Origin of the sequence: Chitinivorax sp. B (assembly GCF_005503445.1) — a bacterium.
Lineage (GTDB): Bacteria > Pseudomonadota > Gammaproteobacteria > Burkholderiales > SCOH01 > Chitinivorax.
In genome coordinates this window covers 1-46,448 of record NZ_SCOH01000039.1, presented here as the reverse complement: position 1 = coordinate 46,448, position 46,448 = coordinate 1, and the positions used below count along the sequence as shown (strand labels likewise).

Annotated in this window: 43 protein-coding genes; 14 read left to right on the top strand and 29 right to left on the bottom strand. The window is 52.7% G+C overall.

Going from position 1 to position 46,448, the window contains the following annotated elements:
- Nucleotides 1-188: 188 nt before the first annotated feature.
- The 3 genes from creB (at nucleotide 189) to FFS57_RS19630 (ending at nucleotide 3,334) form a co-directional block, all read left to right on the top strand.
- Nucleotides 189-932: a two-component system response regulator CreB gene (creB, locus tag FFS57_RS19640; RefSeq protein ID WP_349306749.1), complete on the top strand. Its 744-nt coding sequence runs from the start codon at nucleotides 189-191 to the stop codon at nucleotides 930-932.
- Nucleotides 926-2,371: a two-component system sensor histidine kinase CreC gene (gene creC, locus FFS57_RS19635; protein ID WP_137939519.1), complete on the top strand. Its 1,446-nt coding sequence runs from the start codon at nucleotides 926-928 to the stop codon at nucleotides 2,369-2,371. Before creB ends, creC begins: the two co-directional genes overlap by 7 nt.
- 147 nt (nucleotides 2,372-2,518) lie before the next feature.
- Nucleotides 2,519-3,334, top strand: a complete 816-nt coding sequence (locus tag FFS57_RS19630) for a hypothetical protein (RefSeq protein ID WP_137939518.1) — start codon at nucleotides 2,519-2,521, stop codon at nucleotides 3,332-3,334.
- Between the two features lie 88 nt (nucleotides 3,335-3,422).
- Here FFS57_RS19630 and FFS57_RS19625 read toward each other — a convergent pair whose 3' ends face one another.
- The 3 genes from FFS57_RS19625 to FFS57_RS19615 all read right to left on the bottom strand — a co-directional run bounded on the left by FFS57_RS19625 (nucleotide 3,423) and on the right by FFS57_RS19615 (nucleotide 5,471).
- Nucleotides 3,423-3,614 carry a hypothetical protein gene (locus FFS57_RS19625; protein WP_137939517.1) on the bottom strand — a complete coding sequence of 64 codons (192 nt, stop codon included), beginning with the start codon at nucleotides 3,612-3,614 and terminating at the stop codon, nucleotides 3,423-3,425.
- A 128-nt stretch (nucleotides 3,615-3,742) separates the two neighbouring features.
- Complete coding sequence (locus FFS57_RS19620) at nucleotides 3,743-4,279, bottom strand: phosphatase PAP2 family protein (protein WP_249384078.1); 537 nt, start codon at nucleotides 4,277-4,279, stop codon at nucleotides 3,743-3,745.
- On the bottom strand, nucleotides 4,263-5,471 hold the full coding sequence (locus FFS57_RS19615; RefSeq protein WP_137939516.1) for a glycosyltransferase family 4 protein: 1,209 nt from the start codon (nucleotides 5,469-5,471) through the stop codon (nucleotides 4,263-4,265). The genes FFS57_RS19620 and FFS57_RS19615 overlap by 17 nt, the downstream gene beginning before the upstream one ends.
- A 136-nt stretch (nucleotides 5,472-5,607) precedes the next feature.
- On the opposite strand from FFS57_RS19615, the gene FFS57_RS19610 reads away from it, so the two are divergent.
- From FFS57_RS19610 to FFS57_RS19600, 3 genes are all read left to right on the top strand, one after another.
- A complete protein-coding gene (locus FFS57_RS19610) occupies nucleotides 5,608-6,384 on the top strand; it encodes a hypothetical protein (RefSeq protein ID WP_137939515.1) in 777 nt (258 codons plus the stop codon).
- Nucleotides 6,385-6,489: 105 nt separating this feature from the next.
- Nucleotides 6,490-8,298, top strand: a complete 1,809-nt coding sequence (gene recQ / locus FFS57_RS19605; RefSeq protein WP_137939514.1) for a DNA helicase RecQ — start codon at nucleotides 6,490-6,492, stop codon at nucleotides 8,296-8,298.
- Between the two features lie 334 nt (nucleotides 8,299-8,632).
- Nucleotides 8,633-11,137: a TonB-dependent receptor gene (locus tag FFS57_RS19600; protein ID WP_171014084.1), complete on the top strand. Its 2,505-nt coding sequence runs from the start codon at nucleotides 8,633-8,635 to the stop codon at nucleotides 11,135-11,137.
- 234 nt (nucleotides 11,138-11,371) lie between these two features.
- Here the strand turns inward: FFS57_RS19600 and rfaE2 are convergent, their stop codons facing one another.
- The 10 genes from rfaE2 to FFS57_RS19550 all read right to left on the bottom strand — a co-directional run bounded on the left by rfaE2 (nucleotide 11,372) and on the right by FFS57_RS19550 (nucleotide 20,155).
- Nucleotides 11,372-11,869, bottom strand: a complete 498-nt coding sequence (rfaE2, locus tag FFS57_RS19595) for a D-glycero-beta-D-manno-heptose 1-phosphate adenylyltransferase (protein WP_137939512.1) — start codon at nucleotides 11,867-11,869, stop codon at nucleotides 11,372-11,374.
- Nucleotides 11,870-11,914: 45 nt separating this feature from the next.
- On the bottom strand, nucleotides 11,915-12,745 hold the full coding sequence (gene panC / locus FFS57_RS19590; protein ID WP_137939511.1) for a pantoate--beta-alanine ligase: 831 nt from the start codon (nucleotides 12,743-12,745) through the stop codon (nucleotides 11,915-11,917).
- A gap of 3 nt (nucleotides 12,746-12,748) precedes the next feature.
- Nucleotides 12,749-13,540 carry a 3-methyl-2-oxobutanoate hydroxymethyltransferase gene (panB, locus tag FFS57_RS19585; protein WP_137939510.1) on the bottom strand — a complete coding sequence of 264 codons (792 nt, stop codon included), beginning with the start codon at nucleotides 13,538-13,540 and terminating at the stop codon, nucleotides 12,749-12,751.
- Between the two features lie 103 nt (nucleotides 13,541-13,643).
- Entirely contained in the window at nucleotides 13,644-14,282 is a 639-nt protein-coding gene (locus tag FFS57_RS19580; protein WP_137939509.1) for a deoxynucleoside kinase, read from the bottom strand.
- Between the two features lies 1 nt (nucleotide 14,283).
- The gene (gene folK, locus FFS57_RS19575) at nucleotides 14,284-14,763 is read right to left on the bottom strand and encodes a 2-amino-4-hydroxy-6-hydroxymethyldihydropteridine diphosphokinase (protein ID WP_137939508.1); all 480 of its coding nucleotides are present in this window, start codon (nucleotides 14,761-14,763) and stop codon (nucleotides 14,284-14,286) included.
- Between the two features lie 8 nt (nucleotides 14,764-14,771).
- A complete protein-coding gene (gene pcnB, locus FFS57_RS19570; protein ID WP_137939507.1) occupies nucleotides 14,772-16,121 on the bottom strand; it encodes a polynucleotide adenylyltransferase PcnB in 1,350 nt (449 codons plus the stop codon).
- A gap of 188 nt (nucleotides 16,122-16,309) precedes the next feature.
- Entirely contained in the window at nucleotides 16,310-17,110 is an 801-nt protein-coding gene (locus FFS57_RS19565; RefSeq protein ID WP_137939506.1) for a transporter substrate-binding domain-containing protein, read from the bottom strand.
- A 138-nt stretch (nucleotides 17,111-17,248) separates the two neighbouring features.
- Nucleotides 17,249-18,268 (bottom strand): UDP-N-acetylmuramate dehydrogenase, encoded by a 1,020-nt coding sequence (gene murB, locus FFS57_RS19560; RefSeq protein ID WP_137939522.1) that lies wholly within the window; start codon nucleotides 18,266-18,268, stop codon nucleotides 17,249-17,251.
- Between the two features lie 62 nt (nucleotides 18,269-18,330).
- A complete protein-coding gene (locus FFS57_RS19555; protein ID WP_137939505.1) occupies nucleotides 18,331-19,719 on the bottom strand; it encodes an MATE family efflux transporter in 1,389 nt (462 codons plus the stop codon).
- A gap of 103 nt (nucleotides 19,720-19,822) precedes the next feature.
- Complete coding sequence (locus FFS57_RS19550; RefSeq protein WP_137939504.1) at nucleotides 19,823-20,155, bottom strand: hypothetical protein; 333 nt, start codon at nucleotides 20,153-20,155, stop codon at nucleotides 19,823-19,825.
- Between the two features lie 352 nt (nucleotides 20,156-20,507).
- On the opposite strand from FFS57_RS19550, the gene FFS57_RS19545 reads away from it, so the two are divergent.
- Nucleotides 20,508-21,827 carry a deoxyguanosinetriphosphate triphosphohydrolase gene (locus FFS57_RS19545; RefSeq protein WP_137939503.1) on the top strand — a complete coding sequence of 440 codons (1,320 nt, stop codon included), beginning with the start codon at nucleotides 20,508-20,510 and terminating at the stop codon, nucleotides 21,825-21,827.
- 19 nt (nucleotides 21,828-21,846) lie between these two features.
- Here FFS57_RS19545 and FFS57_RS19540 read toward each other — a convergent pair whose 3' ends face one another.
- Complete coding sequence (locus tag FFS57_RS19540) at nucleotides 21,847-22,494, bottom strand: response regulator (RefSeq protein ID WP_137939502.1); 648 nt, start codon at nucleotides 22,492-22,494, stop codon at nucleotides 21,847-21,849.
- Entirely contained in the window at nucleotides 22,491-23,846 is a 1,356-nt protein-coding gene (locus tag FFS57_RS19535; RefSeq protein ID WP_137939501.1) for a cache domain-containing protein, read from the bottom strand. The genes FFS57_RS19540 and FFS57_RS19535 overlap by 4 nt, the downstream gene beginning before the upstream one ends.
- A gap of 247 nt (nucleotides 23,847-24,093) precedes the next feature.
- Between FFS57_RS19535 and FFS57_RS19530 the strand changes: the two genes are divergently transcribed.
- The 6 genes from FFS57_RS19530 to FFS57_RS19505 all read left to right on the top strand — a co-directional run bounded on the left by FFS57_RS19530 (nucleotide 24,094) and on the right by FFS57_RS19505 (nucleotide 29,957).
- A complete protein-coding gene (locus FFS57_RS19530) occupies nucleotides 24,094-26,154 on the top strand; it encodes a carbon starvation CstA family protein (RefSeq protein WP_137939500.1) in 2,061 nt (686 codons plus the stop codon).
- 3 nt (nucleotides 26,155-26,157) lie between these two features.
- Nucleotides 26,158-26,352, top strand: a complete 195-nt coding sequence (locus FFS57_RS19525) for a YbdD/YjiX family protein (RefSeq protein ID WP_137939499.1) — start codon at nucleotides 26,158-26,160, stop codon at nucleotides 26,350-26,352.
- A complete protein-coding gene (locus FFS57_RS19520) occupies nucleotides 26,343-26,891 on the top strand; it encodes a GNAT family N-acetyltransferase (RefSeq protein WP_137939498.1) in 549 nt (182 codons plus the stop codon). Before FFS57_RS19525 ends, FFS57_RS19520 begins: the two co-directional genes overlap by 10 nt.
- Before the next feature lie 137 nt (nucleotides 26,892-27,028).
- Nucleotides 27,029-27,787 carry an SDR family oxidoreductase gene (locus FFS57_RS19515; protein ID WP_137939497.1) on the top strand — a complete coding sequence of 253 codons (759 nt, stop codon included), beginning with the start codon at nucleotides 27,029-27,031 and terminating at the stop codon, nucleotides 27,785-27,787.
- A gap of 135 nt (nucleotides 27,788-27,922) precedes the next feature.
- On the top strand, nucleotides 27,923-28,669 hold the full coding sequence (locus tag FFS57_RS19510) for an SDR family oxidoreductase (RefSeq protein ID WP_137939496.1): 747 nt from the start codon (nucleotides 27,923-27,925) through the stop codon (nucleotides 28,667-28,669).
- A 262-nt stretch (nucleotides 28,670-28,931) separates the two neighbouring features.
- Nucleotides 28,932-29,957 (top strand): CobW family GTP-binding protein, encoded by a 1,026-nt coding sequence (locus tag FFS57_RS19505; protein WP_137939495.1) that lies wholly within the window; start codon nucleotides 28,932-28,934, stop codon nucleotides 29,955-29,957.
- A gap of 56 nt (nucleotides 29,958-30,013) precedes the next feature.
- Here the strand turns inward: FFS57_RS19505 and FFS57_RS19500 are convergent, their stop codons facing one another.
- The 11 genes from FFS57_RS19500 to wrbA form a co-directional block, all read right to left on the bottom strand.
- On the bottom strand, nucleotides 30,014-30,826 hold the full coding sequence (locus FFS57_RS19500; RefSeq protein ID WP_137939494.1) for a substrate-binding periplasmic protein: 813 nt from the start codon (nucleotides 30,824-30,826) through the stop codon (nucleotides 30,014-30,016).
- A gap of 233 nt (nucleotides 30,827-31,059) precedes the next feature.
- Complete coding sequence (locus tag FFS57_RS19495; RefSeq protein WP_171014083.1) at nucleotides 31,060-31,725, bottom strand: hypothetical protein; 666 nt, start codon at nucleotides 31,723-31,725, stop codon at nucleotides 31,060-31,062.
- Nucleotides 31,726-31,805: 80 nt separating this feature from the next.
- The gene (locus FFS57_RS19490) at nucleotides 31,806-33,779 is read right to left on the bottom strand and encodes a right-handed parallel beta-helix repeat-containing protein (protein ID WP_137939492.1); all 1,974 of its coding nucleotides are present in this window, start codon (nucleotides 33,777-33,779) and stop codon (nucleotides 31,806-31,808) included.
- Between the two features lie 340 nt (nucleotides 33,780-34,119).
- Nucleotides 34,120-34,602, bottom strand: coding sequence for a hypothetical protein (locus FFS57_RS19485; protein ID WP_137939491.1), 483 nt, complete (start codon nucleotides 34,600-34,602; stop codon nucleotides 34,120-34,122).
- A 45-nt stretch (nucleotides 34,603-34,647) separates the two neighbouring features.
- The gene (locus tag FFS57_RS19480) at nucleotides 34,648-35,634 is read right to left on the bottom strand and encodes a GlxA family transcriptional regulator (protein ID WP_249384077.1); all 987 of its coding nucleotides are present in this window, start codon (nucleotides 35,632-35,634) and stop codon (nucleotides 34,648-34,650) included.
- 17 nt (nucleotides 35,635-35,651) lie between these two features.
- Nucleotides 35,652-36,554 carry an EamA family transporter gene (locus FFS57_RS19475; protein ID WP_137939490.1) on the bottom strand — a complete coding sequence of 301 codons (903 nt, stop codon included), beginning with the start codon at nucleotides 36,552-36,554 and terminating at the stop codon, nucleotides 35,652-35,654.
- Between the two features lie 44 nt (nucleotides 36,555-36,598).
- A complete protein-coding gene (locus tag FFS57_RS19470; RefSeq protein ID WP_137939489.1) occupies nucleotides 36,599-36,859 on the bottom strand; it encodes a DUF1272 domain-containing protein in 261 nt (86 codons plus the stop codon).
- Nucleotides 36,860-36,935: 76 nt separating this feature from the next.
- Entirely contained in the window at nucleotides 36,936-37,502 is a 567-nt protein-coding gene (locus FFS57_RS19465; RefSeq protein WP_137939488.1) for an isochorismatase family protein, read from the bottom strand.
- Nucleotides 37,503-37,652: 150 nt separating this feature from the next.
- Nucleotides 37,653-38,042 (bottom strand): hypothetical protein, encoded by a 390-nt coding sequence (locus FFS57_RS19460; protein WP_137939487.1) that lies wholly within the window; start codon nucleotides 38,040-38,042, stop codon nucleotides 37,653-37,655.
- A 766-nt stretch (nucleotides 38,043-38,808) separates the two neighbouring features.
- A complete protein-coding gene (locus tag FFS57_RS19455) occupies nucleotides 38,809-39,168 on the bottom strand; it encodes a DUF2069 domain-containing protein (protein ID WP_171014082.1) in 360 nt (119 codons plus the stop codon).
- Nucleotides 39,165-39,758: an NAD(P)H:quinone oxidoreductase gene (gene wrbA / locus FFS57_RS19450; RefSeq protein ID WP_137939486.1), complete on the bottom strand. Its 594-nt coding sequence runs from the start codon at nucleotides 39,756-39,758 to the stop codon at nucleotides 39,165-39,167. The genes FFS57_RS19455 and wrbA overlap by 4 nt, the downstream gene beginning before the upstream one ends.
- Nucleotides 39,759-39,819: 61 nt before the next feature.
- Between wrbA and FFS57_RS19445 the strand changes: the two genes are divergently transcribed.
- Complete coding sequence (locus tag FFS57_RS19445; RefSeq protein ID WP_171014081.1) at nucleotides 39,820-41,070, top strand: YihY family inner membrane protein; 1,251 nt, start codon at nucleotides 39,820-39,822, stop codon at nucleotides 41,068-41,070.
- Nucleotides 41,071-41,214: 144 nt separating this feature from the next.
- Here FFS57_RS19445 and FFS57_RS19440 read toward each other — a convergent pair whose 3' ends face one another.
- The 3 genes from FFS57_RS19440 to FFS57_RS19430 all read right to left on the bottom strand — a co-directional run.
- The gene (locus FFS57_RS19440) at nucleotides 41,215-43,668 is read right to left on the bottom strand and encodes an endo alpha-1,4 polygalactosaminidase (protein ID WP_137939484.1); all 2,454 of its coding nucleotides are present in this window, start codon (nucleotides 43,666-43,668) and stop codon (nucleotides 41,215-41,217) included.
- 442 nt (nucleotides 43,669-44,110) lie between these two features.
- A complete protein-coding gene (locus FFS57_RS19435; RefSeq protein ID WP_137939483.1) occupies nucleotides 44,111-46,009 on the bottom strand; it encodes an RICIN domain-containing protein in 1,899 nt (632 codons plus the stop codon).
- Between the two features lie 56 nt (nucleotides 46,010-46,065).
- On the bottom strand, nucleotides 46,066-46,448 hold a 383-nt coding region (locus FFS57_RS19430; RefSeq protein ID WP_171014080.1), incomplete at its 5' end, for a PPC domain-containing protein.

Below are 46,448 nucleotides of genomic sequence, written 5' to 3'. Positions count from 1 at the left end.
TCGAGTACTTCCTGAGCCCGTTGATGGAGTACGGCAGTGAGAGTTTAAGGGAGCGCTGAGCAGTCACGGTGTCATGACGGGGGTATGCCCCGTCGGCATTGGCAAGATGGTGTGTTGATGCCCATTGTTCGATTCAAGCTCGCTTTACTTACCCTTGCTTCCATCTTCCAGATTAACATGTGTATACCTTGATACGCTTTATCAATCCCATGCAAGCAGACGTCACCACCAATCCCAGGCCCATCGTACTCATCATTGATGACGAACCCGGTATCGCCGAGATGCTGTGTTATGCCTTGTCCACCGATGGATTTGAAGCAGTTTGGAGTGCAACAGGCGAAGCTGGGCTTATGGAATTGGAATCCAAACCTGTACAACTGATTTTGCTGGATATCGGTTTGCCGGATATCAATGGCCGGGATTTGTTTCGGCAGATTCAACAGCGATTTGCCATCCCGGTGATCTTCCTGACTGCCCGCAGTGATGAAATTGACCGGGTGATCGGGTTGGAGTTGGGGGCGGATGATTACATTGCCAAGCCATTTTGGCCACGAGAGGTGGTGGCACGAGTCCGTGCAGTTCTACGTCGTACCCAAAAGGGGCCAACAATCAGTACAGCACCAGCCAACAGTTCATTGTCATTGGATGCCGCTCGCCGACGGGTCGTTTACTACGGGCAGGTTGTCGAGCTGTCCCGGTATGAATTCGGCCTGATCAAGGTTATGGCAGACCATCCTGGCCGAATATTTTCGCGTGACGAGTTATTGCAGATGATTTGGGATGACCCTGCCAGCTGCTATGACCGCACTGTCGATACCCATATCAAAACCCTGCGTACCAAACTTATCCAGATCAAGCCTGATCTCGACCCGATTGTTACTCATCGTGGTTTGGGTTATGCCTTTGTTGAACAGTTACCGCCCTCATGTTGACCCGCAATCATATTGGCCTCGGGGTATTGCTGGTGTATCTATGCAGTGTCGGGCTATTGTTACGGTATCTGATCGCTGACCTCGACCCACGCTACCGGGAAGCCACCGAAGCTTCACTGGTGGATACCAGTTATCTATTAGCCAGTCTGTTGGAGCATGATGCCAGCGGCGGCCAACTGGATCTAGAGCGGTTGCAAGCTGGTATGCAATCATTGAATGCCAAGCAATTTCAGGCCACGATTTTTGCAGCCACCAAAACGCAAGCACATTTACGGGTTTATGTGACAGATCAACGTGGTAAGGTGCTGTTCGATTCACAAGGCAAAGCGGCGGGCCAGGACTATTCACGCTGGCGTGATGTAGCAAGAACATTGCATGGACAATATGGAGCCCGTACCACATCTGACACCATTGGGGACAAGGCTACCGACATTCTTTACGTTAGTGCCCCTATTGTTATCAATCGGCAGATTGTGGGGGTGGTCAGCACAGGGAAACCAGTCAGCAGCTTTGGCCCATTTGTCGATCATGCCAGACAAAGGATTTTGTCTTACGGACTGATCGTGGTCTTGACTGTGTTGGCAATGGTCGTATTGCTGCTAGTGTGGTTTGCCAAGCCATTTGGCCTGTTCATGGAGTATGTCAGGCACATTCGCACCCAACGCAATCTGAGCCTGCCAAGACTTGGGCGACGTACACTGGGGTTGATTGGTGCCGTGTATCAGGAGATTCAGAATGCGTTGGCGGGCCGGCACTATATCGCTGAATATGTGCAGACACTGACACACGAGATCAAAAGCCCATTATCGGTAATCCGGGGCACGGCAGCGTTGTTGCGGGAACCCATGCCAGTAGAACAGCAGGCGCGTTTCCTGGAAAACATCACTCGCGAATCACAACGTATTCAAGAGCTGGTCGACCGCATGCTGGAATTGACCGAGTTGGAGACCAAACCTGGGCTGGAGTCCACTCAGTCAGTCAATCTTGCCAGTCTGGTTCGTGATGCGGTACATGCTATCCAGCCATTGGCACAACAACGTGGGATTCAAATATCGATGCCACATCAGCCGGATGCCCTGGTCGACGGTGATCCATTCCTGTTGCAACGGGCCATTGCCAATTTGTTGGCCAATGCAGTGGATTTTTCTCCCACCAACGGCATCATCACTGTCTACCTTAGCCTTGACCACCAGCAAGTCCGACTGGCCATTTCCGACCAAGGTACTGGTATTCCCGATTATGCAGCGGACAAGATCTTTCAAAAATTCTATTCACTGCCCCGACCCCATACCCAACGCAAAAGTACAGGTTTGGGCCTAGCTTTTGTCAGGGAAATTGCCGACCTGCATCAAGGACGCATCAGCCTACACAACCATCCTGACGGGGGAGCTGAGGCCCTCTTGCAATTGCCGCTGCATCGTCAATCCACCCGTAGTTAAGGGTTCGGGCAAACAAAAAACAAAGGCTGGCCCAACCGCCCGCACGGCTTCACAAACACTTCACACAAGACAAATCACACTTCATACACCACCCATATTGGTGCTGCAAACTGCAGTCCATCAAGTTACTTCCAATGAAGCATCGTCATGATTCAGGAATTTCACCACCAGCTTAGAACCGAAGCCACCCAATTGGCGGGCAATCTGAATAGCCTTTCGCAGCGTGCCGCTGTCTATCATCACTTGTATGCAGACTCTGGCGGCAACAATGTTTTCCCGCTCATTGCAGCCCATGGTGCCCTTTGGGCTGCGGGTTACTTCAAGCAAGGCATGCTGGTCGCCCATGCTTTGTCATTCCGACATGTACTTTCACCCGAAATCCGCCAAAGTAAATTGCACCACCTGGCTGACTTTGCCAACGCTTTTCGTGATATCAATCGCCGTGTCTGCATCGAAGCCTACACAGCCTATCACCTGACCAAGCAATTCGGCATGTGTACCTATACGCGCAAGGTTGTACCGCTGCCGTTACTCATGGCCTTGTCCGACTGCCACCTCGCCAACCGTCATGGGCGGCAACTTTCACAGGCAGGCCGGGCCAGATTGTTCACCGCATTTTTTCTATGGGAGCAAGACGCCATTGTGGATACAGCGGTCAAGCAGGCTTATGCCCGGTTTGATTGGCCGATCATCAAGCGAATGGCGCTTCGACCTAACATCAACTTCGCTTACTTTCCTCGCCGCGGTGACTTCAAGTTCAGCGATTTCTCAAACAAGCAGGAACGTATCCAGAAAGGCTTACGGGCTTATCAGGTGTCGGAGGCTGTCGGGCTCGACAAGGTGGAACAGGCATTGCTGGATTATCCGATATCCCCCGCAGGGTTGACGCCAAGATACCGTCAGCAAGGGGATTTCAGTCGGGATGCGTTAGTGCGGAATTTTTGTACGCCAATCCTGAGGTAACCATAGAGATCAAGCCAGATGGTAATTGCTTGCCAGTCCATCGTACCTAACCTGATCACATTGAACCTGCTGTAGTGGAGGGCCAAGACTATGGCGTATTGCCGTCTTGTTCCTCCATTGCTTTACGTTGTGCCTGATCAGCCTGCAGTAATGTGCCTTCCACTTCCTTGGCTTTCTTCAGTTGCTCGCGCTCATGCTCATATAGTTTGACAGGTGGTTCTTCTTGCTTGCCACAACCAGCCATCACAACCAAACACATCCCAATCAGTAATCCACGCATGATGATTTTCCCTTGCATTGACAATCATCATGGAGCTTAGCGAATACTTGCCGATCCCACCAGAGATTGAATGACCAGCGGTCGACTACAAACTGGTCGGTGGCTACCAGAAACGCAACGATCCTGGGTTAAACAAACACACTCAATGACACACTGGACACTAACAGGCCAATCAACATTCCCGCGAACACATCGCTTGGATAGTGCAGGCCCAACACCATTCTGGATAGCGCGACCAAAGTCGCAAACGGAATCAATAGCCACGCCATGGACGGATAGTAGTAGATAGCAAGCATGGTAAAGCTGACCGCATGCAAGGTATGACCAGACGGAAAGCTGTATTGATCCAATGGTGCGACAAACAACACAATACGATTACTGCAACAATAAGGACGCGGGCGGGAGGTCAATGCCTTAAGCCATTTGTAGATAGCGGTGCAAAGCAAGCCGACAACGATCATATGCATAACCGGACGCACCGCATGATGTCCGTCGATCAACAATAACAACACCATCAGTGCATACCAGAAAATACCGTCACCAAGTCGACTTATCCCCGAAAATGCCCAACGAACACTGGGGTAATTGCCGGCACGATTGGCCTGCTCGGTCATACGTCGATCCCAGTCCGCTATCAAGCTAAAGGATTCAACCAGTCTGCTCATGGCGGGCCTCCCAGTGGTTCAGGACGTTGATAAGATAGGTTTCAAAATCCGCGACAATCTGCGCCCAACTCAAGTGGGTGACAGACTGTGCGGCCTGGTGACGAATATCCTCCAGGAGTTGAGGATGTTTGGCCAATTCACACGCCGCATCGATAAATGCCACTTCATCCCCCACACCCGCCAGCATGCCACTTTGCCGAGGCCGGATTTGTTCACGCGCAGCTGCATAGTTGTAAGCCACCACAGCAAGACCCGAGGCCAACGCTTCGATCGTCACATTGCCATAGGTTTCGGTAAGACTTGGAAACAGAAAAATATCGGCACTGGCATAGTGTCTGGCTAGATCATCTCCTTTACGCATTCCCGCAAACACGTGATCCGGAAACTGCGCCTGCAGAGCCTGTCGCTCAGGCCCGTCTCCAACCCAGACCATGCGGCATGGGCGCCCTGTTGCCCGTATCGCCTCGAAAGCACGAGCAACGACCTGAAGATTCTTTTCCGGCGCCAATCGGCCAACATGACACACGGCCAATTCGTCAGCAGTAATACCCCATTCCGTCCGCAATACGACACTACGTTTGTCTGGGTTGAACAAAGTGGTATCCACACCACGCGCGACCACAGCCAGATTGCGATAACCCGCACCTTCCAGTGCAGCCTGCATCTCGTTGGTCGGAACAAACGTCAGTAATGAGCGGTTATGCAGTTTGCGCAGATAGGCGTGAATCGGCTTGTTCAGCCAACCAAAACCGTAATGCTTACTGTAGCTATGGAAATTGGTATGAAAATCCGAAGTCACGGGAATCCGCAGTTTGTTGGCCGCAGAGATAGCGGACCAGCCTAATGGACCTTCCGTCACCACGTGGACCAAGTCCGGCCGTTTACGCATCCAAGCAGATATCAGGGCTTGCTTGGCAGGCAACCCGAACTTCAAGCCCTGATACCGCGGAATGGGTAAGCCTAGCCGCAGTAATTCCTGATAACCACCTGCATCCCGCGGCTGGTCATGCGCTCCCTGCCTCGGCCTGACCATTTGCAGCTGGTGCCCACGGTCCTGCAAGCCCTGCACCATCCTGCCAATGGTCATGGCGACACCATTCACCTCGGGTGGAAATGTCTCCGTGACAATGGCCAAACGCATCTGCTGCCGCAGTACTGGCAAGTCGCTCATGACTAATAGACGGGTATCCATGCAGCACAATGTGCACCTGCAGCACTACAAATCGATGAAAACAATATGAATGATTGGTGACGACGCTTTGCCTGCACTACACAAAAGGAATTTTGTAAAATGCAATCATCGTAAGATTCAATGAGGTGCAGAAAAAATGCGTGCCATCACCAGAGCGCGTGCAGCGTTAACCCACTTTGTACTCAGTTTGACGATCTTCAGCGTTGTGGTTGGGATCTGCATCTACCTGTGGTACCCGGGGCCTTTTTTTTGGATTGATGGTGGATGGCAAGGGCTGCGAATCGCAGCACCAGTTGATCTGGTATTGGGCCCGCTTCTCACCTTGATCATATTCGTACCCGGTAAACGTGGCTTGAAGTTCGACTTGGTTGTCATCGCCATGCTGCAGATTGCCGCATTGATTTGGGGCATCTACGCCATTCACCATCAGCGCCCAGCCATTCTTGTCTTTGCGGATGGAGAATTCAATGCAATACGTCAATATCAATTGGATTACAAAGGCACCACTGAACAAGCAGGTCATGTCATTTTCAGTAGTACGAAACAGGCCCTGGGTACCAAACTTGTTTCCATCAAAGCGCCGCAAAACCCTCAACAATTACAAGAGATGTTGAAAGATGCGGTTGGCAGTGGTCGGTCACTTTATGCCTTCGTGCGTTGGTACAAAGCAGTGGATGACAATGAATGGAATCGGATGCTTAAAAAGGGAACACCTGTTGATCACCAAGCCATTTCGGTGAATACAAGGGAGCAAATCAAGCAAATTGCAATACAGGCTGATCTCAAGCTATCCGACATTGCCATTTTCCCGATCAATGGCTTGTATGATCGATCCCTTGCAATATTCAAATCAAGTGACAATAGCTACCTTGGCTATGTCGCAGACGAGCACGAAGCAGATACCAGCAAGTAAGTCATGGTCTGGGATTGCTAGTCTACAAGGGTGGTATCAAGCCACCCCTGCCGTACTACAGGTAAAGGGTATAATCCCAGGTTCATTGCCACACCGACTTACACCATGCCCACCGCTCTCAGTATCCTTCAGCATACCTTTGGTTACCCCGCCTTTCGCGGCCAACAGGCAGACATCGTCGAACATGTTGCAGCAAATGGTGATGCATTGGTATTGATGCCGACAGGTGGTGGCAAATCATTGTGTTATCAGATTCCAGCCTTGTTACGTCCAGGTTGCGGTATCGTGGTTTCCCCCCTGATCGCACTGATGCAGGATCAGGTCGATGCATTGACCCAACTCGGCGTACGCGCAGCTTTCCTGAACTCCACGCTGGACTTACAGGAAGCCAATGCCATTGAGCAGCGTTTGCTCAATGGTGAACTTGACCTGCTCTATGTCGCACCAGAACGCCTATTGACCCCGCGTTTTCAAAGCTTGCTCCGGCGTAGTCAGATTGCCATATTTGCCATTGATGAAGCGCATTGTGTTTCCCAGTGGGGGCATGATTTCCGGCCGGAGTACATCCAGCTGTCGGTATTACATGAAAACTTCCCTGACATTCCACGAATTGCACTGACAGCAACAGCCGATCACCTGACCCGCTTGGAAATTGTCGACCGGCTGGCGCTGCAGGAAGCCAAGGTCTTTCTATCCAGTTTCGATCGGCCCAATATCCGCTATGCGGTGGTAGAAAAAGACAACCCACGCAAGCAGCTGCTTTACTTTCTGCGTAACGCCCACCCTGGTGATGCCGGAATCGTCTACTGTCTGTCACGCAAGAAGGTTGAGGAAACTGCCAAGTGGTTGCAAGAACAAGGCATCCGCGCACTGCCCTACCATGCTGGACTTGATGCCAGCACACGCCAGGCACATCAGACCCGGTTTCTCCGCGAAGACAACATGGTCATCGTTGCCACCGTTGCCTTCGGAATGGGAATCGACAAACCCGATGTTCGCTTCGTGGCACATCTGAATCTACCCAAAAGCCTTGAAGGCTATTACCAAGAAACTGGCCGCGCCGGGCGCGATGGCTTACCCGCCAGTGCCTGGATGACCTATGGCTTACAGGACGTCATCCTGCTACGGGAAATGATCGAACAATCCGGTACGCCAGATGAAATCAAACGTATTGAACGGCAAAAGCTGGATGCTATGTTGGGCTATTGCGAGGCCCCCAGTTGCCGTCGACAGGTATTACTGCACTACTTCAGCGAAGATGCCACACCCTGTGGAAACTGTGATCTCTGTCTGAATCCCCCGCAAACCTGGGATGCTACAACAGCCGTACGCAAAGCCCTATCGACCATCTATCGAAGCGGTCAACGTTATGGGGCTGGCCACGTCATCGATATCCTGCTCGGTCGCGAAACCGCAAAAATGCGGGAATGCGGCCACCAACACCTATCCACTTTCGGCATCGGTAAAGATGTCAGCGAAGCGCAATGGCGTTCCACACTACGGCAATTAGTCGCCACCGCCATGGTAGGGGTCAGTGAACATGGGGGGCTGCATTTGCTGGACGCATGCAGGGCCGTATTACGTGGTGAACAAACCTTGCAGCTGCGTCGTGTCAGCGATGACAAGCAAATCATCAGTGCTGGCAGCAAAACGGCTACTGTTACCCTTGATACCGATGAAGAACGCGAGCTATGGGCTGCATTGCGCCAATGCCGTAAGCATCTGGCTGAAGAGCAAAACGTACCTGCTTACGTCATTTTTGGTGATGCCACCTTGAAACACATGTTGGAAAAACGCCCACAAAGTCTGGAAGCATTGCATGCGATTTCTGGAATAGGTGATATGAAGCTGGAAAAATATGGCACCGACTTTCTGGCAGTCTTGCAAAGACATCACAAGATCCATGCTCTATAACGTTTTTGCACAATTTTATTGCCGTTTTAATCTGTAACATGATGAGACATTCCAACTAACAACAAATTGTTTTACATAATTTTGCAATTTAACGTAGTTCACTCTTCTCCCTTCGCATTTCCTTTACACTTGCCCACTGCCTCCATGCATATACAACCAAGCATGAGTGCAGTAAACGAATGCGGACGTGGCAAGGACCTCGCCCCACAGAGCAGGCCTACCTGCCGCAAAAAAATCAAGTGAATGAGGGAGATTGAGCGCAATGCGCATCAAACAGCTGGTATATCAAATTGGCCTGATCGGGGCCACAAGTGCAATTCTCGTCCCCACTGTATTGGCAGCAGAAGAAACACCCAAAAAAGCCGAGCGGATCGAAGTCGTCGGCTCCAATATCAAACGCATCAATAAAGAAGGCCCAACCTCAGTAACCGTGTTCAAACGTGCGGATATTGAGAGAACCGGTGCTCAAAGTATTTCTGAATTGGTGCAAACACTGTCTTCCAATGTATCCAGTACCAATGAAACAGCCGGCTCATCAGGTTTTGCTGCAGGTGCCGCCGGTATCAGCTTGCGTGGTCTGGGGGAACAAAACACCCTCGTTCTATTAAACGGCCGCCGTGTTGCCAACTATGGTTTGGCATTAAGTGGGACCATCAATTTCGTTGACATCAACTCCTTGCCGATGTCTGCGGTTGAACAGGTTCAAGTGCTGAAAGACGGCGCATCCGCTATCTACGGCTCCGATGCAATTGCAGGTGTAGTCAACATCATTACCCGCAAATCTTATAAGGGGCTGGAAGCCAAACTTAATTACGGCCAGACCACCAAAGGTGATGGTCAACAACAGAATTACAACCTGACGGCAGGAACTGGTGATCTGGACGAAGACAAGTACAATTTCCTGTTCTCTATTGATGTCCAACGAACTGACCGTATTGCTAGCCGTGACCGTTCGTTTTCTGCCAGTGCAGACAAACGCGAATTGGGTGGTCGTGATCTTCGCAGCCCCACAGGCGCGCCTGGCTCTTACAATCTGAATGACGGCCGTGGTTGGCAACCCATGTCTAGCTGCCCTGCAGGCAATGTTCAACCTGCGGGAAAAGACCGTTATTGTTCGTATGATTTCATGCCCGTGCTGGACAACACACCGCCGACCAGCCGCCAAAACCTGTTTGCGCTACTCAATGTTGACCTGAATGATCAATTACGTTGGTTTACTGAAATGGGGTATAGCCAGAATGAGGCATTAAGTATTAGCGCACCTACACCGATCTCCGGAGCTAACTACGCAATTGAGGCAAATAACCCCAACAATCCATTCCAGAGAAAGGCTTCCATTCGCTGGCGTTCCATTGAGGCAGGTAATCGCGAAACAACCACCAAAACCAGAGCAAGTCGTTTGTTGACTGGTCTGAAAGGTACATTGTTCAACGTTGACTATGACACTGCAATCGGTGTAACCAAGTCCAACTCCGAGCGTATTGGGAAAAATTACCTGCACAAAGATCTACTTGCCGCAGCACTTCAGGACGGTAGGTTGAATCCATTTGGCAACAATGATGCTGCAACTTGGGATACAGTTAAGGCTACCACAACCGAAACCGGCAACTCTGTCATCAAGTTCGCTGATTTGAAATTGAGTTCATCCGATATCATTGCCCTCCCAGGTGGTGGGCTCGGCTTGGCTGGCGGTGCTGAATATCGCCGTGAAACTACCTACAATGCACGAGATGCGGTTTCAGCTGCAGGAAAGATTGAAGGTAGTGGTGGCGCCGGATCTGATGGCGAGAGAACCACCAAGTCTGTCTATATCGAAGCAAACCTTCCTGTCCATCAGATGCTTGAACTGCAAACAGCAGTACGCCGCGATAGTTACAGCGACTCCGGATCAAAGACATCTCGCAAATATGCGTTCCGTTTTCAACCATTGAAGTCGGTCATGTTTCGCGGCTCTGTCAGCGAAGCATTCCGTGCGCCATCAATGAGCCAACTCTACCTCGGTACACAAATTGGCTACCAACGCGTAGTTGATACCCCTCGCTGTGACGCCACAGGCTCATGCGCAGAAATTCAGATTGAAAGCAGAACGTCCGGCAACCCAAAGCTTAAACCAGAAACCTCACGCAACTATTCATTAGGGTTCATGGTAGAGCCACTCCAATCATTATCGATCGGTGTCGACTTCTGGAAAATCAGTCAGAAAAATGTCGTCGGTAGCGTTGAAGAACAGTATGTGCTAGATCATGCCGCACAATACCCAGATTTAATTGTGCGTCGCCCTGGCGCCGCACCTGGAGATCCTGGAGAAATCGATTATGTACGTACACCATTCCTGAATATTAGTAGTTCGTTGCTCAAGGGTGTAGACATCGACGTACGCTATCGTTTCAAAGTTGATGGCGTCGGTACTTTTACTATCCAGGATTCTGCGACCTATAAGCATAAGCATGAATCGGCAAAGTTGGCTGATGATCCAATGCTAGAAACGGTAGGCCTGTATGGCGATCCAAAATGGCACAATAACATGAGTATTTCACTTGATGCCGGTGCGTTCGGAGGAACATTAGGATGGAATTATGTTGGACGTTTTCTGGATGAAGGTGATCGAGACCGTGTAACAAACGATACTCGTCAAATTGCATCGTTCAGTACATTCGATCTGCAAGGCACCTATAGCGGTTTAAAGAACACCAAGTTCACACTAGGCATCAAGAACATGTTCGATCGTCAGCCACCCTTCATCACTTACGGTAACGATGCCAACTACGGTTTCAATCGTTCTGCACACGATGGCCGTGGCCGTTATGTCTATGGCACAGTGAACTATAAGTTCAAGTAATCCTGCAGTTAAGCTTGTCACTCTCTTTGATCGGCTACCATTCCAGTGGTAGCCGTTTTTCCTTGATAAGCAAATGGCCCGTTCAATCGGAACGGGCCACTTTAAGGACTAACAATTTGTTGACTCAGTTATGCCATTACCTGCGCAGGCGACAATGTATGATACTTGACCACAATCGAGCATCAAGGCAGTACACATGCGATATCTGTGCCCCATTCCCACATAGAACTGACATTAACCCGGTGTCGTCTGACGAATCTTGTTCAATGTGGATGTTGTCGAACGCTCGAACAGGAAGGGAATCGAATGCACACTCCCGCCCCATGCCCGCACCTCCGCAGCCCCCACGATCTTGTCGACTGACCAATCCCCACCTTTGACTAGAATGTCAGGCTTTGCAGCCAGGATCAGCTGTAAAGGCGTATCTTCGTCAAAAGCCACTACCAGATCGACACATGCCAGTGAAGCCAAGACCGCCATGCGATCCTCGGTGCAGTTGATGGGGCGATCATCACCCTTCCCCAGACGTTTGACCGAAGCATCGGTATTCACACCTACTACCATGGCCGCACCCAGCGCACGAGCTTGCGCCAGGTAGGTGACATGGCCGCGATGCAGAATGTCGAAGCAACCATTGGTAAACACCAGAGGACGGGGTAATAGTGCAACTCGTGCCGACAGGTCGGCAATTGTCGTCATTTTCTGTTCAAATTCAGGCGCAATTTGGGTCATTGGATATGGCAGCCGACATCATATCGGCCTATTGATCAATGCTGATTAAAGCTCGATTTCGATATTATCGATCAAGCGCGTATTACCCAATTTGGCAGCGATCAGCGCAACCAGACGAGTCGACTGAAGTGTCGGCATACCCAAGGTATGCGCATCACGAACCTCCACGTAGTCCACCTTCCAGCCATGTTGTGTCAGATCATTGGCGACCAAAGCACAGCGTGGTTCAAAATCACGGGCACCACCCGAAATGGCATCGTGCAATTGGCTGAGATGACGATAGATGCGTGGTGCCTCGGCCCGCTCCGTTGGTGTCAGATAGGCATTGCGTGAACTCAATGCCAAGCCGTCCTCAGCACGGCCAGTTTCGGCGCCGATGATGTCGATTGGCATATTGAGATCCAGCACCATATCCCGTAACACAAAATACTGCTGGTAATCTTTCTTGCCAAAAATCGCCACATCTGGCTGCACAATATTGAACAGCTTGGAAACGACCGTCGTCACACCACGGAAATGACCAGGACGAAACTTTCCGCACAGCTCATCTGCAATGGCTGGCGGCTCAATACAGTACTGTTGCGGATGGGGATAGAGTTCATCCTCTGCAGGGGCAAAGACTGCGGCAGTCCCAACAGTCTCCAGCTTGGCACAATCTTGCGCCAAGGTGCGTGGATAGCGCTCGAAATCTTCGCCAATACCAAACTGCAACCGGTTGACAAAGATACTGACAATCACCGAATCACCATGCTGCTGCGCCAGATGAATCAATGACAAGTGACCTTCATGCAGGTTACCCATGGTCGGCACAAATATGACTCGACCAGCTTGTTTCCGGAACTCGCGGAGTTCCGCAATGGTATGCAGGACTTTCATGGCTTAGAAACTGTGCTCTTCTGCAGGGAAAGATTTGGCTTTAACGGCTTTGACATAAGATTCCAACGCGCCACGTACTGATGTGGCGCCATGCATGAAATTCTTGACGAAGCGCGCCTTCTTGCCTGGATAAATATCGAGCATATCATGCAATACCAATACTTGGCCGTCGCAGTCGACTCCAGCGCCGATACCTATGGTAGGCACCGACAGTGATTCGGTAATTGCTTTGGCCAAGCTTGCAGGCATAGCCTCCATCAACACCAGTGATGCTCCTGCATCCTGAAGTGCCAACGCATCGGCTTGCAATTGCATTGCTTGCGATTCAGATTTGCCTTGTACCTTGTACCCACCAAGCTGATTGACGGATTGCGGCGTCAGGCCAATATGCCCACAGACTGGGATACCATGTTTGACCAGAAACCGGGTGGCTTCCACCATAGTGGCGCCACCTTCCAGCTTGACCATGTTTGCACCGACCTGCATCAATTTTGCGGCACTACGGAAGGCCTGTGCCGGGCTTTCCTGATATGCACCAAAGGGCAGATCAGCCAGAACCAACGACTTCCTTGCGGTTTTGGCAACGCAACGGGTGTGATAGATCATGTCTTCCAGCAAGACCGGTAAGGTGCTATCAGCACCTTGAATCACCATACCGAGCGAATCACCAACCAGCAACACGTCAACGCCTGCTTCGTCCATCAAGGCCGCAAAGCTTGCGTCATAACAGGTCAACATGGCTATTTTCTGGCCTTCATCCGCCATTTTCTGCAAGGTGCTAATCGTGGTCCGCATTGTTTACTTCCATCTAGCGCTTGCTCGAATTTATTAGTATCGTCCAGCATACCGGTTTTGGTCAGCTGGTCTTGCAAGCTATATATTCAAAGGATCAGGCATGTTATGCCCGGTTAAAGAATTCCCGTCTGCCACGCATCTGTTTGATGCACTGCAAAAGTAACTCAAAGTCGCCCTCGTCATCAACCAGATTCAACTGTGCTGCATTCACAATCAGCAATGGTGAATCATCATAGCTATGAAAAAACCGGCTGTAGCGTTCTGACAGTTGTTTGAGATAGTGCTCTTCAATTCCTGTTTCATAGCTTCGTGCACGCTGCTGAATACGCTGCAACGCCACCGGGACCGGCAACTGCAAGTAAATGACCAAGTCTGGTTTAGGCGCTTTCGGACCATAGAGCTGATATATCGAACGATATAACCGCCATTCTTCTTCGCTTAAATTCAACTCGGCGAAGATCAGTTCCTTCCCCAGCATGAAATCAGCCACAACCTGGGCAGAAAACAAATCCAGTTGCTGCAGTGGTGTCAATTGTTCGGTGCGTTGCAACAGAAAAGACAGCTGGGTTTGCAGAGCGTAGCGGGATGGATCTTGGTAGAACTTGGCCAGGAAAGAATTGGATTCGGGTGACTCCAGCATCGGTAAGGCGTGAAGATGTGACGCCAATTGCTTGGCGAGACTACTTTTACCCGCACCAATGATCCCTTCAACCACAATATAGCGACACTGGGCCAGATCCATTTTATTCCTCGTTCATGCGCTCGATGGCCTGATCCGCACATGCGGGAAGAAACGCTGTTGCCGGACCAACACCAGGAATCCGGCAGTCCGGCAATACATCCAATAACGGCAACAACACAAAAGCACGTTCATGCATACGAGGATGCGGCACTTTCAATTGCAGCTCATCAATACACTGATCACCGTAGAGCAGGATGTCCAGATCCAACGTACGCGGTGCATTGCGAAAGGAGCGTTCACGGCCAAATTGCTGTTCCAATGCTTGCAGGGCTTGCAGCAACGCCTGCGGCAACAAACTGGTTTCGATCAACGCAACGGCATTGACGAAATCCGGTTGATCAACATAACCGACTGGTGCGCTTCGGTAAAGGGGGGACAAACGCAATAATCTGGTATCAGGTAACGCGCCCAATCTACGTGCGGCGTCCCGCACTTGCTCGGCTGGTTGTGCTAGATTAGCCCCCAGCGCGATACATGCCATACAACCACTCAATCGACCTCTCCTACTCTTTCTCCTGGTTTTGCGCCTGGTTTGCGCCGACGCCGACGCCGCTTCTTGGCAGGTTGGGCCTCATCTTTGATCAACATGCGCTCGCGCTCGGCATTCTCCACTACCTGAAAGCGCGTCCACCAGTTGGCCAGTTCCATCTCAACCTCGCCGCTTTCAGCGCGCAAATGCAGAAAGTCATAGCCCGCACGGAAACGTGGATTCTCCAGCAAACGGAATGGGCGCTTACCTGCACGTTGTTCAAAGCGTGGTTGTAGAGCCCAGATTTCTTTCATGGTGACACTATAACGGCGTGGAATCGCCAACTTCTCTTCTTGCACAGCCAATACCTCATCCATGGCCGCAAACAGGGCTGGTATCGGCAACTCCCCTGCCGCTTCGCGGTTTTTCCAACAGGCCAACACTTCATGCCAAAGCAAAGACGCAAACAAGAATCCTACCGATACTGGTTTATCTGCTTGGATACGTTGATCAGTATTGTCGAGCGCCAGTTGGACAAACCGCTCCCCCAATGGCTGCTCCATGATGACATCCAGCAATGGGAAGAATCCATGATGCAAGCCTTGATCTCGAAGCTGCTTCAAACACTGACGTGAATGGCCGGAAAACAGCAATTTCAGCATCTCATCAAACAGACGCGCAGCGGGCACGTTCTTCAGCAAGGCTGCCATGGTAGCGATCGGCTGACTTGTGGCTGCATCAATGATCAAACCCAACTTCGCCGATAGCCGCACTGCACGCAACATCCGCACCGGATCTTCGCGGTAACGCAATGCCGGATCGCCAATCATTACCAAACGGCGTGCCTTGATGTCCTCTACCCCACGGTGGTAGTCAATGACTTCCTGAGTGGTGGGATTGTAATAAAGTGCGTTGGCTGTGAAATCACGGCGGCGAGCGTCCTGTTCCTGATTGCCCCAGACGTTGTCATGCAAAATTCGACCTGTTGCATCCACCACCTGCCCTTCATCCGAATCACCACGGAAAGTCGTGACTTCAATCACTTCATCGCGTCCAAAGGTCACGTGCACTATCTTGAAGCGACGTCCGATGATGCGGGACCGACGGAACAACGCATGAACCTGCTCTGGCGTCGCGCTAGTCGCAATATCAAAATCTTTTGGCAACTGGCCGAGCAGCAAGTCGCGCACTGCGCCACCAACGACATAAGCCTGATAGCCCGCTTCCTGCAACTTGTCGGTGACTTTCAGTGCCGAAGCCGCAATGTGCTCGCGACCCACACCATGTTGCTTATAAGGGATGACAACCGCACGCTGCCCTTTGCCGGCTTTGCGCCTGCCAAATACGCGCTGGATAAGTTTCTGAATCATTGAGGAATTTGTTATATAGCGAACTATTCGCGAAAAATGGCGCAATTATACATGGTTGTAGCACTAGCAAGCGGGATCATCACCAGCCAATTGCGGTCAACCAGGCCAACGTACCACCCCGACAAAGTAAAAAGGCCGCTTGAATCAAGCGACCTTTCTGATCTGACATGTCAATGTATCACGGCAGCTTAGCCGCCACGAATCACAAAAATGCGCGGCATTGGGTTTGGGGTATTGTGACCAAACCAGCGTTCGAAGATTTTGCTGGCCTCACCCGTTTTTTCCATATCCAGCAATGCATCATTCACCATTTTCAGCAAACGCTTTTCACCTTTCCGTACGGCAACCCCATAGGTCTCCAGTGAAATAGGCACGTTCGGAATCTCATACTGCTTCCTGTTGGCCATTTTATTGAGCAGCCCTGCCAGGATCGGCTCATCGGTGGTAACAGCCTCCAATCGGCCATCAGACAGCGCTTTGACCGCTTCAGGATAATCTTCGAACAGCATGATATTTGCGTTTGGCAACGCCTTACGAACCTGCTTTTCCGATGTTGAACCTTTGACCGTGCCAATCGCAGCCGTTTCAATATCTGCCAGATCCTTCATGCGACCAGCCTTGGTCAGGAATTTCTGCCCCGTTACGAAGTAGCCATAGCTGAAATCAACCTGAGCCTCACGTTCAGCATTTTTGGTAAAGGTGGCAATCACCATGTCCACCTTTTTGTCTTTCAGCCAAGTAATACGATCAGCAGAATCCACCGGCTTGGCCAACAACTTCACATTCAATCGCTTGGCAATGGCTGCGGCAAAATCCACATCATAGCCCGATACCGTACGCGTCTTTGGATCCAATACGCCAAAGGGTGGTAGCGAATCCTTTACACCTACCACCAATTCGCCTTTCTTCTGGATGTCATCCAGATCGTCAGCCATCGCCGGTATGGTTGCAGTGAATAGCGCCGCCGCCAGGAATATTGTTTTGAACATGATGCCCCTCTCTATAGGTATCAACCTGCCCCACGGCGCGGGGCACGAGTCAAATATCATAATATATGAATATTTAACTATAGTCACATCCCCTAATATCTTCACTATAGACAGTGCACCCAATTCAAGAAATTTTTCTTACAAGATCAAAGGCTCCGGCTCTATCTCAACCCCAAATCGCTGCATGACAGACTGCTGTATCTGCTTGGCCAAACTATATATCTCTGGTCCTGTCGCACCACCGTGATTGACCAAGACCAATGCCTGCTTGGCATATACCCCTGCAGCCCCTGCATTGAACCCTTTCCAGCCACATTGATCAATCAACCAACCAGCGGCCAGCTTCGCCTTGCCTTCTGCTTGTGGATAGACTGGCATGGTCGGATTGGCAGCCTTCAACACATCGGCCTGCGTCTGCGCCACGATCGGGTTCTTGAAGAAGCTACCTGCATTACCCAACTCTGTGGGATCTGGCAACTTACGGCGGCGGATATCGCAGATTGCTTGTGAGATCGACTGAGCATTGAGCTCGGTCACGCCACCTGCAATCAGTTCGGCCTGTACCTCACCATAACCAGTATGCCAGGTTGGGACTTTAGGGAGGCGAAAAGTCACATCGACAATGATATAGCGGCCGACCTCACCATGCTTGAATACGCTATCGCGGTATCCAAACTGGCATTCTGCCTTCGCCAGCGTACAAAGCCGCCCTGTTTGCGTATCCAGCGCCGTCAGTTGATGGAACAGGTCTTTCATCTCCACCCCGTAGGCACCGACATTCTGGATAGGACTAGCCCCCACGGTACCGGGGATCAATGACAAGTTTTCCAGGCCGGCCCAGCCTTGCGCAATCGTCCATTGAACAAAGTCATGCCAGTTCTCACCAGCCATTCCTTTGACATAGACGGCATCGGCATCCTCCGCGACACAGTCGCGACCATGTAAGGACAGCTTGATGACCAAGCCATCAAACGGGCGCGTCAGCAGGATATTGCTGCCGCCACCTAGCACCAGTCTGGGCTTTTCCTTCATGTCGGTATCGGCCAGCACTGCCTGCAATTCAACCAACGAGTGAACTTGCACAAAAAAACGGGCAGGCACATCAACGCCAAAGGTGTTGAACGACTTTAACGATATGTTGGATTGGAACTCAGGCAGACTCACGACACACTCCGAATTGGGCGCACCGATCAGGTAGCCCCAACATTTCAACAGCCATTTCAACGAAAACGGCGTGCAATATGAACCAGATAGGCTAACAATGGCGCAGCGGCAACCGTCAGTGACAGCACCAGTGCTGTCCAGAACCCAGGCGCCCCCATCGGCTGTCCGTTATTCACGAAGGACACGCCCTGCAAGCCCAACATGTAACCGCCGAATATGCCCACAATCCAGAATGCCACCACTTGGATCACCATTGGCAACGTCGTTACCTTGTAACCACGCAATGCACCGGTCGCACTGACTTGGACTGCATCGGGTATCTGATATGCAGCAGCAAACATCAACAAGGTCACGGCCATGGCCTGCACGGCCTTATCCGGTGTATACATGGCAGCAATATGGCCCGCGCCGAGCAGAATCAGCATTGCCGTGGCCAGCGCAATCAACATTACCAATTGCATGCCAACCTTGCAGGTATGGGCTGCAAGGCGATACTGCCCCGCACCGACATGCTGCCCAACCCGGACGGTCAAGGCAGATGAAATGCCAAATGGCAGCATATAGGTTTGTGCCGAGAAGTTGAGCGTGATCTGATGAGATGCCACCACGGTGGCACCCAACCGGGCCAACATCAGCGCCACGATGGTAAATGCACTGACCTCGGCCAGATAGGTCAAACCGATTGGCAACCCCAACCGCAGCAAACGTTTCTGATCTGACCAACGTGGCCATTCGAACTGACGCCATAACTCAAACTGCTGATAGAACCGCTGTCGACTGGTATAGGCAATCAGTGCAATCAATGAAAACCAGTTGACCAGGGCACTTGCCCAACCACACCCAGCGCCCCCCATGGCAGGCAATCCAAAATGACCATAGATCAGCACATAATTGGCGGGCACATTCAATGCCAGTGCCAGCAAGCTGATCACCATGATCGGCTTGGTACGGGACACGCTGGCAGTGTACGCATTGAATACCTTGTAGAGTAGAAAAGCCGGCATGCCAACCGCCACCCCTTCCATGAATCCGGTGGCTTTCTCGGCCACATCGGGCGCAGCCTTCGCCAGCTCCAACACGGCGGGCGCACCAAATTTCAACAATGCGATGGCGATCAGGCCCAAAGCAACAGCCAGCCACATTCCCTGACGCATGATGCCGCCGATTTCCTGATATCGCTTGCCACCATAGGCCTGAGCGATCATCGGGCTAACGGCCAGCAATATCCCGGTGAATGCGAGGACAATGGTAATCCAGATACTGGCGCCAAGTGACACGCCAGCCAAATCAGCGGCAGAGACGCGACCGGCCATGACCGTATCAACGAAAGCCATGGCAGTTTGCGCCAACTGGGCAATGATGATGGGCCCGGCCAGCTTGAGAATTGAACGGCTTTCGACAGCAAAACCGGGAATGGGAGTATCAACAGGTGTACGACTAGGCATAAAGTCACAACAAAAAATAAAAAAGCGGCCGAAGCCGCTTTTAGTTTGGCAAAGTTTCGGTCGGGAAGACAATCAGTGTTTTTGCGCGCCCATTATTCGGGCATCAGGCCAATCGGCCCGGGTGCTCAGCGACAAGGGATGCGCTCACCAGCGCCCAATCTCCCACCAAGCGATTGATCTGCAAAGCCTGTTCAAATGTGATGGCACGTACACCGTAACGGCCGGCACTGAATTCGACGGGTTCGGCTACCAATTTGGCGATCTGCGCCAAAATCTGTTGACGTGAGCCTGCCACGGTACCGGGATGAAATGCAATCTCAATCCGGCTATGCGGATGGCCACGGGGTGGCAAACCAACATCGGCAATCGCCGGTGTGCCAATACGCTCATGTCGAGTGTTGGAAAGGCTGGTTTCGTCCAGATAACAATCAAACATGTTGATCTCCTGTTGCGAGCATGGATCGCGCGCCTTGAGATAAGTTCCGCCGGCGACGCTTTAGCGGTATTTCGGATGCGCCCCGCAAGTTGTCCGTTAAATCGGCGCGAAAACGGAATATAGCCTGCCACAGCCCAGTTGAACAAGCGATGAACCGGCAAAAGCAAAAAACCCGCTTGCATTCTGCAAAGCGGGTTTGGGAAATCTAGAATCCGTTTCTTCACCACGCTTTAGCTGTATTTGTAGTGCGCCCGCAAGCTGTGTTCAAATTGGCGCGAATAGGCCGCAATGTAAAACCATCCGCCCAACCTGTCAAGTGGGCCCTGATCACCCGCCAAACTGTGAATCAATCATGACGACAATGACTTGGCCCAAACTGCTTTCAGCAGAGCGACTGGGCAACAACAAACCTACCGGGCAAGATGCCGCCCGCTCGGACTTTCATAAAGACCATGATCGAATTGTCTTTTCCAGTGCCTTTCGGCGGCTTGGCCGGAAAACACAGGTGCATCCGATGTCGGAAAACGATCATGTGCACACCCGCCTCACCCATTCCATTGAAGTAGCTGCCGTTGGCCGCAGTCTCGGGGTCATGGCAGGACATCATCTGGCAAAGAAAATGCCTGCTGGTATCGCACCGACAGACATCGGAGCCATTGTTCAGGCAGCTTGCTTGGCGCACGATATTGGTAACCCACCATTCGGCCATGCCGGGGAATATGCGATTCGCGACTGGTTCTGTCAAGAGCAGAACCGAGCTCTCCTCGCACCACTGTCTGAACTGGAACGCAAAGATCTGCAAACCTTCGAGGGCAATGCCCATGGCTTTCGCGTAGTCACCCAATTGGAAAACCACCGTTTTGCTGGCGGCCTTCGATTGACCTATGCCACATTGGGCGCCTTATTGAAATACCCATGGACCGTGGAGCACGCCGGCGATAGAGAGAAGTTCTCCTGTTACCAAGCTGAACTCCCGTTATTAAGCTGCATCGCAGAACAACTGGGACTGATTGAAATAGGGCATCAGCGATGGGCTCGTCATCCACTGTCTTATCTGATGGAAGCTGCCGACGACATCTGCTACGCCATACTGGACTTGGAAGACGGTATCGAAATTGGCGTGCTGGGTTATGAACAAGTTGAGCCCATTCTGGTTCAAATGATCGGCGACAGCACGGAGCTACACGAAGAACTGGCTGAGGCCCCTACCACCCGGCGCAAGATTTCGCTGTTACGTGGTCAAGCCATCCAGCGCCTGGTCAACGCAGCCGCACTCAGCTTTGCTCGACACCATGACAGTCTGATGGCTGGTGAAATTGAGCACGATCTACTGGCCACCTGTCCTGCCCATGTGATAGACAGCCTTAACGAAGCCAAGCATTTGGCACGAACCAAGATCTTCAATACTCGACAAAAGGTCGAGATTGAGGTCGGTGCCTACACCACACTGGATGTATTGCTGGAAACCTTCCTGACTGCTGTCTATCAGCAGAAAACCAGTGGCACCTTATCTTTCCGCGCCAAACGCACGTTGGATCTGATGGAGCACAACGTGCCGGAGCGTGATTGGCCGCTTTATCTGGCCTATATGCGGGTACTGGACTTCATCGGCGGCATGACTGACAACTACGCTGGCTACCTGGCCCGGCAAGTCGGCGGATTGACGCAATAAGCAATTGAATAAAAACTACTTAGTCTTTGATCCACCCTTGTGCCATGGCGTATTTCACCAGTCCAGCTGCCGTATCGATACCCAACTTGCGGCGCAGGCTCAGTCGATGAGCTTCGGCAGTACGGACGCTAATGTCGAGCTGCTGGGCAACAGCTTTGTTGGAGAGGCCTTGCGCCAACAGCATCAGCACTTCACGCTCACGATCCGTCAATGAATCGCTGGCGGGCTTCGGGGCGACCAGGGCGCTGGCAACCGTCGCGCTGTAGTAGCTGCCACCCGCAGCGACCGCATCAATGGCGGCAATGATCTCCTGTGAGCCGGCGTCCTTCAGCACATAGCCTTTTGCACCGGCGCGCATGGCACTAGTCACATATTCGTGGTTGTCATACATGCTAAGGATCAACACCTTCACATTAGGGCAACGTTCGCGTAACAACTCAGTCAGGCGGATACCGTTCATATCTTTCATGCTGATGTCGACCAACATCAGATCCGGTTTATGGATTGCCGCCAGATTGAGCGCCTCAGCACCGCCGCCAGCTTCACCCACCAATTCGAACTGTGGCACGGCAGCCAGACGGGCTCGCAGGCCATCCCGTACCAACGGGTGATCGTCAACCAGCATCAGCCGGACGCGAGGTTTGATAGCGGAAAGAATTCGTGTCATGTTGTTGCCTCGTTGGATAGCGGCAGGCACACCTCAAGGCGGGTGCGGCCGGGAACAGAAGAAAGTTGGAACTGGCCGCCCAGATGTTCGACCCGTTCTCGGATATTGCGCAAGCCAATGCCCCCCCCGCGATCAATGTGGCTGGTATCGAAACCACCGCCATTATCGGTGATGGCCAGACGAACCAGGGTGGGCTCGCGGGACAGTTCGATCTGCACCTCGCTGGCCTCGGCATGGCGCTCGGTATTGGTCAGGGCTTCCTGAGCAATGCGGAACAACGCAATGGCTTCGTGATCCGGGACGACGAAGTCCGCCAATTTGTTGTTGAAATTGACCGCCACCCAGTTGCGTAACTCGAATTCATTGGCCAATTGCGCGATCGCTGCGGACAAGCCCAGTGTATCCAGAATGGAGGAACGCAGATCGTGTGAGATGCGGCGCACCTCGCCAATGGCATCAGACAGGCCTTCGATACCCTTATGCAGGTCCTCCACCGCACCGATCCCGCCATGTTCTACCTTGTACTGCGCCAGCTCAAACTGAAACTTGGTCGACACCAGTACCTGTGAAATACCGTCATGTAAATCACGCGCGACGCGGGCGCGTTCTTCTTCCTGCAAGGTGACAATCCGCTGCGCCAAGGCTTTGAGTTTGTCATCGGCCAGCCGTTGCTCGCTGACATTCAGGGCCAAACCAGCACCAAATACGATCAATACGGCCACCAACGCGACCGCACCAAGACCAAACAGGGTTTTCTGGACGTTGTCCGCCGCACGTTCACGTGCCTCGGCCATCGCATGTTCCACATCATCCAGATAGATGCCGGTACCCACGACCCAGCCCCAACGTTCCAACAGCACTACATAACCCAACTTTTCCGTCATCTGGTGAGTGGATGGTTTTTCCCAACCATAGCGTTGATAACCATCACCGCGTCGCGCGGCATCCACCAGCGAACGAATCACATGCCGCCCCTGCTGATCCGTCAAATTCCAGAGATTGCGTCCAACCAGACTAGGTTGACGAGGATGGACCAGGTTGTTGCCAGCCAAATCGTAGACGAAAAAATAGCCGTCATTGCCATAGCTCAGTGAACGCAATACCGCCTTGGCCTGGTCCTGCGCGTTACGATCGTTACGACCGGATTGGTAGTATGGCTCGATGGAACTGAGCGCAAGACCCACATAATGTTTCAGTTCAGCCCGCTTGGATGCCAGGAAGGTTTCTTCAATCAGTTGCGCCTGCTGTTCCGCCACCCGCTCCGCACGCTGCCAGACCAATAAGGCGATCGCTCCCAAAGCCAGCAGCAATGGCAGGATGGTCAGCGCGACAATCTTGTGTTTTAAATTCATCAGCGGGTAAATCTCATGTGCGCAAGTCGTTGTCAAGTCAGCATTTGGGCCTGATTGGTAGTACTACCTACCCATCACAAGTAGTACTGCGAATTTTTAATATGCTCTAAAAGGAGAATAGTAGAGCCCAAGCTCTGAACCCAGTATTTACCCTAGTCCGTCCGCATATCCTCAGCTGGGTTCCTGCTCCCTTTCCCTGACACAACGTCGGCCCATGTAGCCGGCCTGCAATATTTGGAGACAGACTATGCCCCCCATCGCCCAGCATGTGGCGTTCGGTGCAATCGGTGCCATTGGCGCTTTTGCACTGGGTACCGTGGCCCTGCACCGCGGTGAATCCATCAACGCCTTATGGATTGTCGTTGCTGCCGTATCGGTTTACCTGATTGCATATCGTTACTATGGCTTGTTCATCGCCAACAAGGTGATGAAGCTGGATGCCAACCGTGCGACACCTGCCGTACGTCACAATGACGGCCTGGATTATGTGCCGACCAACAAACATGTGCTGTTCGGCCATCACTTTGCGGCAATTGCCGGTGCAGGCCCATTGGTAGGGCCCGTGCTGGCAGCGCAGCTGGGCTATCTGCCAGGCATGCTGTGGATTCTGGCGGGCGTGGTATTGGCCGGAGCCGTACAGGATTTCATGGTGCTGTTCATCTCCACGCGTCGTGATGGCCGCTCGCTGGGCGATCTGATCAAGTCGGAAATCGGTCACGTCCCCGGTGTGATTGCGCTGTTTGGTACGTTCATGATCATGGTGATCATTCTGGCTGTATTGGCGTTGATTGTGGTGAAAGCCCTCGCAGAAAGCCCCTGGGGTGCATTTACCGTTGCGGCAACCATCCCGATTGCGTTGTTCATGGGGGTTTACAGCCGCTATTTGCGCCCGGGCCGTATCGGTGAAGTCTCTGTCATTGGTTTTGTTATGTTGATGCTGGCAATCTGGGGTGGCGGGCTGGTTGCGGCCGATGCAGTATGGGGCCCTGCTTTCACCTTTACCGGTGTGCAATTGACCTGGATGCTGATCGGCTACGGATTTATCGCCTCCGTCATGCCAGTGTGGCTACTGCTGGCTCCCCGCGATTACCTGTCTACTTTTCTGAAAATCGGTACTATTGTCGGGCTGGCAATCGGCATCTTGATTGTCGCGCCTGAAATGAAGATGCCAGCACTGACCAAGTTCATCGATGGAACCGGGCCAGTCTGGGCTGGTAATCTGTTCCCATTCCTGTTCATCACCATTGCCTGTGGCGCCGTTTCAGGCTTTCATGCACTGATTTCGTCCGGCACCACCCCCAAGCTGATCGAAAACGAAACCCACATGCCGTTTATCGGTTATGGTGGCATGTTGATGGAAAGCTTTGTTGCCATCATGGCGCTGATTGCCGCGTCGGTCATCGACCCAGGTGTTTACTTTGTGATGAACAGCCCGGCCGCTGTCATTGGCAAAACCGCCGAAAGTGCAGCAACGGCCGTTTCCAACTTCGGTTTTCTGATCACACCGGAAATGATCAACCAGACGGCCAAGGACTTGGGCGAGCATTCGATCATCTCGCGTGCTGGCGGCGCACCGACTTTAGCGGTCGGTATGGCACAGATTCTGTCCAGCGTGTTTGGCGGCGATAGCATGAAAGCCTTCTGGTATCACTTTGCCATCCTGTTCGAGGCACTGTTCATTCTGACTGCAGTCGATGCCGGCACTCGGGCTGGGCGTTTCATGCTGCAAGATCTGATGGGCGCTTTCATGCCATCCATGAAACGTACCGATTCATGGGTTGCCAGCCTGACCGCCACCGGCTTGTGTGTCGCCGCATGGGGTTATTTCCTGTATCAGGGGGTGGTTGATCCGCTTGGCGGCATCAATACGCTCTGGCCACTATTCGGCATTGCCAATCAGATGCTGGCCGGTATCGCCTTGGTCCTGGCAACGGTCGTACTGTTCAAGTTGAAGCGTGAACGCTATGCCTGGGTCACCATCATCCCGACCATTTGGCTGCTGATCTGCACGTTGACAGCAGGCTGGTTGAAAGTGTTTTCGGATAATCCCAAAGTAGGCTTCCTGGCTCACGCCCACAGGTATGAAACAGCCATCGCCAAGGGCGAGGTACTGGCCCCTGCCAAAAGCCTGACCCAAATGCAACAGGTCGTCTTCAACGATTATCTGGATGCCACACTGGCTGGCGGATTCATGCTGCTGGTGATCAGCATTTTGTTCTTCGGCGCAAGAGCGTGCTGGCAGGCTTATCGCGTGTCACACCCCACTGCACGCGAACTGCCCTTGCCGGCATCCCCAGCCAAGGCCTGACCGATGTTCGACCAGCTTGGAAAACTGGGCAAGTATTTAGGGCAGGCTGCCAATCTGATGGTGGGGCTGCCCGATTACGACGCCTATGTACAACACATGCGGACCACTCACCCTGAGCAGGAACCGATGAGCTACGAGGCTTTCTTTCGTGAAAGACAGGAAGCCCGCTACGGTGGCAAAGTAGGCAAATGCTGTTAACCGATGCATCTCGCCTGATCATTCGACCTGCTGTGCACGCGGAGCTGGCGCAGCTGCCTGTCGTCGAACAGGCTGCTGCGCTGCGCTTTACTCCAGCAGACCTGCCCGCCTCCATACGCAGCCAAGCGACACCACTTGCCATGTTGCAGACTGCACATCGCCAAGACCTGCTTTGGGTCGCCTGTGTAGATAGCCTGTTGGCTGGATTTCTATTTGCGGAAGTGACCGATGATGGCCTACACATTGGCGAAATGAGTGTGTTGCCAGATCAGGGCAAACAGGGCTTGGGAACGGCCTTGCTGAATGCAGCCATCTCAGCTGCAGCTAGCCAACAACATGCTGCCATCACCCTTACCACGTTTCAACACGTGCCGTGGAACGCCCCGTTTTATCTGAAACGGGGCGTTCACATCACCCCGACAGACCTATGCAGCCGGGCCATGCGAGCCAGGCTGGCGCGTGAAACACAATTGGGCCTATATCACCGTGTTGCCATGTGTAAATTGGTATCGATCACGGTTGACACCAGCCAGACCTAGTCAAGCGGATTAGTCACGAAATCTGATCAGTGTTATCAGCTTCAGCCAATTTATCGCGACAAGCTCGACCAATACACTGTGCCTCACGTCCTCGCCGTATGGCGGATAGATCAACAGTTCAAGATGAGGTGATTGTCATGGCTCAGCAAACGTTCAAAGGTAAAGTGGCATTGGTTGTTGGCGCATCCCGCAATATGGGGCGCGCATTTGCAGAAATGTTGGGGCAAGAAGGTGCAGCAGTGGCGGTACATTACCACAGCCCGTCGTCCCAGACCGGAGCGGAAGAAACGGCTGCCGCCATTCGCACAGCCGGAAGTGATGCAGCCTTGTTTCAGGCCGATGTCACCAAGGTTGCCGAAGTACGTCAATTGTTTGATGCAGTCGAAGCTCGTTTTGGTCACCTCGATATCCTGATCAATACCGCTGGCCAAGTATTGAAGAAGGCCTACGTGGAGATCAACGAAGTGGAATACGACCAAATCTTCAACCTGAATACCAAAGCCGCCTTCTTCTGCATGCAGGAAGCTGCCAAACGCCTGCGCGACAATGGTCGCATCCTGAATCTGGGTACCACATTGCTGGGGGCAACGACTGGTTACTATGCCGCCTATGCGGGCAGCAAGGCACCGCTGGAAGCCTTTACTCGTGCGCTGGCCAAAGAAATCGGCCATCGTGGCATCACGGTCAACACCATGTGCCCCGGGCCGATGAACACATCGTTCTTCTACCCGGCTGAAACACCCGAATCGGTAGCGTACCTGAAAGCCGCCAGCGTAACCGGTCAGTTGGGTGAGGTAAAAGATCTGGTACCGCTAGCCAAGCTACTGGTATCGCCGGAGGGCCACTGGATCACCGCCCAGTCCATCTTCATCAACGGTGGCTTTCTGGCACGGTAAGTCGGCCCAGTAAGGTAACAAGACACCAGTGCGGATAGGTACTGGTGTCTTGTCGTTGGTGACCTACCCGGTCGCAGTCAATCGGTGTGCTCTGGTAAGCTGATGGCAACATAGCCCAGGTAAGGAGAATGCACCATGGAACAGGTGTTGTTGGTGACTGGCGCCAGCCGTGGCATCGGCGCCGCCACAGCCAAACTGGCGGCCCTGTATGGCTACAAGATCTGCGTCAATTACCGACATGATGCAGCCGCAGCTGCGTCAGTCGTCGACACCATTTGCCAGCAGGGTGGACATGCCATTGCATTGCAGGCCGATGTCGCCATTGAAGAGGACGTCACCCGGCTGTTCAATACGCTGGATACAAGGCTTGGACGAATCACAGCACTGGTGAACAATGCCGGCATCCTGGAGCAGCAAATGCGCCTGGGAAACATGGATGCAGCACGATTGCAGCGCATTATGTCGACCAATGTCATTGGCCCGTTTCTGTGTGCCAAAGCAGCAGTCAAACGAATGTCTACCCGTCATGGCGGACAAGGCGGCGCCATCGTGAATGTATCGTCGGCGGCGGCACGGCTGGGCTCCCCTGGCGAATACATTGACTATGCGGCCTCCAAGGGTGCGCTGGATACCATGACGCTGGGTCTGGCGCGTGAAGTCGCCGAGGAAGGCATTCGCGTCAATGCCGTGCGCCCAGGCTTCATCGACACCGACATGCACACCAGTGGCGGGGAACCGAACCGGATCGAGCGGGTCAAGCATGGCGTGCCAATGAAGCGTGGTGGCACTCCTCATGAAGTGGCGGAAGCCATTTTATGGCTGCTGTCAGACAAAGCCTCGTTCACCACGGGTGCATTCATTGATGTTGCTGGCGGCCGTTAAGCGCCGCGAAGTGGCTTCGCGGGGATTACCGTGTTGGCCAGTGTGGTGTTTCACGTAGATTGCGACTGACAAAAGTGATGGATTTCGCGACGAAGCGTCGGCGTGATGGACGCATTTTTTTGTCTCATTCCATGTGAGACACTACACTAGCTCGACCTCGCCAGTAACAGCCAAACCACAAGAATCGGGCATTGATTCACCATCAACCACCTATCTACCCACCTGACAATGGGCGTTTCACCAAACCAGACAGCGAGAACGCATGACCACCTCCCCGATCCCCGTCACTCTGCTCACCGGCTTTCTTGGCGCAGGCAAAACAACCTTGCTCAACCATATCCTGCGCGCGAACCATGGCTTTCAAATAGCGGTAATCGAAAACGAATTCGGCCCGGTCAACATCGATAGCCAGTTGTTGATCCAGGAAGCCAGTGAAGTAGTGGAAATGACCAACGGCTGCCTATGCTGCACCATTCGTGGCGATCTGGCGCATCACCTACGCTCGTTGCATGAACGTCGCTTGGCAGGCGAATTGAAGTTTGATCGGGTCGTCATTGAAACCACAGGTCTGGCCGACCCCTCCCCTATTGCTCAAACTTTTTTCGCGGCACAAGAACTGGCCGCAGCTTATGTACTGGATGCCGTCATTACCGTGGTTGACAGCCTGCATGGCCCCAAGCAGTTGGACGAACACGCCGTAGTACGCAAGCAGGTCGGCTTTGCAGACCGATTGCTGCTCTCCAAAACTGATCTGGTCAACGCCGAAGCAGTGGATGAATTGTGTGAGCGTTTGGCACGCATGAATCTGAATGCCCCGCAATACAGGCTGGATCACGGTGCCGTTGCATTGGATATGCTATTCAACGTTCGCGGGTTCCATCTGGATGAAGACCTGCTCGACAAACCTGTACCGATTCCATCCCGCCTCTATACCCCTGGCCAGGCAAACAAACAGGCTGCATTCCAGCCTATTACAAAATCCTTCAACGACGACATCATTGCGCTGCATCTAAGCCATGATGGCCCGGTCGATATGCAACGCATCAGCGCCTTCATGACAGCACTGATGGAAACCCATGGGGACGATCTGCTGAGACACAAAGGAGTCATTGCCATTGCCGGTGAACCACGTCGATTGGTCTTTCAGGGCGTACATCAAATTGCAGGGTTCGACTATGGCCGTGAATGGGGTGAGCAGATTCCACGTACCGATATCATCCTGATTGGCCGTGCATTACCGGTAACAGGACTGCAAAACGGGTTTGCTGCGTGTATTGCGCTTGCATGAGTTTCAACTGATCTGCCTGCCTTGGGCAACCCTGCCGAGCCTCAGCTCGCTACCGATCAAGGTCCGATCGAACTGGTTACCTGTTTGGACGGTGTTGACCATACCAAGGGGCATGACAGTTGCTGCAGTAACCCGCCATGTTCCCCAGAGTCACGCAATTGTTTGAGGCCTTCATTGAAATCCTGCAGCACTTTGGTGCTGGTTGGTTTGCTTCGGGTCAGCATCAAATGAGTGGTGAAACGGTCAGTCATCAACTTGGGATGGGCTGCCAACTGGTCGGCTTCTTCTTCACGAAAGAAACGTTTGAGCAGATCGCATGCCACGTTACGCTCCATCGGCACGATGTCGACACGTCCCAGTATCAGCTTCCGCAACGCAGCCAGATCATCCGGTGTAGCATCACCATGAAGCTTGCGGCTGGCGAGTCGGGCTCGGAAATCGGGTGTATAGGTATAGTCCTGAATCACCGCGATCTGGTAATTGGCCAAGTCATCCAGAGTCTGCCAGTCGAATGGGGTTTTGCGCCGATGCAGAAATACCCATTGTTCAGTCAGCACATTGTCGCTGAGCAGGAAATCACGCTCTCGTTCCGATGTTCGGCCCCAGTAGGCGGTGGCATCCCACTTACCGATTCGCGTTTCAGCCTGCGCCCGTGACCAGGGCATGAAATGGTATTCGACCTGGTAACCAACCCGTGCAAATGCCCGGCGTATGACATTCAACGCAATACCACTATCCGGGCGGGATTTGGTTGCGTAGGGGGGCAATTCGCCAGTGGCAATCTTCAATATGACCTGGGCCTGTAGCGGCTGTCCAAGCAGCATGCAATACAACACAGCATTCCACCACATCCACTGGCTTTGCTTCATTTTCGCCCTTGCCACACCGACTCATCATCCATTGCACCACTTGGCACAACCAGACACCTGTCCGACAGCAATCATGGTGTACTCGTTTCACCCAGATGATGTCGAATTCCATTTTATTGTAGGTAGACAGGATATGGATTTCGGAAAATAACGACACAAGGCCGGGTAGGCAGGATGAACCGGTGGTCATGCTCTGTATGCGACACCAGAGCTCGTCAGCAACCCATCAGTAGTTAAGGCGGTGGGATCGCACCAACCGCATTCAAACGTTCTCTCAGTGCTTTTTTCTGTGCTTGTTGTTGGGTCTGCAATTCACGAATGGACTGGTTATAGTCATCACGTTTTTCCGCCGGTGCAACTTGACGGGCTTGTTTCAATTGCCAGATGCGGTCTTCGGTGCGCTCAATCCGGGTCATCATACGCATTGCCGTATCGTCTCGGCTTCGGTAGGCATATTCCTGCAGGCTCTCGTTTTCCAGCAGGCTATTCAAGCCACCACCCACCTGCTGAGTCGCCTTTCCGGTCACGTACCAGAATACCGCCATCCCCGATATGCTGATCACGATACCAGTCAACATGATGATCACACGTTTTCGCATCGTATCCGATGGTGAACCACTCATCTTCAGCTCCACACCTTCGTATGCCGGCAGCTCGCGGGTGGGTTTGGTCGGCCGGATGCTTTGCTCCATTTGCGATGCGGTCCCGGACTTCAGACTCGCATCGTAAATACCGCGACGAACCGGATCAGCCAGAATGGCATAGGCCTTGTCGAGCGCCTCCAGCTTTTCCGTCTGATCCAGACCGGTGGGTAGTTCCTGGTACGCATGACGTACTGCCCTGATAGCTGGTTTCCAGTTCCACAGCGGATGCGGTGGGCGTGGTGCCCAGCATGGCATACAGACTTTTCCCCATGTCCGTCCTTTCTCTTTGTCAGGCATTCCGGTGCATTGGCACCGGAATCACACCTTGTCGTAGATCAGCGTTTTACGTTATCTGGTATTTCATGGGCACCCACATCCTTCCCCGCCGTTCTACGTGTATTGCCAAAGAAATCCTGCCCAGCCGCATCCCATTCAGGAAACGAATACCGCGACGCGTATCGTGCAGGCGAATCATTGCTCAAAGTATAGCCTTTGGGCTCTGAATGACCTGGCATGGCCAGCAGCGGGTCGTAGCTTGCATCCCCTTGCGGCAGGGCAAGCGGTTGATCCGGACAGGTTTCTGCCTTGCATGGTGTCGTACGGAACCAGGCGTTGCTTGAATAGGTAATGGCAGACTGGGCTCCTGCTTCGATTCTTCTCAACGGCGCATGGCTGTGTTGAACAAAAAGGTTAGCGTTGAGATGAATATTCTGATGTGGAACGTAGGGCGGCACGACATCCTGCGGCCGTAGTTCAGAGATACCGATTACTGCATTGATCCAGCTGCCATGGACAGTATTGTTGAAAATACGCACATTCTGCAAACCGCTGGCATGGTAATGTTGCCCAGCAGGTGTACCGGGTTGCCCCCAATAATGGTTGATACCAGCTCGACCACCGCGGACGATATTGTTGGCAATAACCAGGTCCTTAAGCGGGCGGAAATTTTTCGATTCAGCCGGGTTATCCGGTTGCGATTCGTTTGCCATCCCAATGCCGATGGCAGGCGCATTGAACCGATGAAATGGCTCACCCAGTACGCCATCGGTATAACCTGCAAAGTTGCGCAGCACCCGAATATTGGTCGCATTATTCAGGTAAAGATTGACCCCAAAATTATCCCGAACGTCGTTTGCCTCCACCCGGCCGTTGACAGCGGTATTGATGGCAATGCCCTCCCCCCAGTTTTGGTGGACAGTGTTGCGCTCCACCACGAACCGGTCCACATAACTGACCACCATAGCGCTGGGCCAACCAGACGGACAACCCGCCGGGCGATTGGCTGGGCTGTTGAATGTCACAGCGTGGCGAATGACGTTATCTGCGATGGTAATGCCTGTCGAGGCTGGCATATCTGGATTTCGTGGATCGGTGATGGGTTCGTATTGCACACGCCGGATCTGAATGCCCGGCCCGGTAATCTCGCTAACTTTATTGCTGACCAGATCAACCTTATGTGATTCGCGAAGCTTGATCCCTGCCGACAAGCTGGGCGAACAGTTCGTACCGCCCGGCACCACACTACCGATAGTGTTCACCGTATTGGCTTGCAGCAAGCCGCTGTTGATGTGCTCAACCACCACACCATCACCATTTGGTACGTCATGAACAATATTCCCGAAAAGTGTCAGCTCGTTGACAAAATTGACATAGATGCCTGTATTGGTACTGGAGACGTCATTATTGCGGATGACAATACCGTTGCTTGGTGCAGCCTGATTACCAAACACATAGAGGCCGTAGCCACTTTGATTGCTTGGCAACACCCGTGGGGCGTGCCGCAATACATTGTTTTCGACTGTGACGGCATGCGCGCCCCAGCCAATGTCGATTGGCGCCCGCTCGCCACCTGTGAGCTTCAGATTGGCTATCACGATGTCACGCTGCCCACCTATCCGCAGGCAAGACCGTGGTACCGTCACTGACTGACAAGTCACGTCGGATGGTTCCGTCCATTCGCGGTTACCGTCGCTATAAACGCGTGGTTGGCCACGAACCGTCAATTTGCTTCGATTGATCACACTCTCCTTGCCGAGATTGAATCGCCCCAGAATCGCGATGGTGTCACCTGCCCGCGCACAGCCCATGGCTGTGTCGAACTGGTTATAAGGGCTATCGATTGTTCCGCTACCTGACACCTTATTGGTGCCTACATAAATTACCGCCGACGTACCCGGCAACGGTGCACAAGTCGGCCCAGCAGCCCAGGCAGGCGAGATCATCAAGGCAGCCCCTACCGCTAAAACCATGGGGATCAAGGCACCAGGCTGTCCGCATGCAAGCTGATAAGGAGTATTGTGCTTCTCCATCTTATTGTTCCCTTTATTGTGTGAACGACATGACCCGCCAAAACGAGCTGATACAGCAGGCGTGATCTTTGACGTATTCCACCAGGAATACCAGTCAGCCGGACGTGGGATTGCCGGTTGATACGAATGGCGCAATATCGTGACACCTGCGGTGGAAAATCATCAGCAGCTTGAGTCGCGGTATATAGACGGATGTTGGTACGTGTGGCTTAGAGCGGCTAACAAAACCCTTCTGGTGTTGTTGTGCAAACTTGTCGTACTTTCTACTGCCTTCGTTTGCACGCCTAACCAGAACCACTTCGCTGGGTTTTGTTAGCCGCTCTTAATGATCAAGAGGCCATCAGGTTTTGGTAACAAGCGGTGCGGCTACCGCCTGACTGGCCAACAGTCTGGTCACCAAGATGGCGGACCCCACCACATAGCAGGTCCCAAGCAGGTACAACAGCCCATGAAAGACACCACCATAGCTACTGTGCTGATTTGGTACGGGAGGCTGTAACTGCCATAGCCAGTGATAGGCGATTCCATGGCAGACTGCGAACCAAAGCAAAGCAAGTAACCCCACTTTCAGGCCATCAATTGCTAGTTTCAGGCTACGACCAAGCAAAAAAGCAACCAAGCCACCCAGCCCCATTGCAGCCAACGGCACCAGCAATACCATCGCCAGTACGATCAGGCCAAGCATACTTGCCCACCATCCTGCCGACAGGTAACTTGCAGCCTGCCCCAAACCATCCACCCACCACGACCAGCCTGCAGCAATGACTGCAATTTGCACCAGTCCAACCAACAGCAACCGCCATATCATCTGTAACCAGATCATGATGTACTCCTGTAATGGGACTGATCCGGTCGAACAGCCAGCCTCCTAGGCCATTGTAATGCGGCGAAAAGCCATGGGGCTTTCGGTGTAAATACGTGACCAGGCCCGACGAAAATCCCGCGCTGAGCCAAAGCCAGTCAATTCGGCAACCTGCTCGATGGATTGTCGTGTTGTCTCAAGCAGGCAACGGGCATGCGCCAGACGAATGGACAGCTGATAATCATTCACCGTGACCCCACCATGCTCGCGGAACAAACGGGTCAGGCTGCGTGTGCTGACATGAGTCGCCGCTGCCAGCTCAGCCAGTTGCCAATGCTTGCGCGGTTCGCGACAAATCAAATCCTGTGCCCTATGCACGACCGGATGCAGGTGGTTACGATAAGACAGATATGGCGACAATTGCGGGTCCTGGCCACTTCGCCGCAGATACACCACCATCTCACGCGCAGTTTGTTGTGCAATCCCCGCACCGGCATGGCGTTCTATCAGATATAGCGCAAGATCAATGCCGGCGGTAATGCCCGCCGCGGTAGCAATCGGCCCATCCTCCACAAACACGCGGTCTTCCACCACTTTGGCCATTGGTGCGAGGGATTTCAGGCGATCAACCACGCTATGGTGGGTTGTACATTGCCGGCCATCCAACAAGCCGGCACGTGCCGCCAATTGGGCCGATGAACACACGGTGGCCAAACGATGTTGAGGCGTAAAGATCCGACGTAACCAATCCACTACCTGCTGCGCTTCAGGCTGTTGATAGTCGATCGCCGAGCAGGTGGTACCGGTCAACATGATCAGACTGTGTTCTGCCGGTATGTCAGCCGGCAGAGGCGTCAAACCATCGTGACGCAAACCAATGGAACAACACAGACTCGGCACTGGTGCCACACAATGTATGCGAAACGTAGCACCAAATTCATTGGCAATTCGGAACGCCTCCGCTGGCCCGGCAAAATCCAGCAAGGCAAAACGTGGGGTAAGCACAAAATACAGATCCAACGGATCCATTGCAGCTTCAGCAGTCTCGAACATAGGTTGCACACTCTTTGTCAGGCTGCATCTGGCCCCAATCTCAGCCAGGTCATCACTTTTGCGCCAAATACATTCAATACCAACCCACCCATCAATAACAGGCTACCAACCCATTGCTGTCCCACCAACTGCTCATCCAGCAGCAACGATGCTGACAGCAAGCCAATCCACGGAACCAACAAGCTGAAAGGTGCAACCGAATTCGCCGGATACCGCTTCAACAGCCCTGTCCACAAACCATATCCGACAATGGTGGCCGCATAGGCAAGATACAGCACGGCAAAGATGGATACACCGCTCAGATTCACCAATGCTGTTGTAACGCGCACCGGGCCTTCCAGCCATAACGATAATATGGCGAATGCCACCATCGGCAGGATAGAAGCCCAGATCACGAAGGCCAACATATCCACTGACTGTACACGTTGCGACATACGCCGTACCACCACATTGCTGAAGCCCCAACCCACCGCACCACAAATAGTCAGCAAAAAGCCCAACAACGCCATGGACTGGCCATGAGCGCTCCCGATCAACCATAAACCAACCGTTGCCACCGTCAAGCCGGCCAGCTGGGTTGCACGCCAGTGCTCACGCAACATGGCAGCGGCAAACAACAACGTAAAGAATGCTTGGCATTGCAATACCACTGACGCCAAACCGGCTGGCATGCCCACCTGAATGGCCGAAAACAGAAAGCCGAACTGAATCACCGCCCAGGTCATGCCATACAGCACAATATCTGACAGTGGCACCTGTGGGCGCTTCACGAAAAAGATGGCCGGAAACACCACCGCAAGAAAACGTAATGCACACAGCAGCAATGGTGGTACGCCTTGCAACCCCCACTTGATCACCACAAAGTTGAATCCCCAGATCACAACAATGATCAAGGCCAGGGCGATATCACGTAAGGGCATGGCAACTCCGGTCAAAACGGCAAGTAGTGGATAACCCGGCAAGGTCAGGTAACAATCTGTTTGGCATTGGCACAACCAGCCGGCTTGTAGACACGTTGCGTCGAGGCAGGATGACTTACCAATAAACTGGTAGGCCTGCGTGGACGTACAACCAGTTCCCCGCCACAGTTGGGGCACTGGCCACCCAGCATCGACTCAGCACAGGATACACAGAAAGTGCACTCGAACGTACAGATGCGTGCGTCGACCGAATCCGGCGGCAGATCGACGTTACAGCATTCACAACCAGGCCGCATATCCAGCATGATCCAAGATCCTTTTCAATCAAGCAGTTGAACTGCCATACCGACTTGAATCGGGCATGGCTGCCAGTTAAATCGATCAGACTGGTGCTGTCTGCCAGTCGGCAAGCACCTGCTCTACCGTTTTGACCGTGGCAAAGCGGTCCGCCAATACCAACTCAGTTTTCTCTTTGATTTCACGCGTACTGAACTCGCGACCATTCAAAGGATGAATCATCGGGAAGGTTCCTGTGGCTTCAGTCACAAAATCCACTTGATAACCTAGATCTGATGCAACTCGTGTCGTTGTTTCACAGCACTGCTCCGTACGCAGGCCTGACACAACCAGCCTGGTTATGCCACGGGCGGCCAGCCAGTCACTCAATTCAGTATCGGTGAATGAGTTGTGCACATGTTTTTCAAACGTGATGGCCTGGTTAGCAGGTAACCAGTCAAAACCTTTGACCAGGCCTGATGCCTTGGAAAACGGCCCAGTTTCGCCTTCTGAGTGAAAAATATGCACAATCGGTATTTGATGACTTGCAGCCCCATCAATCAGTTTGAGCAAATGATTGCGGAAGTCGGACATGCCGTCTTCACGATAATAGGGACGATGCAGGAAAGATTGTTGAACATCAATGACCAATAAGGCGGTTTGGGCGGACATGGCGCAAATTCCATCAGGGGTTGAGATGACGCCAGTTTAGGTATATCCCACCGCTTGCCCAATGCAGTTTCCGGACGACATACGGACAAATCCGGCCAACCGGCAAACATTCCTGATCAACCAATGATGCCGTCTCGGTATCACCAGTCGTTACAGAATATCCAGCGCGTACAACAACGCAATCACTACCGTATACAGCAACCCGATCAGAAAGATGACATCAGACGCCTTCTCCCAACGCAACGCCAACCGCCCGGATCGCATGGAAAAGAACGACAGCACAGCGCTGAAGAAATACAAGGTCGCATTGATCGCCACGGCCACATCCATGAAACCATCCCCGGCTCGCAGTTTCACCAACTTAACCAACACCAGCGTGACCAGACATAGCCCTGTCATCAACGATGCCGTCGGCAAAATATGCGCATAGGGACTGGCGTTACCACTCACGCCGGACATCGCGGAATCTTGTACTTGCACCTTCACCTCTGGTGCTACAAAGTCCTTTCGGAACATGCTTGAGGGAGGAGGAGTCGCCACGGCAGACCTCATAGTCGATATCAAATAGGAGCACAGTAAATCCAGCGTCCTGTTTTCACTATAGGCATGTCAACATGCCAAATCGCACGATAGCCATTTGTCGAAAATTATTACACCGCACAATTGTCAGGCACGCTGCCAATGTAGGTATTGATGCTTTCTACCAGGCTACAGCAACACACGCCCCTGGCACATATACACTAACCCAATCTTTCCCCAACGATAAACATCCTAGAGTCGATATATCTTACATATCAAATTAAAAATTGATTAATTTAGATATAACATCATGATTAATATAAAGTAAAAATTATGGCTTGATATATGCTTGCAAGCACATGGAGAAATCCCTGAACCCAACTCTACCTTGTTACTTGTATCAGGTCTGCTGGCTTTGGGTTGGCATTATTGCCATGTCTCTGCGGCAAAACAATCAGCATCGCATCGTCGCTGATTCAAGCCATTACCCAAGACGCCCATGTGTACCGGCGGGACACATGGGCTTTTTTTCCGTGGTATGGGTTGTTTGTATAGCGACGATCACGCACGGTCGGTACACCGAAGACAAACCCGTCGATGCCCACTCCTGGCCATCCTTTTACAAATCCGGTGCAAACAACATCAGTAGAAAGACGTACAAACCGGCACCACCATATACCCAGTACACGCTAAAGAAGCGTCCCTCTTGATACAGCCCTAGTTGCTGCGGTACTTGGTTGAGGCTACTACTACCGAATAACACGGGCGACAACGTCCGTGATATCCATCACGACAACCCCGCCAAACGACGTTTCTCATTGCGAGCAAAGTAAATCACGCAAACAAAAAACACGCAGGACAAGGCCAGCTCACCCCAGGCCAACATCTGCGACAGGCCCTTGTCAGACCAGCCACGCACAATGCCTTCGGTGAAATACAGCAGAATGAACATGCTGGACCACTGGTAGGTGTAAACCTTGCCACGCAGGATGCCAAACAACGGGAACAACAGAAAGATCACTTTCAGCACCAGCCACGAACCACCAGGCCGCAAGGGCGCGAGCCATAGTTCCCAAGCCAGGCATAGGAAGATCAGGGCGGTCAAACTACCGACTGCGCCCAAGTACAACATACGGGTCAGATTCATAAATTGAGCTTCAATGCGGTTTCGGCAAGGCGTTTGCCCAACGCCATGCATAGTTGTTTTTCGTGATCGGATATCGGCAGATCACCGGTTATGCCGGCAACATGGCTGGCACCATAAGGCGTACCACCGGTCTGAGTAATGCTGAGTGCCGCTTCGGTAAACGGTACGCCTAGCAAAATCATGCCGTGATGCAGCAGGGGCAGCATCATACTCAGTAAAGTGGTTTCATTTCCGCCGTGCATCGACCCAGTACTGGTGAAAACACAGGCTGGCTTGCCGACCAGCGTTCCTTTACTCCACTCACTGGCAGTGCCATCCCAAAAGTACTTCATTGGAGCGGCCATGTTACCAAAGCGGGTAGGACTTCCCATCGCAATGCCAATGCATTCGGCCAGATCGCTGGCTGCCACATACGGCGCACCACTATCAGGAATGGATGGGGCCGTTGCCTCGCAGACGGTAGATACCTTGGGCACCGTACGCAAGCGGGCACAGCAACCAGGAACACTTTCAATACCACGCGCAATCTGTTGCGCCAGTTGTTTGACCGAGCCATGATGGCTGTAATACAACACCAGAATATCGTGCATAGACATGGCCATGGTTTGGGATGCAGTATTATACGACACCGTTTCCCGTTTCCAGGTGCCCATGCTGCTCAACCTGATTACCCACGCCCGCAAAACCCCACTGCATGCGCCAGCCAGCTTTTTGCGCTTTGTATTGCAGCGTTTTCAACAGGATCAATGCCTGCAGGCGGCAGGCAGCCTGACATTTACCACGCTACTGGCACTGGTGCCGTTTTTGACCATCGTACTGATGATCTTTTCCGCTTTTCCGGTATTTGAAGACTTCAGCAACCAGTTCAAGGTATTTCTGCTGACCAATCTGGTACCCAATTCGGCCGGCAAAGTCATCTCAGTCTACATGCGGCAATTTTCTGACAATGCCACCAAGCTGACTGCTGTTGGCATCATCTCACTGGCTGTCACGGCGCTGATGATGATTCTGACCATTGAACGCGCCTTCAATGCAATCTGGCATGTCAGTACCGAACGCCCATTTTTTCGGCGCATTGTGCTGTATTGGGCTGCCCTGACGCTGGGCCCGATTCTGGTTGGGGCAAGTTTGAGCCTGACCTCATCAGTGCTGGCCCGCTCAGTAGACTATGCGCGGGAGCTGCCATTCGCAGAAATTGTGCTGTTGAACGGTTCGCAGTTATTGTTGGCAACATTGGCCTTTTCGATGATGTATTACGTCATCCCCAATTGCCAGGTACCACGCAAGCATGCGCTGAAAGCGGGGATTGCCGCGGCCCTGCTGTTTGAACTGGCCAAACGTGGCTTTGGCGTGTACATCAAAGGTATGGGTAGCTACAACCTGGTCTATGGCGCCTTCGCCAGCTTCCCGATCTTTTTGATGTGGCTGTATGTAATGTGGGCCATCATCCTGTTCGGTGCAGTGTTGTCTGCCTGTTTGTCCTACTGGGAAGCCCATGCCTGGCGACGTAAACCTGAAACTGGCCGTAGTTTTTTTGATGCGGTACGCATCTTGTTGTTGCTGTGTGAATCGCAACAACATGGCGATACCCCATCCGCTTGGCAGATGCAGAAAAAACTGCAGTGCGGTATGGATCATCTGGCTACGCTATTGCATCGGCTGACCCAAGCCAGGCTGATTGAGAAAACAGAGCAGGATGGCTGGTTGCTCAGACGCTCACCAAGCCAGATCACACTGGTCGAGCTGTACCATCTGTTTGTGATGTCACCTCTGAAACTGGATCGAATGCACCCGCAGGAGAGACAACTGGCGGACTATCTGGCCCGGTCGATTGAAACCATCGACCAACAATTGATGATTGATATTCAGTCATTGCACAAGCAACTGACTGTGCCAAAGTGAAGCAAAGTAATAATGGAAGTAAAAACCGCCGCCCCATTGGCCGGCGGTTTTTTATGACCTCGCTCCATCAGCAGGCTGTTGTTCCGGATCGATTCGGTTTTACCTTTCAGTCAACTACCGACTGCCTCCAGATGCACTCCCCATTCAGTCCTGAGTACCGATTGGGCCACCAGCTCCTTTGTTGGTGCGGCAGGCAACCCGGTAGACATCCAGTTCAAGCCGCTTTTTCAACCAGTCATAGCCGGCCGCATTGGCTTTGGCACAGAAGCCGCTGGTGCTGCCTGAATACTCTACCCCGAACACAGCCTTACCAGCCTTGATGAAGGCCTGATAACCATCACATTCGTCGTATTGAAAACATTGCTCATTCAAGGCCCAATCATAATAAGGCTCCAGTTCCTTGATCTGGTCGACATCATTCTTCAAACCGATCGACAAACCACGCTTGTGGGCTTCCTGAGCCAGCCAGCGGTTATAGGCCAGTTGGTCGGCCGCCTTGAGCGGAAAGCCGGTGGAATTGGTATAACCATCGATATTGTCCGGCTCGACACCGTCACATTGCTTGCTGGCTGCCAAGTCCAGGCGTTTGGTCATGACTGCTGCCAATTGATTGATCTGTCGAATATCCAGCCAACGCTCATCAGGCCAACCATCCAGCACTTCACCCAGTACTGTGGTCGGAAAGCGGTCGGCATCCGGACGGCCTTTTTCAAATGAACCCGCCGAGAAATAGCACACCACTTTGCGACCTTTGGCATGTAACGCGTCGATTGTGGCCTGTGGGGTTTCAAACAGGTCGATATCGAACATCTGCGCATCAACCGAAGTATCGATCACGCCACTGAGCTGCCATTGCCAAGAGTTACCCGGCTTGGGTTTCCACCAGCCATTAGTCGGTGGGGTTGTACCAGCAGGCTTCAGCTGCCACTGCTGGTTGGTCCGCCCTGTAGCATACCAGACCATGATCGGTGTACCGTCGGTCTGAAAGCTGCCCTTCACATCCAGCACTTGGCCTGTACTACGTTGACGTAACACAATGTGATCACCCCCGACTTTGACAGGGCACCACTGTTGGCTGGACGCACTACCGACGGCTTCAAAGGTGGCATCAGTACCCGTGCTGGCCAGTGCGAGATTGTTCTTCTTTGAAATCAGGCGGATAAACCCGGCTGACACTGTCTGAATTTGCCAGCTCTGATCATCACGATTGGCCACGGCCCATTGAACAGGTTTGGCGCCATGTGCTCCATCCAGTGCTTTGCCACTATGCCGGGCAATGAGCGAATAAAGCCCAGGCTTCACGCCGATCTCTGTACAGCTCGATAGCTCTGTCCCTGGCTTCCCACCACTTGACGGGATCGTGCTACCCGGCACTGTGCCATTGCCTGATGCCAGTGCATCAGCAGCGCGCTTCACCAATGACTGGTTACCGTTGGCATCGTCACTCAATTCCCAGAGCATCAGACCACCCAGCTTATTGGCCTTCACGTAATCCGCTTTATGAGTCAGTGATTCCAAGTCTTCATAGGCAACAAACTCGCTACTACGTGGCTGATACGCCCAGGGCTGTTTGGCGCTGTCATCCCAGTAACGGGTGAATTCACCACTGTCCAGCTTGGCCAGTATGTCCGTGTAACGGCGATAGCCGCGCTCCTCACCAGTCCCGGCGGGTGGTGTCGTACTGGCGCGTTGGAATACCCCATTATTACTGCGTTCCAGTGCCGTCCAACTACGACCGAACAATGGGACACCCAACACAATCTGATCCGGCGCAAAACCGGCTTTCAGCCAGATCTTGGCAGCGCCATCTACGGTCAACGCGGCCTTATTGGGCGAAGGGTCCGTGGCGGATGGATACAGTGCGGAATGGAAGTTGGTCATTGGCTCCCAGGCACCATGTAGGTCATAGACCATTACATTTACCCAGTCGAACAATGACTTCAGTTTGTCCGTTTCGAGATGCGCCACACGCCAGGCTGTGGGTGCCACGGCGGCCGTCAGCAACATGTGTTTCCGGTTGGGCTGACCTACACGGGTCAGTTCAGCCCGAAAAGATTCAACCAGCTTAGTGTAATTGCTACGATCTTGTGGGTGGTTTGTACCATCACTGACCACCGGATACTCCCAATCCAGATCTATCCCGTCAAAACCATAACGCGCAGCAAAATCAGCACATGAGCGGGCCAGTTGATACCGTGCAATCGGGTCATTGGCGACACGACTCCACTGCTTGGTGGCCTTGCCTCCACCAATCGACATGATGATTTTCAAATGCGGGGACGCCACTTTCAACTTACGAAACTGATTGAACAAGCCGTGGAAAGGGTCATTGTCTGTATCGCCAGGGTAGCGACGGAGAGTGTCCAAATGTGTATCCAGCGACTGGCAATCACCACGTTCACTGAATCCGACAAACGCATAGTTGAGGTGCGTCAAACTGGTGGCAGGTATTTGCTTGGGCTGAAAGTCACGGCTGTAGACCGAATCGATCGAGAAATATCCCACCATTCGCGGTGTCCCATTGGCCGCTGCTACGCTACTCAGGACGGACGCCAGGCACAGGGCAATCCATGGCTGGACAAGTCGCTTATTTGCCATTCACACCTCCTTGATCACGGTACTAATTTTTGGTCTCCGCATCGTAGTAGAGGTGATATGACAAAGGTATTAAATATAGATAAAAGGTCAATAGATCCAGATGAATGTTATTTACAGGTAAATCACTACGAGATATATAGCGAAACAATTTGAAAAATATTGAAATAATTAATCAATTTTATCTCTCACATCCTGAATCAATGACACCTACAGCTTACCTACATCACCAATGTCAAGTTGTTCATAAGATTTATATGAAATGCACCCACGGTGTAATCAATTGATAAAAATCACTACCTTTCGACTGGATTGATTGAATGAGCTTGTCTGATACTCATAAAAAAACCCCAGATAAACAGGCCGACTTGACCTCATTTACCTGGGGTGTTCAAAAGACACTCGTCGTCATCACCCGACGAGTGTCGACAGGCTCACCGTTTCATCAACGAATGCTACGTGCCGTCAGTACCCATGTTGCACCTTCATTACTGGTACCACGCGCCTGCTGAACAATCGGCGTGCCATCCTGTGCTGCGGCAATCCCCAGCGGGAAACCGCTGTAACGTGACACCAATTGATAGCCACCTGTGACCGCTGTTGGGCACCATTGCTGGTTGACGCCTTTGTGAAGCGTGAACAGGATCGATGCACCGCCTACCTTACCCTTGGTGCTGCCGTGCAGGTCCAGTGCCAAACCGCTGGCCTTGGACGTAATGATGTAGAAACCTTCATTGTTGCGCTGTAGCTTCCAACGCACGACATTGTCGTCATTCCAGACAATCATTGGCGACAAGGCTGCATCACCTGCCGGCACCATATTGCTGCCACTCAGCTTGTTCGCAATGGTGTACTCACGACTAACATCCAATTGAGTTTCGCACTTGCCAGGCGTTGGAGTTGGAGTTGGAGTCGGTGTGGGCGTTGGAGTTGGAGTCGGTGTGGGTGTTGGTGTCGGGGTCGGATTGGGATTGGGCGTGGTACTACCATCGCCATTCGGATCCAGCCATTGCTTCAGCTTCGGATAAATGCGATCCAGACGCGAATAATAATCCCGCTGATCCGATGAGGTACAACCAGACGGACCACCTTGTAAACCGCCCCGTAATTCGTAATAGCCTTTATCGCTGTAACTGAAAATACCCGAACCGGATGATCCACCTTCCGTCACCCCCTTGGTCCAGGCAATGGTGTGCATTGTGCTGGATTCGGTCTTGCGGCCGTCACTGACTTTTTTCACATCACCTTTGGGGTGGTGGATGGCGACCATGTTGGCACCATCAGCCAAGGCTGCAGCATTCCAACCAGAATAAGTCGCACCGGTGGGTGGGCTTTCCCGTAGCATCAGCAAGGCACCATCCCCCTGGCTTTCCGAGTACAGGTAGTCCGCGCCCCCCGTCAGCACTTTGCGTGGTCGCTGGCTGGAGCCACCGCAACTGGTCGCCTCATAAAACCAGTAGGTTTGCAGTGTCTCCGATACCGATTGTGAACTGATGCAATGGTGCGCGGTATAGAAGAAGGATTTGCGTGGTGCCGTCGCACTGTTCAACAAGGTACCAGTACAAATGTAACTGCCTTCATCCGTGGTAAACGCCATGTGCGCAACGGATTCCTTGGCCTCTGCCCAGCCCCGTGGCGGGTTGGTACGGCATGCCACATCCACGTTGCACGAGCCGGATGGCCCGAGCTTGAGTAGTTCACGGTTGCGTGCGGAATTCACTTCATAGGGCAACATATCCAAGTGCGACAGATTCCCCAATGTCACCAGGATATCTGCCGTATTCACCCCTGCCGGCGCAAACAGCTCAACCACCATGCGATCACCCGGTACAATGGGTGACCATTTGGGCTTGCCAGCAGCAAATGCACTGGCCAACTCCTCCACGACCCAGCCCGGTTCAGCCGCACCAGCAAAACGTACCTTCACGCCTGCTGGTGCCTTGATTGCCAACTGCAGACGCAATCCGGCTGCATCCACAGCCGACAGCTGGATCTGTGCCGCACGGCCACCTTCTGCTGGCGACCAACGTAGCGTACCGCCGGCAATACTACGTTGTGAAGTGCCGATATGCTGTGTGAAACCAATCTGTACTGGCTGACCGGGCTTACCACGAGCGGAATCGGCCGCAATAGCCGCCTCACGTAATTGGCGGGTATTCAATGCCGGCAGATTGATGGTCTGGCTGGCATCACCAAAATTCAGCGACAACTTGGGGACAGGCTTACTCAGCAACTCGTTTGAGCCGGTGGCAACGGCGGGCGGCATGGAATCCACCGCAAATGCGGCGTAGGGCACTGCAGCAAAAGCTGCGGCCAGCAACGACGAAATAATCGCTTGTTTCATGATCACTCTCTATATTCGTTTGAGATGGGGGCGTCATAGATCAATGTCAGCGCAATTCAGCGCACGACACCGATGACGGACGCACCGCCTACCTTGGAATACGCATGCAACAGAATGTAATGCTTGCCTGGCTTGGGATTCTTGATCAGCACATATTCGGCGTTGGTATCGCCGGTCGACTTCGCATCGCTGATACCATCCCGTCCCTTGGTCGGTGCGCTGCCATGTTTCACATACAAATCAACGTCACCGGTACCACTGCCAGTACGCAATGCCAGGAAGCGAGCACCATCGGGTACCTCAATGGTGTAGCGCTTTTCTTCATTGGCAGCCGCATTCAAACCGGTAATGGCAACCCCATTACGCAACACATCACCACCCGGTGTGGGTGTGGGTGTGGGTGTTGGAGTAGGAGTTGGCGTGGGTGTTGGGGTTGGGG

Coding starts and splice junctions, on each gene's coding strand:
- FFS57_RS19615 (WP_137939516.1), bottom strand. CDS start 5,471: ATGGATACCCGTCTATTAGTCATGAGCGACTTGCCAGTACTGCGGCAG.
- FFS57_RS19550 (WP_137939504.1), bottom strand. CDS start 20,155: ATGTTTGATTGTTATCTGGACGAAACCAGCCTTTCCAACACTCGACAT.
- FFS57_RS19530 (WP_137939500.1), top strand. CDS start 24,094: ATGCCCCCCATCGCCCAGCATGTGGCGTTCGGTGCAATCGGTGCCATT.
- FFS57_RS19610 (WP_137939515.1), top strand. CDS start 5,608: ATGCGTGCCATCACCAGAGCGCGTGCAGCGTTAACCCACTTTGTACTC.
- FFS57_RS19475 (WP_137939490.1), bottom strand. CDS start 36,554: ATGCCCTTACGTGATATCGCCCTGGCCTTGATCATTGTTGTGATCTGG.
- FFS57_RS19500 (WP_137939494.1), bottom strand. CDS start 30,826: ATGAAGCAAAGCCAGTGGATGTGGTGGAATGCTGTGTTGTATTGCATG.
- FFS57_RS19495 (WP_171014083.1), bottom strand. CDS start 31,725: ATGCCATGCTGGGCACCACGCCCACCGCATCCGCTGTGGAACTGGAAA.
- wrbA (WP_137939486.1), bottom strand. CDS start 39,758: ATGCACGATATTCTGGTGTTGTATTACAGCCATCATGGCTCGGTCAAA.
- FFS57_RS19510 (WP_137939496.1), top strand. CDS start 27,923: ATGGAACAGGTGTTGTTGGTGACTGGCGCCAGCCGTGGCATCGGCGCC.
- pcnB (WP_137939507.1), bottom strand. CDS start 16,121: ATGATTCAGAAACTTATCCAGCGCGTATTTGGCAGGCGCAAAGCCGGC.
- FFS57_RS19620 (WP_249384078.1), bottom strand. CDS start 4,279: ATGAGCAGACTGGTTGAATCCTTTAGCTTGATAGCGGACTGGGATCGA.
- FFS57_RS19440 (WP_137939484.1), bottom strand. CDS start 43,668: ATGGCAAATAAGCGACTTGTCCAGCCATGGATTGCCCTGTGCCTGGCG.
- FFS57_RS19480 (WP_249384077.1), bottom strand. CDS start 35,634: ATGTTCGAGACTGCTGAAGCTGCAATGGATCCGTTGGATCTGTATTTT.
- recQ (WP_137939514.1), top strand. CDS start 6,490: ATGCCCACCGCTCTCAGTATCCTTCAGCATACCTTTGGTTACCCCGCC.
- FFS57_RS19435 (WP_137939483.1), bottom strand. CDS start 46,009: ATGAAACAAGCGATTATTTCGTCGTTGCTGGCCGCAGCTTTTGCTGCA.
- FFS57_RS19520 (WP_137939498.1), top strand. CDS start 26,343: ATGCTGTTAACCGATGCATCTCGCCTGATCATTCGACCTGCTGTGCAC.
- FFS57_RS19555 (WP_137939505.1), bottom strand. CDS start 19,719: ATGCCTAGTCGTACACCTGTTGATACTCCCATTCCCGGTTTTGCTGTC.
- FFS57_RS19505 (WP_137939495.1), top strand. CDS start 28,932: ATGACCACCTCCCCGATCCCCGTCACTCTGCTCACCGGCTTTCTTGGC.
- FFS57_RS19540 (WP_137939502.1), bottom strand. CDS start 22,494: ATGACACGAATTCTTTCCGCTATCAAACCTCGCGTCCGGCTGATGCTG.
- panB (WP_137939510.1), bottom strand. CDS start 13,540: ATGCGGACCACGATTAGCACCTTGCAGAAAATGGCGGATGAAGGCCAG.
- FFS57_RS19535 (WP_137939501.1), bottom strand. CDS start 23,846: ATGAATTTAAAACACAAGATTGTCGCGCTGACCATCCTGCCATTGCTG.
- FFS57_RS19470 (WP_137939489.1), bottom strand. CDS start 36,859: ATGCTGGATATGCGGCCTGGTTGTGAATGCTGTAACGTCGATCTGCCG.
- rfaE2 (WP_137939512.1), bottom strand. CDS start 11,869: ATGACCCAAATTGCGCCTGAATTTGAACAGAAAATGACGACAATTGCC.
- FFS57_RS19625 (WP_137939517.1), bottom strand. CDS start 3,614: ATGCGTGGATTACTGATTGGGATGTGTTTGGTTGTGATGGCTGGTTGT.
- FFS57_RS19455 (WP_171014082.1), bottom strand. CDS start 39,168: ATGAATCTGACCCGTATGTTGTACTTGGGCGCAGTCGGTAGTTTGACC.
- FFS57_RS19485 (WP_137939491.1), bottom strand. CDS start 34,602: ATGATCTGGTTACAGATGATATGGCGGTTGCTGTTGGTTGGACTGGTG.
- FFS57_RS19465 (WP_137939488.1), bottom strand. CDS start 37,502: ATGTCCGCCCAAACCGCCTTATTGGTCATTGATGTTCAACAATCTTTC.
- FFS57_RS19630 (WP_137939518.1), top strand. CDS start 2,519: ATGATTCAGGAATTTCACCACCAGCTTAGAACCGAAGCCACCCAATTG.
- FFS57_RS19515 (WP_137939497.1), top strand. CDS start 27,029: ATGGCTCAGCAAACGTTCAAAGGTAAAGTGGCATTGGTTGTTGGCGCA.
- panC (WP_137939511.1), bottom strand. CDS start 12,745: ATGAAAGTCCTGCATACCATTGCGGAACTCCGCGAGTTCCGGAAACAA.
- FFS57_RS19545 (WP_137939503.1), top strand. CDS start 20,508: ATGACGACAATGACTTGGCCCAAACTGCTTTCAGCAGAGCGACTGGGC.
- folK (WP_137939508.1), bottom strand. CDS start 14,763: ATGGCATGTATCGCGCTGGGGGCTAATCTAGCACAACCAGCCGAGCAA.
- FFS57_RS19525 (WP_137939499.1), top strand. CDS start 26,158: ATGTTCGACCAGCTTGGAAAACTGGGCAAGTATTTAGGGCAGGCTGCC.
- FFS57_RS19580 (WP_137939509.1), bottom strand. CDS start 14,282: ATGGATCTGGCCCAGTGTCGCTATATTGTGGTTGAAGGGATCATTGGT.
- FFS57_RS19490 (WP_137939492.1), bottom strand. CDS start 33,779: ATGGAGAAGCACAATACTCCTTATCAGCTTGCATGCGGACAGCCTGGT.
- FFS57_RS19565 (WP_137939506.1), bottom strand. CDS start 17,110: ATGTTCAAAACAATATTCCTGGCGGCGGCGCTATTCACTGCAACCATA.
- FFS57_RS19445 (WP_171014081.1), top strand. CDS start 39,820: ATGCTGCTCAACCTGATTACCCACGCCCGCAAAACCCCACTGCATGCG.
- creC (WP_137939519.1), top strand. CDS start 926: ATGTTGACCCGCAATCATATTGGCCTCGGGGTATTGCTGGTGTATCTA.